The 44603-nt window shown below is 72.0% G+C and carries 44 protein-coding genes and 1 tRNA gene; 24 read left to right on the top strand and 21 right to left on the bottom strand.

Annotated features, from left to right (window positions below; all coding sequences use genetic code 11):
* The first annotated feature begins 219 nt into the window (after positions 1 to 219).
* The 5 genes from ABZW17_RS39920 to ABZW17_RS39900 are packed head-to-tail and all read left to right on the top strand — an operon-like array spanning position 220 to position 6263.
* Positions 220 to 867, top strand: a complete 648-nt coding sequence (locus tag ABZW17_RS39920; RefSeq protein ID WP_354826087.1) for a FadR/GntR family transcriptional regulator — start codon at positions 220 to 222, stop codon at positions 865 to 867.
* On the top strand, positions 864 to 2285 hold the full coding sequence (locus tag ABZW17_RS39915) for an amino acid permease (protein WP_354826075.1): 1422 nt from the start codon (positions 864 to 866) through the stop codon (positions 2283 to 2285). The genes ABZW17_RS39920 and ABZW17_RS39915 overlap by 4 nt, the downstream gene beginning before the upstream one ends.
* Entirely contained in the window at positions 2282 to 3199 is a 918-nt protein-coding gene (locus ABZW17_RS39910; RefSeq protein WP_354826073.1) for an asparaginase, read from the top strand. The genes ABZW17_RS39915 and ABZW17_RS39910 overlap by 4 nt, the downstream gene beginning before the upstream one ends.
* Positions 3196 to 4587, top strand: a complete 1392-nt coding sequence (gene aspA, locus ABZW17_RS39905; protein WP_354826069.1) for an aspartate ammonia-lyase — start codon at positions 3196 to 3198, stop codon at positions 4585 to 4587. Before ABZW17_RS39910 ends, aspA begins: the two co-directional genes overlap by 4 nt.
* Positions 4588 to 4637: 50 nt before the next feature.
* Positions 4638 to 6263: a CocE/NonD family hydrolase gene (locus ABZW17_RS39900; RefSeq protein WP_354826067.1), complete on the top strand. Its 1626-nt coding sequence runs from the start codon at positions 4638 to 4640 to the stop codon at positions 6261 to 6263.
* 92 nt (positions 6264 to 6355) lie between these two features.
* On the opposite strand, the gene ABZW17_RS39895 is transcribed toward ABZW17_RS39900, so the two are convergent.
* From ABZW17_RS39895 to ABZW17_RS39885, 3 genes are read right to left on the bottom strand one after another with little or no spacing between them, the layout of a single operon-like run.
* Positions 6356 to 7480, bottom strand: a complete 1125-nt coding sequence (locus ABZW17_RS39895) for a M48 family metalloprotease (protein ID WP_354826064.1) — start codon at positions 7478 to 7480, stop codon at positions 6356 to 6358.
* Entirely contained in the window at positions 7477 to 7977 is a 501-nt protein-coding gene (locus tag ABZW17_RS39890; protein ID WP_354826061.1) for a hypothetical protein, read from the bottom strand. Before ABZW17_RS39890 ends, ABZW17_RS39895 begins: the two co-directional genes overlap by 4 nt.
* A 13-nt stretch (positions 7978 to 7990) precedes the next feature.
* Positions 7991 to 8428 (bottom strand): hypothetical protein, encoded by a 438-nt coding sequence (locus ABZW17_RS39885; protein ID WP_354826058.1) that lies wholly within the window; start codon positions 8426 to 8428, stop codon positions 7991 to 7993.
* 157 nt (positions 8429 to 8585) lie between these two features.
* On the opposite strand from ABZW17_RS39885, the gene ABZW17_RS39880 reads away from it, so the two are divergent.
* On the top strand, positions 8586 to 9308 hold the full coding sequence (locus ABZW17_RS39880) for a hypothetical protein (RefSeq protein WP_354826056.1): 723 nt from the start codon (positions 8586 to 8588) through the stop codon (positions 9306 to 9308).
* Positions 9309 to 9312: 4 nt separating this feature from the next.
* Here the strand turns inward: ABZW17_RS39880 and ABZW17_RS39875 are convergent, their stop codons facing one another.
* Together ABZW17_RS39875 and ABZW17_RS39870 are read right to left on the bottom strand one after the other, a co-directional pair.
* The gene (locus ABZW17_RS39875; RefSeq protein WP_354826054.1) at positions 9313 to 10068 is read right to left on the bottom strand and encodes a metallophosphoesterase; all 756 of its coding nucleotides are present in this window, start codon (positions 10066 to 10068) and stop codon (positions 9313 to 9315) included.
* Entirely contained in the window at positions 10065 to 10697 is a 633-nt protein-coding gene (locus tag ABZW17_RS39870; protein ID WP_354826051.1) for a GntR family transcriptional regulator, read from the bottom strand. Before ABZW17_RS39870 ends, ABZW17_RS39875 begins: the two co-directional genes overlap by 4 nt.
* Before the next feature lie 46 nt (positions 10698 to 10743).
* Here ABZW17_RS39870 and ABZW17_RS39865 point away from each other — a divergent pair, with 46 nt between their 5' ends.
* On the top strand, positions 10744 to 11913 hold the full coding sequence (locus ABZW17_RS39865) for an aminotransferase class V-fold PLP-dependent enzyme (protein WP_354826048.1): 1170 nt from the start codon (positions 10744 to 10746) through the stop codon (positions 11911 to 11913).
* Here the strand turns inward: ABZW17_RS39865 and ABZW17_RS39860 are convergent.
* Positions 11910 to 12860, bottom strand: a complete 951-nt coding sequence (locus tag ABZW17_RS39860; RefSeq protein ID WP_354826045.1) for an SDR family NAD(P)-dependent oxidoreductase — start codon at positions 12858 to 12860, stop codon at positions 11910 to 11912. The genes ABZW17_RS39865 and ABZW17_RS39860 overlap by 4 nt on opposite strands.
* A 40-nt stretch (positions 12861 to 12900) precedes the next feature.
* Complete coding sequence (locus tag ABZW17_RS39855) at positions 12901 to 14037, bottom strand: acyl-CoA dehydrogenase family protein (RefSeq protein WP_354826042.1); 1137 nt, start codon at positions 14035 to 14037, stop codon at positions 12901 to 12903.
* 31 nt (positions 14038 to 14068) lie between these two features.
* On the opposite strand from ABZW17_RS39855, the gene ABZW17_RS39850 reads away from it, so the two are divergent.
* Together ABZW17_RS39850 and ABZW17_RS39845 are read left to right on the top strand one after the other, a co-directional pair.
* Positions 14069 to 15556 carry an AMP-binding protein gene (locus ABZW17_RS39850; RefSeq protein ID WP_354826039.1) on the top strand — a complete coding sequence of 496 codons (1488 nt, stop codon included), beginning with the start codon at positions 14069 to 14071 and terminating at the stop codon, positions 15554 to 15556.
* Positions 15557 to 15569: 13 nt separating this feature from the next.
* The gene (locus tag ABZW17_RS39845; protein WP_354826036.1) at positions 15570 to 15986 is read left to right on the top strand and encodes a cupin domain-containing protein; all 417 of its coding nucleotides are present in this window, start codon (positions 15570 to 15572) and stop codon (positions 15984 to 15986) included.
* Here the strand turns inward: ABZW17_RS39845 and ABZW17_RS39840 are convergent.
* Positions 15983 to 16447, bottom strand: coding sequence for a MarR family winged helix-turn-helix transcriptional regulator (locus tag ABZW17_RS39840; RefSeq protein ID WP_354826033.1), 465 nt, complete (start codon positions 16445 to 16447; stop codon positions 15983 to 15985). The two genes, ABZW17_RS39845 and ABZW17_RS39840, sit on opposite strands and share 4 nt — an antisense overlap.
* Positions 16448 to 16572: 125 nt before the next feature.
* Here ABZW17_RS39840 and ABZW17_RS39835 point away from each other — a divergent pair, with 125 nt between their 5' ends.
* Positions 16573 to 17067 (top strand): carboxymuconolactone decarboxylase family protein, encoded by a 495-nt coding sequence (locus ABZW17_RS39835; protein ID WP_354826084.1) that lies wholly within the window; start codon positions 16573 to 16575, stop codon positions 17065 to 17067.
* A gap of 43 nt (positions 17068 to 17110) precedes the next feature.
* On the opposite strand, the gene ABZW17_RS39830 is transcribed toward ABZW17_RS39835, so the two are convergent.
* The gene (locus ABZW17_RS39830; protein ID WP_354826030.1) at positions 17111 to 17980 is read right to left on the bottom strand and encodes a hypothetical protein; all 870 of its coding nucleotides are present in this window, start codon (positions 17978 to 17980) and stop codon (positions 17111 to 17113) included.
* A gap of 267 nt (positions 17981 to 18247) precedes the next feature.
* Here ABZW17_RS39830 and ABZW17_RS39825 point away from each other — a divergent pair, with 267 nt between their 5' ends.
* Positions 18248 to 19690, top strand: a complete 1443-nt coding sequence (locus tag ABZW17_RS39825; protein WP_354826028.1) for an MFS transporter — start codon at positions 18248 to 18250, stop codon at positions 19688 to 19690.
* Here ABZW17_RS39825 and ABZW17_RS39820 read toward each other — a convergent pair whose 3' ends face one another.
* A complete protein-coding gene (locus ABZW17_RS39820) occupies positions 19691 to 20719 on the bottom strand; it encodes a helix-turn-helix domain-containing protein (protein ID WP_354826026.1) in 1029 nt (342 codons plus the stop codon).
* A 147-nt stretch (positions 20720 to 20866) separates the two neighbouring features.
* On the opposite strand from ABZW17_RS39820, the gene ABZW17_RS39815 reads away from it, so the two are divergent.
* Positions 20867 to 21106: a hypothetical protein gene (locus tag ABZW17_RS39815; RefSeq protein WP_354826023.1), complete on the top strand. Its 240-nt coding sequence runs from the start codon at positions 20867 to 20869 to the stop codon at positions 21104 to 21106.
* 6 nt (positions 21107 to 21112) lie between these two features.
* On the opposite strand, the gene ABZW17_RS39810 is transcribed toward ABZW17_RS39815, so the two are convergent.
* From ABZW17_RS39810 to ABZW17_RS39800, 3 genes are all read right to left on the bottom strand, one after another.
* Positions 21113 to 21184: transfer RNA gene (locus ABZW17_RS39810), tRNA-Val, on the bottom strand.
* Positions 21185 to 21226: 42 nt separating this feature from the next.
* Positions 21227 to 21688 (bottom strand): peroxiredoxin, encoded by a 462-nt coding sequence (locus ABZW17_RS39805; protein ID WP_354826020.1) that lies wholly within the window; start codon positions 21686 to 21688, stop codon positions 21227 to 21229.
* A 73-nt stretch (positions 21689 to 21761) separates the two neighbouring features.
* Complete coding sequence (locus ABZW17_RS39800) at positions 21762 to 22193, bottom strand: DUF3052 domain-containing protein (RefSeq protein WP_003084504.1); 432 nt, start codon at positions 22191 to 22193, stop codon at positions 21762 to 21764.
* A 417-nt stretch (positions 22194 to 22610) separates the two neighbouring features.
* On the opposite strand from ABZW17_RS39800, the gene aceE reads away from it, so the two are divergent.
* Together aceE and ABZW17_RS39790 are read left to right on the top strand one after the other, a co-directional pair.
* Entirely contained in the window at positions 22611 to 25406 is a 2796-nt protein-coding gene (gene aceE / locus ABZW17_RS39795) for a pyruvate dehydrogenase (acetyl-transferring), homodimeric type (protein WP_354826018.1), read from the top strand.
* A 71-nt stretch (positions 25407 to 25477) separates the two neighbouring features.
* The gene (locus ABZW17_RS39790; protein WP_354826015.1) at positions 25478 to 26689 is read left to right on the top strand and encodes an alpha-hydroxy acid oxidase; all 1212 of its coding nucleotides are present in this window, start codon (positions 25478 to 25480) and stop codon (positions 26687 to 26689) included.
* Here the strand turns inward: ABZW17_RS39790 and ABZW17_RS39785 are convergent.
* Positions 26686 to 27429 carry an SDR family oxidoreductase gene (locus ABZW17_RS39785; protein WP_354826012.1) on the bottom strand — a complete coding sequence of 248 codons (744 nt, stop codon included), beginning with the start codon at positions 27427 to 27429 and terminating at the stop codon, positions 26686 to 26688. The two genes, ABZW17_RS39790 and ABZW17_RS39785, sit on opposite strands and share 4 nt — an antisense overlap.
* 82 nt (positions 27430 to 27511) lie before the next feature.
* Here ABZW17_RS39785 and ABZW17_RS39780 point away from each other — a divergent pair, with 82 nt between their 5' ends.
* Entirely contained in the window at positions 27512 to 28102 is a 591-nt protein-coding gene (locus tag ABZW17_RS39780; RefSeq protein WP_354826009.1) for a TetR/AcrR family transcriptional regulator, read from the top strand.
* Positions 28103 to 28218: 116 nt separating this feature from the next.
* Complete coding sequence (locus tag ABZW17_RS39775) at positions 28219 to 29829, top strand: L-lactate permease (protein WP_354826006.1); 1611 nt, start codon at positions 28219 to 28221, stop codon at positions 29827 to 29829.
* On the opposite strand, the gene ABZW17_RS39770 is transcribed toward ABZW17_RS39775, so the two are convergent.
* The 4 genes from ABZW17_RS39770 to ABZW17_RS39755 all read right to left on the bottom strand — a co-directional run bounded on the left by ABZW17_RS39770 (position 29810) and on the right by ABZW17_RS39755 (position 33769).
* On the bottom strand, positions 29810 to 30448 hold the full coding sequence (locus ABZW17_RS39770; protein ID WP_354826003.1) for a nicotinamide mononucleotide transporter family protein: 639 nt from the start codon (positions 30446 to 30448) through the stop codon (positions 29810 to 29812). The genes ABZW17_RS39775 and ABZW17_RS39770 overlap by 20 nt on opposite strands.
* 148 nt (positions 30449 to 30596) lie before the next feature.
* Complete coding sequence (locus ABZW17_RS39765) at positions 30597 to 31370, bottom strand: hypothetical protein (protein WP_354826001.1); 774 nt, start codon at positions 31368 to 31370, stop codon at positions 30597 to 30599.
* Positions 31371 to 31643: 273 nt separating this feature from the next.
* On the bottom strand, positions 31644 to 32864 hold the full coding sequence (locus tag ABZW17_RS39760) for an ABC transporter permease (RefSeq protein WP_354825999.1): 1221 nt from the start codon (positions 32862 to 32864) through the stop codon (positions 31644 to 31646).
* Complete coding sequence (locus ABZW17_RS39755) at positions 32861 to 33769, bottom strand: ATP-binding cassette domain-containing protein (protein WP_354825996.1); 909 nt, start codon at positions 33767 to 33769, stop codon at positions 32861 to 32863. The genes ABZW17_RS39760 and ABZW17_RS39755 overlap by 4 nt, the downstream gene beginning before the upstream one ends.
* Before the next feature lie 118 nt (positions 33770 to 33887).
* Here ABZW17_RS39755 and ABZW17_RS39750 point away from each other — a divergent pair, with 118 nt between their 5' ends.
* From ABZW17_RS39750 to ABZW17_RS39725, 6 genes are all read left to right on the top strand, one after another.
* Entirely contained in the window at positions 33888 to 35102 is a 1215-nt protein-coding gene (locus ABZW17_RS39750; protein WP_354825993.1) for a helix-turn-helix domain-containing protein, read from the top strand.
* Positions 35103 to 35183: 81 nt separating this feature from the next.
* Positions 35184 to 35624 (top strand): VOC family protein, encoded by a 441-nt coding sequence (locus ABZW17_RS39745; RefSeq protein ID WP_354825990.1) that lies wholly within the window; start codon positions 35184 to 35186, stop codon positions 35622 to 35624.
* Positions 35625 to 35809: 185 nt separating this feature from the next.
* Complete coding sequence (locus tag ABZW17_RS39740) at positions 35810 to 36733, top strand: ACP S-malonyltransferase (RefSeq protein ID WP_354825988.1); 924 nt, start codon at positions 35810 to 35812, stop codon at positions 36731 to 36733.
* Entirely contained in the window at positions 36730 to 37713 is a 984-nt protein-coding gene (locus ABZW17_RS39735) for a beta-ketoacyl-ACP synthase III (RefSeq protein WP_354825985.1), read from the top strand. Before ABZW17_RS39740 ends, ABZW17_RS39735 begins: the two co-directional genes overlap by 4 nt.
* A 75-nt stretch (positions 37714 to 37788) precedes the next feature.
* Positions 37789 to 38034, top strand: a complete 246-nt coding sequence (locus ABZW17_RS39730; protein WP_004559006.1) for an acyl carrier protein — start codon at positions 37789 to 37791, stop codon at positions 38032 to 38034.
* Positions 38035 to 38062: 28 nt separating this feature from the next.
* The gene (locus ABZW17_RS39725) at positions 38063 to 39307 is read left to right on the top strand and encodes a beta-ketoacyl-[acyl-carrier-protein] synthase family protein (RefSeq protein ID WP_354825983.1); all 1245 of its coding nucleotides are present in this window, start codon (positions 38063 to 38065) and stop codon (positions 39305 to 39307) included.
* A 51-nt stretch (positions 39308 to 39358) separates the two neighbouring features.
* Here ABZW17_RS39725 and ABZW17_RS39720 read toward each other — a convergent pair whose 3' ends face one another.
* Complete coding sequence (locus ABZW17_RS39720; RefSeq protein WP_354825981.1) at positions 39359 to 39952, bottom strand: hypothetical protein; 594 nt, start codon at positions 39950 to 39952, stop codon at positions 39359 to 39361.
* A 31-nt stretch (positions 39953 to 39983) separates the two neighbouring features.
* Complete coding sequence (locus tag ABZW17_RS39715; RefSeq protein WP_354825979.1) at positions 39984 to 40487, bottom strand: DUF3145 domain-containing protein; 504 nt, start codon at positions 40485 to 40487, stop codon at positions 39984 to 39986.
* 273 nt (positions 40488 to 40760) lie between these two features.
* Between ABZW17_RS39715 and ABZW17_RS39710 the strand changes: the two genes are divergently transcribed.
* Positions 40761 to 42515, top strand: a complete 1755-nt coding sequence (locus ABZW17_RS39710) for a hypothetical protein (protein ID WP_354825976.1) — start codon at positions 40761 to 40763, stop codon at positions 42513 to 42515.
* A gap of 4 nt (positions 42516 to 42519) precedes the next feature.
* Here ABZW17_RS39710 and ABZW17_RS39705 read toward each other — a convergent pair whose 3' ends face one another.
* Complete coding sequence (locus ABZW17_RS39705; protein ID WP_354825973.1) at positions 42520 to 43908, bottom strand: NAD(P)/FAD-dependent oxidoreductase; 1389 nt, start codon at positions 43906 to 43908, stop codon at positions 42520 to 42522.
* Between the two features lie 141 nt (positions 43909 to 44049).
* Between ABZW17_RS39705 and ABZW17_RS39700 the strand changes: the two genes are divergently transcribed.
* On the top strand, positions 44050 to 44463 hold the full coding sequence (locus ABZW17_RS39700) for an Lsr2 family protein (RefSeq protein ID WP_354825971.1): 414 nt from the start codon (positions 44050 to 44052) through the stop codon (positions 44461 to 44463).
* Positions 44464 to 44603: the final 140 nt, after the last annotated feature.

Genomic DNA, 44603 nt, shown 5'->3' with positions numbered 1-44603 from the left:
GCGGCGCCGCCGCGGCGCGGCGGGGGCGACACCCCCGCGTTTTTTTTGGTTTACGCCTACTACCGCCCCCATACCCACCACCCCACAGCCGGGGCGTGAGGTGAGCCACAGACCCCGAGGCTCGCGTTGACAGCGGGGGCGGCGGCGCCGAGCATTCCCGCCATGAACCTGTCTGACAGCCAGACAGCCGGACAAGGTGGTCCTCGCCGGGTGAGTGCCATGGAAGCCGTGCTGGCCCACCTGCGCTCCTCGATCGAACGCGGCGAGTACGCCGTCGGCGGCAAGCTCCCCTCCGAAACCACCCTGAGCAGGGAGTTCGAGGTCAGCCGGTCGGTCGTCCGGGAGGCGCTGCGCGGCCTGCAGGCGCTCGGCATGACCGAGTCGAAGACCGGCAAGGGCACCTTCGTCACCGCGACCGGCCCGGCCGACAACCCGACCTTCGGGCCCTACTCGGCCCGCGACCTCATCGAAGTGCGGCAGCACGTCGAGATCCCCGTCGCCGGGTACGCGGCCGTGCGCCGCAGCCAGGACGACCTCGACCTGCTCGCCCACCTGCTCGACCGGATGGACGCCGAGACCGACAACACCGCCTGGGTCGCCCTCGACTCGCTCTTCCACATCACCATCGCCCAGGCCTCGGGCAACCCCGTGTTCGGGAAGGTGATCGAGGAGATCCGGGACGCGCTCGCCCGCCAGTCGGCCTTCCTCAACCAGCTCGGCGACCGGCGCCGGCAGTCGAACATCGAGCACCGGGAGATCGTCACCGCGATCGAAAGCGGCTCCGAAGCGCGGGCGATCGCCGCCATGACGGCGCACCTGACCCACGTCGAAGCCACCCTGACCAGCATCGTGAACGGGGAACAGTGACCGAACAGACCCTCACGGCCACGACCGCCGACGCGGGCGACGCCGGCTACCGCAAGGCCCTCAAGCCCCGGCACGTGAACATGATCGCCATCGGCGGCGCGATCGGCACCGGGCTGTTCCTGGGCGCCGGCGGCCGGCTCGCCCAGGCCGGGCCCGCGCTGGCCATCGTCTACGCCGTCTGCGGGCTCTTCGCCTTCTTCGTGGTCCGCGCGCTCGGCGAGCTCATCCTGTACCGGCCCTCCAGCGGCGCCTTCGTCTCCTACGCCCGCGAGTTCATGGGCGAGAAGGGCGCGTACGTCGCCGGCTGGATGCACTTCCTCAACTGGTCGACCACCGGCATCGCCGACATCACGGCCATCGCGCTGTACGCGCACTTCTGGTCGTTCTTCACGCCGGTCCCGCAGTGGGTGCTCGCGCTGGTCGCGCTCGCCGTGGTCCTGACGCTCAACCTCGTCTCGGTGAAGCTGTTCGGCGAGATGGAGTTCTGGTTCGCCATCGTCAAGGTCGCCGCGCTGGTGCTGTTCATGGTGATCGGCATCTTCCTGCTGGTGACGCAGACGCCGGTCGACGGCGTCGCGGGCGGCCCGCAGCTGATCGCCGACCACGGCGGGATCTTCCCCGGCGGCCTGCTGCCGATGGTGCTGATCGTGCAGGGCGTGGTGTTCGCCTACGCCTCGGTCGAGCTGGTCGGCGTCGCCGCGGGCGAGACCGAGCACCCGGAGAAGATCATGCCGAAGGCGATCAACTCCATCATGTGGCGCATCCTCGTCTTCTACGTCGGCTCGGTCGTGCTGCTGGCGATGCTGCTGCCGTGGAGCTCCTACACAAAGGACCAGAGCCCGTTCGTCACCGTGCTCTCGCACCTGGGCGTGCCCGCGGCGGACAGCGTGATGAACCTGGTCGTGCTCACCGCGGCGCTGTCCAGCCTGAACTCCGGCCTGTACTCGACCGGCCGGATCCTGCGGTCGATGGCGATGGCGGGCTCGGCGCCGAAGTTCACCGGCGTGATGAACCGCAACCACGTGCCCTACGGCGGGATCCTGCTCACCGCGGCCGTCTGCGTGCTCGGCGTCGGGCTCAACTACCTGGTGCCGAAGGAGGCCTTCGACATCGTGCTGAACTTCGCCGCGATCGGCATCCTCGCCACCTGGGCCATCATCGTGCTCTGCCACCTGCTGTTCGTGCGGCGGACCAGGCGCGACGGCGTCGAGCGGCCGTCGTTCCGGCTGCCGTTCTCGCCCTACACCGAGATCGCCACGCTGGTGTTCCTCGCCGCGGTCGTCGTGCTGATGGGCTTCGACGAGACCGGCCGGATCACCCTGCTGGCGTTGCCCGCCATCGCCCTCGCCCTGGTCGTGGGCTGGTTCAGCGTCCGCAAGCGGATCGACATGCGCGCGTTCGACGAGGAGGGCATGTGAGCCACGAACCCCTCGTCGAGCTGGTCCGCGACGGCCTGGTCGAGGGCGTCCACCACGGTTCGGCCGTGGTGCTCGCCCCGGACGGCTCGACGCGGTTCGCCGCCGGCGATGTCGACACCCCGATGTACCCGCGGTCGACGGCGAAGCCGCTGCAGGCCACGGCGATGGCGCGGCTCGGGCTGCGCCTGTCCCCCGCCGGGTTCGCCATCGCCGCGGCCAGCCACTCCGGTGAGGCGATGCACCTGGACGCCGCGCTCGACGTGCTCGGCGGGAATTCCCCCGAACTGCTCGGCAACCCGGCGGACTTCCCGTTCGACCCCGTCGAGCGGGACCGCTGGATCGCCGAGGGCCGGGCCCCCACCCGGCTCGCGCACAACTGCTCCGGCAAGCACGCGGCGATGCTCGCGACCTGCACGCTCAACGGCTGGGCCACCGAGGACTACCTCGACCCGGCCCACCCGCTGCAGCGCGCGATCGCCGCCACCGTCGAGGACCTCACCGGGCGCGGCATCGCCCGCCTGGCCGTCGACGGCTGTGGCGCGCCGCTCTTCGCGACGACGTTGCGCGGGCTCGCGACGGCCGTGTCGAAGATCGCCACGGCCGCCCCCGGCACGCCGGAGGGCCTGGTCGCCGACGGCATCCGGCGGCACCCCGAGCTGGTCGGCGGCCACCGCCGGGACGTCACCGCCGTGATGCGCGCGGTGCCCGGCCTGATCGCCAAGGACGGTTTCGAGGCCGTCCAGGTCGCCGCCCTGCCGGACGGCACGGCGATCGCGTTCAAGATCGCCGACGGCGGCGACCGGGCGCGGTACCCGGTGCTGGCCGCCCTGCTCGGGCTGTGCGGGGCCGACGTCCCGCCCGGGCCGGAAAACCTGCGTTTCACCGGGAACCTGTCTGTGGGGAGCACCGTATGACCACCCGTCGCGAACACGACCTGCTGGGCGACAAGGACGTCCCCGCCGACGCGTACTGGGGCGTGCACACCGCCCGCGCCCGCGAGAACTTCCCGATCACCGGCACGACGCTCGCCGCCTACCCGCACCTGGTCGAGGCGCTGGCCTCGGTGAAGGAAGCGGCCGCGCGCGCCAACGCCGAGCTGGGCCTGCTCTCCCCCGACATCGCGGACGCGATCTGCGCGGCCTGCCGCGAGATCCGCGAAGGCGCGCTGCACGGCGAGTTCGTCGTCGACGTCATCCAGGGCGGTGCCGGGACCTCGACCAACATGAACGCCAACGAGGTGATCGCGAACCGCGCGCTCGAGCTGCTCGGGCACGCCAAGGGCGACTACCACGTCGTGCACCCGAACGAGCACGTCAACCTCGGGCAGTCGACGAACGACGCCTACCCGACCGCGGTCAACGTGGCGACGATCATCGCGGTGCGGCAGCTGTCCGAAGCGATGGTCGTGCTGGAGAAGGCGTTCGCGGCCAAGGCCGTCGAGTTCCACGACGTGCTGAAGATGGGCCGCACGCAGCTGCAGGACGCCGTGCCGATGACGCTCGGCCAGGAGTTCGGCACGTACGCGGTGATGCTCGGCGAAGACCGGTTGCGGCTGAACGAGGCCGTCACCCTGCTGCACGAGATCAACCTCGGCGCGACCGCGATCGGCACCGGCCTCAACGCCGCGCCGGGCTACGCCGAAGCCGCGTGCCGGCACCTGCGCGAGATCACCGGGCTGCCCGTCGTCACCGCCGCGGACCTGGTCGAGGCGACGCAGGACTGCGGCGCGTTCGTCCACCTTTCGGGTGTACTCAAGCGGATCGCGGTCAAGCTGTCGAAGAGCTGCAACGACCTGCGGCTGCTGTCCTCGGGCCCGCGCGCCGGGCTGAACGAGATCAACCTGCCGCCGGTGCAGGCCGGGTCGTCGATCATGCCGGGCAAGATCAACCCGGTGATCCCCGAGGTGGTGAACCAGGTCGCGTTCGAGGTGATCGGCAACGACGTCACCGTGACGATGGCCGCCGAGGCCGGGCAGCTGCAGCTCAACGCGTTCGAGCCGATCATCCTGCACTCGCTGTCGGAGAGCATCACGCACCTGGGCGCGGCCTGCCGGACGCTGGCTTCGAAGTGCGTTTCCGGGATCACGGCGAACGTCGACGTCATGCGTTCCTACGTCGAGAACTCGATCGGGCTGGTGACGGCGCTCAACCCGAGCATCGGGTACGCGGCCGCGACGGAGATCGCGAAGGAGGCCCTCGCGACCGGGCGCGGGGTCGCCGAACTCGTCGTCGAGAAGGGCCTGATCCCGGCCGAGGAGCTGGCGAAGCTCCTTCGTCCGGAAACGCTCGCCCGAGCGAACTGAGGTACGGTCGGATCCGGAAGGATCGACTCCACTTCGGAAGGCGGGCGCCCGTGCTGGACCGACTTGTCGACAAGTTCCTCGGACTCCCCCGCGCCGAAGGCCCCCAGCCGGTCGTGACGCGCGACCTCGCCGTCCCGATGCCCGACGGCGTCACGCTGCTCGCCGACCGGTACGCCCCGGCCGGGACGACGTCGGCGCCGGTGGTGCTGATCCGCACGCCGTACGGGCGCAAGGGCATCCTCTCGAAGCTGTTCGGCGACACGTTCGCGCGGCACGGGCTGCAGACGGTCATCCAGAGCACCCGCGGCTCGTTCGGCTCCGGCGGCGAGTTCCGGCCGTTCCACCTCGAACGCGAGGACGGCGTCGCGACCGCCGGGTGGCTGCGCGCCCAGCCGTGGTGCGACGGGAGCATCGGCATGGCGGGCGCCAGCTACCTCGGGCACACGCAGTGGGCGGTCGGGCCCTACCTCGACCCGCCGCTGGCCGCGATGTGCCTCGGCGTGACGGCGTCGGAATTCGTCTCGACGTTCTACCCGGGCGGCGTGCTCGCGGCGGACAACATGGTGTCGTGGTCGGCGATGATCGGCCGGCAGGAGGAGCGGTTCGCCTCGCTGCCGAACCCGCTGCAGACGCGCCGGACCCGCCGCGCGATGGCCCACCTGCCGATCAGCGGCGCCGACGTGGCCGCGATCGGGAAGCCGGTGACGTTCCTCCAGGACGTCACCGCCCACTTCGTCCCCGGCGACGGCTACTGGTCGATGTCCGACCACAGCGCCGAAGTCGCGCAGCTCGACGTGCCGGTTTCGATGGTCACCGGGTGGTACGACCTGTTCGTCCGCGGGCAGCTGCGCGACTTCCGGATCCTCGCCGAGGCGGGGAAGGCGCCGCGGATCACGATCGGGCCGTGGGCGCACGGCGAGCCCGCGAGCATGGGCCCGATGATCCGCGACCAGCTCGGCTTCCTGCGCGCGCACCTGCTCGGCGACCGGACGTACCTGCAGCGGGCGCCGGTCCGGCTGTTCCTGCAGGGCGCGGGGACGTGGCTGGACTTCGAGTCCTGGCCGCCGCCGTCGACGGCGACCGACGCGCACCTGCGGCCGATCGGCGGGCTCGGCGAATCGGTCACGGCGGAGGCGCGGCCGACGACGTTCACCTACGACCCGGCCGACCCGACCCCGGCGGTCGGCGGCCCGCTGCTGACCGGCGAGTGGAAGCAGCGCGACAACCAGGAGGTCGAGGCCCGGCCGGACGTGCTGGTGTTCACCGGCGAGCCGCTGCCGTCGGACCTCGACGTCATCGGCGAGGTGACGGCGACCGTGCACGTCCGCACCGAGCTCGGCCACGCGGACGTCTACGTCCGGCTCTGCGACGTCGACTCCGGTGGCGTGTCCCGCAACGTGACCGACGGGATCCTGCGGCTGCGCCCGGGTTTCCCGGCCGCGGACGCGGACGACGTGGTGACGGCGGAGGTGACCCTCGACCCGACGGCCTACCGCTTCCGCCGCGGCCACCGGCTGCGCGTCCAGGTGGCCGGCGGGGCGTTCCCGCGGTTCGCCCGCAACCACGGCACGGGCGAGCCGGTCACGGAGGCGGTGGACGGGAAGGCCAACCGCTTCGAGGTCTTCCACGACGCGGGCCGGCCGTCGCGGATCACGCTGCCGGTGTTCAGCAGCTGACGAGCCGCAACCACCACCGCCCGCGGAACAGCGCCCAGCGGCGGCGAGGGCAGGCACGGCAGCAGCCCGCCCCTCGATCACGCTGCCGGTGTTCAGCAGCTGACGACCCGCGCCCACGGCCGGCGCAACAGCGGCCACACAGCCAGGAAAACCGCAGCCGCCGCCCAGACCGGCCAGCCCGCGGCCGCCCAGAGGCCGATCGCGTGGAGGGTGCCGGATTCGCCGATCTGCAGCCAGGCGGCGTGGGCGGCGAGCAGCAGCCAGCCCAGCTGCACCAGCCAGCCCAGCGGGTAGCACGCGATCGCGGCGAACGCGGTCGCGCGCGGGCCCGCGCGCAGCAGCCGCCAGCGCAGGGCCATCGGCGGGTGGGTGAGCCGGGCGAGCACGCGCAGCGGCTGCGCGGTGCCGAGCCGGGTCGCCGGTCCGGCGGCGGCGACGTGGTCGGCCGCGAACTCGGCGCTCCACGAACCGGCGACCGGCAGCGTGATGGCGGCGAGCAGCAGGCCCAGCGCGTTGAGCAGCATCAGGCCCACGCCGGTGCCGAGCTGTCCGGCGGAGGGCACGGCCCCGTCGAGGACGTCGGCGAACCACACCGCCCCAACCGGCACGACCGCGGCCCAGACGAAGAGGCCGAACCAGTGCCGGACGACGAAGGCGAGCGGGCTGGTGGCTCCGGCGAGGTAGGTGTCGCCCTGCCGGCAGTGCGCGAGTTCGTGCCGCACCACGGCTTCGGCGGCGGCGCGGTCCCGCCGCCAGAGCACGACCAGCGGCGCGAACACGGCGAGCCGCGGCCGCCGGGGGCAGCGGAGGTAGGCGAAGGCGAGCAGGTCGGTGCGCCGCAGGTTGGCCCGGACTTCGACACCGGGCAGCTGGGCCCGCGCGTAGGCGGCGATGGCGGCGACGCCGGGGCTGCCGACGTCGCCGGTCAGCCGGTACCGGCGTTCGACGAGCCGTCCGCGCACCCCGGCCCCGGCCACCGTGACGACGGCGGCCAGCAGCACGAAGGCGGGCACGAGGTCGACGAGCCCGGCGACGCGCAGGAGGTCGCTGCCGGGGACGGTGGCCGCCGGGTCCGGGGTCGCGCCGAGGAGGTCGAGCAGCGTGTCCCGCCAGGCGGGGAGCTGCCGGGGCACGGTCCGGCACAGCGCGGTCAGGAACCAGAAGAGCAGCCAGGGCGGCGCCGGGGACAGGCGCGGCGCCGGGTCGCCACCGGTCATCGGCTCGCGTCCTCCGGCGGGGCCGCGGCCAGGAACGCCCGGGTGCCCGCGCCGTCCTTGATCAGGGCCCGGACGATGCGGAACGTCAGGACCTCGCTGTCCGTCTCCGGCACCCCCGCCGCCGCGAGCTCGGTGCTGATCGCGTCGATCAGGCGGTTCAGCTCGAGCACCTGCGGTTCCGGGGCCTGCTTCGCGCGGCGGCGGTCCCACAGGTCGCCGAGGTTCTTCAGCAGCGTCGAGACGCTGCTGGCGTTGCCGCCCAGCGCCGTCCAGATCGCGGGGGCCGTCAGCGTCACCGCCGCCAGCACGTGCGGGAACAGCACGATCGGCGCGGTCACGTCGAAGCCGCCCGGGGCCGCGTCCGTGCGCGCGAACAGCTCCCGCCGCGCCGCGCCGCCCGCCACGTACGCCGCCGTCATCGGCGGCACCAGTTCCGCCTCGTCCGGTGCCACCTCCGCCGCCAGCCGCAGCGCCCAGCCGATGACTTCGTCGCTCACCCGTGCCGCCCCTCTACGCGAATGCTTCGTGGAACTCGACTTCGTACGGGCCGGGCACGAACTTCCCGCCCAGACCCAGCCCGACCACCACCGTCGCGCCCGGGGCGGCCGCCGTCGCCGTCCGGCCGAACAGCTCCGCCACCTTCGTCCCCCCGACCAGGAGGGTGAGCCGGAACAACCCCGTCCGCGGCCGGGCCGCCCGGTTGGTCACGGTGATCTCGCCGGTGAAGAACCCGGTCCCGTCGTCACCCACCCGGGCGCCGCTCAGGTCCCACTGCCGGTCGCTCCCCCGGGCCGGGACGTCCACCGCGGACGGCGTCGGCACCTCGGTCGTCGGCACGTCGGGCATCGACACCGCAGGGCGGCTCAGGAAAAGGACGAATCCGAGCAGCACCGTGCTCGCGGCCACCCCGAGCGCGCGGACCACCGCGCGGCGGACAACGCCCGGCACCGACCCTCCACTGTGGACACAACGCCCGGGCCGGGCGTTCCGTCCGGGAGTCGCGCACGCGAGCCGAGCCGTTACAAACCGGTCGTAACGTCTTCGCGGCCGCCACCGACCTACGCCGGTGACAGCTCCCCCTCGCCGCTCCGGATCGGGATTTCCCTTGATCAGCAACCGAAAGATCGTCTCCGTGCTGGCCGCCGGGCTGCTGCTCGCGGCCGGATGCGGCGACGGCGTCCGGCAGGTCGCGAGCCCGGCTCCGGTCTCGACGACGGACACTCCGACGACCGGCACACCGACGACGACCGCGACGCCCACCGAAACGCCGGAAACCACGACCGGAACGACCACCTCGGAAACCACGACGGCGGAAGAAGAGACGACGACCTCGGAGACCGAAGAGGCGAGCCGGACGCCGTCCGGCTCCTACGACGTCACGCTCTCCGGGTCCGTTTCGGGCACCTCGTTCCGGCGGTCCGCCACCCTGCGCATCGTCGAGACGATCTCCTCGTCCGGCACCACGAACGACGTCAACCCCGTCGACGTCTGCCTGGTCTCCGGCAACCCCGCCGGGCGCCCCCAGCCCGGTGCCATCTGGTTCGGCTCCAACTCCGGCTGCGCCCCCGGCGCCGGCGCGGCCCACCTCGACCTGGCGACCGTCGACGTGGACGGCGACACGGTCACCGTCGAGCCCGTCGAGAACATGGCCGCCACCGGCGGCAACGTCTTCACGTCGTCGTCGAGCATCACGGCGTGCCCGTTCTTCCCCGTGTCGGGACGGCTGCGGGTGACCGCCGACGGCAGCGTCTCCGGCCGCATCGAGGTGACCGGCTACGGCGGCGCGTTCTGCGGCAAGACGGTCTACGACGCGACGATCTCCGGCTGAACCGTCAGCACGGCACCACCCGGTGGTGGCTGGTCACCCGGCCGTCGTCGTGGAGGACGTGCAGCAGCAGCCCCGGCGGGCGGTCGTAGTCCAGGGGGCCGCCGTCGGCCCAGCCGCGGCCGCCACCCGGCTCACCCGGGAGCAGCGAGCCCGAAACGACCCCGGGCGCGATGCGCAGCGGCACGCCGGCGAACGTCGTCGACGCACCCGTGTGCACGTGGCCGGCCAGCAGCGCCTTCACCCTCGGGTGCCGCTTCAACACGGATTCCAGCCGCTCCCCGCCGGACTGGCGGATCGCGTCCACCAGCGGGACGCCGACTGCCACCGGCGGGTGGTGGAAGGCGACGATCGCCGGGCCGTCGCCGCCGGAGAGGACGCCGTCGAGCCAGGCCAGGGTCTCGTCGGCGAGGAAACCCGCGCCGCGGCCCGGGATCGTCGAATCGCACAGCGCGAACAGCACGCCGCCGACCTCCCGGGCGAGGTCGATCGGGCCGTCGGACGCCGGCAGGTCGAGCAAACCCGTCCGGAAGGCCGCCCGGACGTCGTGGTTGCCCGGGCAGAGCAGCACCGGCGCCGGGTACTTCAGCAGGGCGGCGGCGCGCTCGTACTCCTCGGGCGCGCCGTGGTCGGCGATGTCGCCGGTGACGACGACCGCGTCGACCGGCTCCAGGCCACCCAGGTAGGCCATGACGGCGGCGACGCGTTCTTCGGCGCGCGAGCCGCCGTCGAAGTGCAGGTCGCTCAGGTGCGCGATGATCATCTTCGGTCCTCCCCCAGGTACGCCAGTGCCTTGACCCAGTTCGCCACGAGCACCGCGGACGCGGTGGCCAGGTCGCCGTCGCGCAGGGCGGCGGCGATCCGGCGGTGTTCGCCGATGCTCTCCCCCGCGTGGCCGTCGCGGGCGAAGTAGGCCGACTCGTACCGCTTGAGCAGCGGCTTCGTCTGCTCGATCAGCCGCAGCAGGTGCGGGTTCGGGCAGCGGGACAGCAGGAGCGCGTGCCACCGCTCGTCCAAAGTGGACAGATCGCCGCCGCCGGTGAGCGCGCGGGCCATCTCGTCGGAGACGGCGTCGAGCGCGTCCGGCAGCCCGGCCAGCTCCACCGGGGACGTCCAGCGCAGCGCGAGCGCTTCGAGCTCGGCCAGCAGCGGGTAGAGCCGGCGCGCCTCGCCCGGGTCGAACGGCGGCACCAGGAACCCCCGGCCGGGCGCGGACACCAGCAGGCCGCGGTCGGCGAGCCCGATCAGCGCCTCCCGCAGCGGCGTCCGGCTGACGCCGAGTTCCTTCGCCAGGTGCACCTCGTTGACGCGCGTGCCGGCCGGGAGCCGTCCGTCGAGGACGCGGCCGGTGATCTGCTCCAGGAGGTCGCTGCGCAACGGGGTCCGGGCCATGGGACGCAGTATTGCATACAGTAGCTATCTACTGTATTCAGTTCGTATGAGCTTCGACGTCGAACGCGCGCGCCGCGAGACCCCGGGCTGCGCCGAGGTGGTCCACTTCAACAACGCGGGTGCGGCGCTGCCCCCGGCCGTGGTGACCGACACCGTCGTCGAATATCTGCGCCGCGAAGCGCTGATCGGCGGGTACGAAGCCGTCGCCGAGTCGGCGGACCGCTTCGACGCGGTGTACGCCTCCGTGGCCCGGCTGCTCGGCGCCGACGTCGACGACATCGCGCTCACCGACAACGCGACGCGCTCCTGGCAGGCGGTGTTCTACGCGCTGCCGTTCGGCCGCGGGGACCGGATCCTGACCTCCCGCGCGGAGTACGCCAGCAACGCCATCGCGTTCCTGCAGGTCGCGCGGCGCACCGGCGCGGTCGTCGAGGTGATCGGCGACGACGAGTCCGGCCGGCTGGACGTCGAAGAGCTGCGGCGGCGGGTCGACGACGACGTCAAGCTGATCGCCGTCAGCCACGTCCCGACTCAGGGCGGCCTGGTGAACCCGGCCGAGGAGATCGGCGCGGTCGCCGAAGCGGCCGGCATCCCGTTCCTGCTCGACGCCTGCCAGTCGGCCGGCCAGCTCGACCTCGACGTCACCCGGATCAAATGCGACGCGCTGTCGGGGACCGGCCGCAAGTACCTGCGCGGCCCGCGCGGCACCGGGTTCCTGTACGTGCACCCTCGGCTGCGCGAGCGGCTGGAGCCGGCCGTGCTCGACCTGCATTCGGCGAGCTGGGAGTCGCCGACGGAGTACGTCGTCGACCCGACGGCGAAGCGGTTCGAAGTGTGGGAACGCGACTTCGCCGCGGTCCTCGGCCTCGGCGCGGCTGTCGACTACGCGCTCGACTGGGGTCTGCCGGCCATCGAGTCACGCGTCGCTTCGCTGGCGGCGACGCTGCGAAGCCGGCTTGGGGACGCCGGCGCCCGCATCCACGACGCCGGGGCGCGGAAATGCGGCCTGGTCACGTTCACGGTCGACGGCACGCCGGCCGCGGAGATCAAGGCCCGGCTGGCGGAGGCGAACATCACCACGTCGCTGTCGACGCGCACCTCGGCGCAGTACGACTTCACCGCGCGCGGCCTGCCCGACCTGGTCCGGGCGTCGGTGCACTACTACAACACCGAGGACGAGATCGACCTGCTGGTGCGGCAGATCGAAAAGCTCTAGAAGGCGTTCACGCCGGTCAGCTCGGCGGACACCGTCCAGAGCCGTTCGGCGAGCGCGGGATCGACCGCGTAGTCCTTCACCCCCGTGCGGATTCCGTCGGCCGGGGCGGGTTCGGCGATGTCGCAGTCTTCGAGGTACACGCCGCCGAGGCCGTCGAGCTGCGGGGACGTCGCCGCCCAGACCTGGGTGGCCGCGCCCTGCTCCGGCGTCTTCGCGCCGCCGGTGACCCGGCCGGACTCGTCGACCATGCCCGCGTCGACGAGCTCCTGCCGGTCCAGGTGGCGCACGAGTTCGGTGAGGATCCGGCCCGGGTGCAGGGCGAACGCGCGGACGCCCCGGTCACGCGCGCGCCGGTCGAGCTCCACCGCGAACAGCACGTTCGCCGTTTTGGCCTGGCCGTAGGCGAGCCACTTGTCGTAGCCGCGTTCGAAGTTCAGGTCGTCGAAGCGGACGGGACCGTAGTGGTGGCCGCGTGAGGACACCGAAACCACGCGGGCCCCGGCGCCGAACGCCGGCCAGAGCCGGTTCACCAGCGCGAAGTGGCCGAGGTGGTTGGTCGCGAACTGCGCCTCCCAGCCCGGTCCGACGCGGGTCTCCGGCGCCGCCATGATGCCCGCGCTGCCGACGAAGATGTCGATGCCGCGGCCCGAAGCCAGGAACCGCTCGGCGAAGGCGCGGACGCTCTCCAGGTCGCCGAGGTCGAGTTCACCGACCTCGACGTTTTCGAAGCCCTGCAAGGCTTTCTCCGCCGTCGCGCGGCGGCGGGCCGGGACGACGACGTGCGCGCCCGCGCCGGTCAGCGCTCGTGTGGTCTCCAGGCCGATGCCGGAGTAGCCGCCGGTGACGATCGCGAGCCTGCCGGTCAGGTCGATGCCGGTCAGGACTTCCGCCGCCGTGGTGGTGGCGCCGAACCCCGAGCCGATCTTGTGCTGTGCGGTGGTGGTCATACCCCCGACGCTAGGACCTGGAGCGGACTCCAGCGCAAGTTCAGTCCTTCAGCAGCTGCCGGGCGATGACGAGCTTCTGGATTTCGCTCGTGCCTTCGTAGATGCGGAACAGCCGCGCGTCGCGGTAGATGCGTTCGACGGTCACCCCGCGGACGTACCCCGTCCCGCCGTGGACCTGCACCGCGCGGTCGGCGACCCGCCCGAGCATCTCGGTGCAGAACAGCTTCGCCGACGACGGCCCCAGCTTGCGGTCCTCGCCCGAGTCGTAGTTCGCCGCTGCCTCGTGCACCATCGCCCGGCCGGCCGCCAGCTCCGCGTGCGACTCCGCCAGCAGCGCCTGCACCAGCTGGTACTCACCGATCACGCGGCCGCCCTGGCGGGCCGTCCGCGCGTATTCGACCGCTTCGGCGAGCGCCCGTTCCGCCAGGCCGACGCACAGCGCCGCGATGTGCAGGCGGCCCCGGGCCAGCGACGCCATCGCGATGCCGAAGCCCTTGCCTTCCTCGCCGACCAGGGCGTCCGGCGGCAGTTCGACGTCGTCGAAGACCACCTCCGACGTCCACGCGCCGGCCTGGCCCATCTTGGCGTCGTGCGGGCCGACCGTGACGCCGGGCGCACCCGCCGGGACGAGGAACGCGGAAATGCCGCGACTGCCGCGGCTTTCCGGATCGGTGCGCGCGAAGGCGACGAAGACGTCGGCGAGCGGGGCGTTCGTGATGAACCGCTTGGTGCCCGACAGCCGGTAGCGGTCGCCGTCGCGGACCGCGCGGCTGGTCAGGCCGCCCGGGTCCGAACCCGCCTCGGCCTCGGTGAGCGCGAAGGAGGCGATCGCCTGCCCGGCGGCCAGCCGCGGCAGCCAGCGGGTGCGCTGCTCCGGTGTCCCGTAGTGCACGATCGCCTGGCCGGCGATGCCGTTGTTGGTGCCGAACAGCGACCGGAACGCGGGTGTCGTCCAGCCGAGCTCGATCGCCAGCCGGACGTCCTCGGCCATCCCCAGGCCCAGCCCGCCGTACTCCTCCGGCAGCGCCCAGCCGAACAGCCCGAGCCCGGCGGCCTTCTCGCGGATTCCGGCCGGGATCTCGTCGCGCTCGTCGACCTCCGCCTCGCATGGCACGACCTCCTTGCGCACGAACTCCCGCACCGCGCCGAGGACCTGCCCGAAAACGTCCGCGTCCATGCGTCGCACCGTACCCGGTAGCGTGCGGTGCGTGAGCACCTTCTTCGACGTCGCCGAGCAGGACCCGGGCCGCCTCGCGGTGCTCGCGCCGGACGGCACGGCGGCGACCTTCGGCGAGCTGGCCGCGCGGGCCAACCGGCTGACGCACGCCCTGCACCGGCTGGGACTCGGCCCGGGTGACGGCGTCGTCGCCGTCGTCCACAACGGACTCCCCTACTTCGAGCTGCTGTTCGCGACGCTGCAGGCCGGGATGTACTTCACCCCGGTCAACTACCGGTCTTCGGCAGCCGAAATCGCTTACGTGGTGGCGAACAGCGGCGCGCGGGTCGTCGTCGCGGACGCCGGTATCGCGCACGGCTTAGACCTCGACGTGCCGCGGTTCTCCGTCGGCGCCACAGCGGGCTGGGGCGATTACGCGTCCTGGGGTGAAGACGAGCCGTCGACCCCACCCGAGCCGCGGACCGCGGGGCAGACGATGCTCTACACCTCGGGCACGACCGGGCGGCCCAAGGGCGTCCGGCGGGCGCTCAGCGGGAACCCGCCGTCCCTGCACCCGATCCACCGCGACCTCCTGGCGATGTTCGGTGTCCGGCCCGGCCCGGGTGTCCACCTGGTGGCGTGCCCGCTCTACCACGCCGCGCCCGGCTCGTTCGCCGTCAACGCGCTGCACCTCGGGCACAGCGCGGTGCTGATGGACCGCTTCGACGCCGAGGAAACGCTGCGGCTGGTCGAACGCCACCGCGTCACGAGCACCCACCTCGTGCCGACCATGTTCCACCGCATGCTGCGGCTGCCCGAAGACGTCCGCGCGCGGTACGACACGTCGAGCCTCACCAGCGTCATCCACGGTGCCGCACCCTGCCCGCCCGAGGTGAAGGAGCGGATGATCGGCTGGCTCGGCCCGGTCGTGCACGAGTACTACGGCGCCTCCGAAGGGCTGATCTGCGGCGTCACGGCGGCCGAGTGGCTGGCCGCGCCGGGGACGGTCGGCCGGCCGCTGCCCGGGGTGCGGCTGAAGGTCCTCGGCGACGACGGCGCCGAGGTGCCGGACGGCGAGCCGGGCACGATCTACTTCAGCTCCGCGCACACCGCGCTCGACTACCTCGGCGATCCGGAGAAGACCGCGGCCGCCCGGTCCGGGGAGTACCTCACCGTCGGCGACTTCGGGTACCGCGACACCGAAGGCCGCGTCTTCCTGCTCGACCGCCGGACCGACCTGATCCTCTCCGGCGGTGTCAACGTCTACCCGGCCGAAATCGAGGCGCGGCTGCTCACCCACCCCGACGTCGCCGACGCGGCGGTGATCGGCGAGCCGGACGAGGAGTGGGGGCAGCGGGTCGTCGCCGTCGTCGAGCCGGTCGCCGGCGTTCCGGCGGACGACGAGCTGGCCGCGCGGCTGGCCGAGCACTGCCGGGCCGCGCTGGCCGGGTTCAAGACGCCGAAGCGGTTCGACTTCACCGATCGCCTGCCCCGCACGGAATCGGGCAAGATGATGCGGCGCACCCTGCGCCAGGAATGAGGAGGATTCCCCCTTGCGCAAGACGTTCACCGTGCTCGCCGCCGCCGCGCTCGCCGCGGTCCTGCTCCCCGCCACCGCGTCCGCGACGCCCGGCAGCGGCGTCACCGGCACGATCCTGGCCCGGAAGACGATCGGCCACACCGACTACACGCTGCGGGAGATCACCGTCCAGCCCGGCGGCTACACCGGCTGGCACTTCCACGACGGCACGCTCTACGCGTACGTGAAAGCCGGGACGCTGACGCACAACCTGGCCGACTGCAGCCTCGACGGCGTCTTCGGCACCGGGCGCGCGTTCACCGAGAAGCCGGACCAGGTGCACATCGGCCGCAACCTCGGCTCGACGCCGCTGGTGCTCGAAGTCCTGTACGTGCTCCCGGCGGGCAGTCCGCTGTCGGAGGACGCGCCGGCCCCGGGCTGCGGCTTCTAGCTCGAGAACCAGCCCGCCGCGTCGAGGCGGTACGCGGCCGGGCCGACGACCTTGCGCAGGTCGGCTTCGAGGGCGCCGATCCGCTCGCGGCCGACAGTGCGCGCCCACTCCGCGCGCAGCTCGTCGAAGATCTCCGCCGACTTCGCGAGCGCGTCGACGCCGTGCGCGGTGAGCCGGACGATCTTGCGGCGCGCGTCGGCCGGGTCGTCGGCGCGCTCGACGTACCCGAGCGCCTCCAGGCGTTCGACGGTCTTGCCCGCCGCCTGCTTGGAGACGCCGAGGCGGCGGCCGATCTCCGACGCCGTCGCGCCCTGGACACCGACAGCCTGCATGGCGAAGCCGTACGACGGCCGCACGTCCGGGTGGCCGCGGCGCGCGAGTTCGGCGTGCAGGCGGTCGATGAGCGTGCGGAAGCCGCCGAAGAGCAGGAAGGGCAGCTCGTAGCCGGGCGTGTCGCTCATGGCCCCTTGCCATAATCGACAACCAGGTTTACGGTTTCGACAACCACGTTGTCGATCCTACGTCTGGAGACGTCTTGTTCCCCGATCACACCCCGGAGTCTGCACCCACCGCCGCCCGCCCCGCGATGGCGGCCACCGCGAAGAAGTTCGGCCGCGTCCCGGCCGCCGTCGCCCGGCTGGCGACGTCGCCGGAGCTGCTGAACGGGTTCCTCAAGCTCAACGCGATTTTCGAGGCCACGACGCTGCCGGCGCTGGACCGCGAGGTGCTCGTCATGACGGTGGCCGCGCGCAACCGCTGTCACCTGTGCGTGGCGATGCACACGGCCACGCTGCACGGCCTCTCCGCCGCGCCGGAGCTGATCGCGGCACTGCGGGCGGAGGCGCCGCTGCCGGAACCGCGGCTGGAGGCGTTGCGCACCTTCGTCCACGCGGTCATGGACACGGCGGGCGGCGTCCCGGCGGACGCGCTGACGGCGTTCACCGACGCCGGTTACACGGCCCGGAACGCGCTGGAGGTGGTACTGGGCATCGGGACGTACACGCTGTCGACGTACGCGAACCGGCTCACCGGCGCACCGGTCGACGAAGCCTTCGCCGCGCACAGCTGGCACGCGGCGTGAACGCCGTGGGGCCACCCGGTTCCGGTGGCCCCACGGCGGCGGATCAGCTCTTCACCAGGGTGACGACGCTGGTGTCGTCGACCGAGACGTTGGTGTTGTAGTTCGGGTCCAGCGCGGTCGCCTGGGTGACGACCTCCGCCTTGCCCTTCTGGAACGGCGTGGTGCCGGTCGGCACCACGGTCGCCTTCCACGGCACCGGGGCGCCCGGCTTGCAGGCGACCGGCACCGAGTAGTTGCCGCGGATGATGACGTTGTGCTTGACCTGCGTCGTGGTCCCGCTCAGGGTGACCTGGGCGGCCGCGGTGCACTCGACGGTCCCGTGCAGGTAGGCGTTGCCGTTGAGCGTGCTCGCGGTGCCGTCGGTGGCCACCTTGAGCCCGATCCCCAGCTCCGCCGGCGCCGGCGGGTTCGCGATGTGCACCTCACCGCGGGCGGCCGCCGTGCCGCCTTCGCAGTGCTGCTCGAAGGTGGCGTCGAGCGTCTGGACGTAGCCGTGCGGCCCGAAGACGACGTTCTGCACGGCGAAGGTGCCGGTCAGGGTGTTGCAGCCCCGGCCGTTCCCGTCGAGGCTCAGCCCCGGCGCGTTGGCCCCCTGGAACGGCCACCGGGTCGCCCCGTCGTAGGTGCCGGCGGTCAGCGCCGTGCCGCTGGGTGCGGCCAGGTCGACCGTCCACCAGTCGCTGTTGAACGCGCTGACGCTGACGGAGACGTGGTTGCCGTCCTCCGACGCGTTGACGGTGAGCCGGTCCTTCGCCGCCGTGCTGTAGGCGTACGAACCGCCCCCGCTGATGTAGTCCCCCTCGTCACCGCTGAACGACAGCGAGCCGGAGGCGACGGTCTGCGCCTGCGCCGGCACGGCCCCCACGAGCACGGCGAGCACGGGCACCGCGACAGCGGCGGCGGCTCTGGTCAAAAACCTCTTCACTGGATCCCCCTCAGGTGAGTTGGTCACTTGCCGATCTTCCTGTCGGCGGGAATCGATCACCTGTTACGTCCGTGTGAGGTTTTTTGGTTATCGCACAAGAAAAGCCGGAACGCCCTGGCGGATCTTGACAAAGGTTCCCGCTCACCGGGACACGGCGGCTCTCGAAAAACCAGGCGAAAAATCCTTCCCGGCCCGTGTCCGGTCCCCCGCTCCGGCTCCGACCCCTGGCAAACGGACCACGGAGAAGGAGCGGACATGGAGAAGCCGGCCGGACGGCGGGAGTGGCTGGGACTGGCGGTGCTCGTCCTCCCCACCCTGCTCGTCGCGATGGACATGACCTCGTTGTTCCTCGCGCTGCCGCAGCTCAGCGCGGATCTCGGCGCGAGCGGCACCGAGCAGCTGTGGATCACCGACAGCTACGGCTTCGTCGTCGCCGGGTTCGTCATCACCATGGGCACCCTCGGCGACCGGATCGGGCGACGGCGGCTGCTGCTCGCCGGCGGCGGGGCCTTCGGGGTCCTCTCGGTCGTCGCCGCGTTCTCGACCGGCCCGGAGATGCTCATCGTCGTCCGCGGGGCGCTCGGGGTGGCCGGGGCGACGCTGATGCCGTCGACGCTCGCCCTGATCACGAACATGTTCCCCGACGGCAGGCAGCGTGGGAAGGCGATCTCGATCTGGGCCACCTGCCAGTTCGCGGGCGGCGCCGCCGGCCCGGTGTTCGCCGGTTTCCTGCTCCAGCACTTCGCCTGGGGTTCGGTGTTCCTGGTCGCCGTGCCGGCCGTGGTCGTGCTGCTCGCCGCGGGCCCGTTCCTGCTGCCCGAGTTCCGCGCCCCGGCGTCCGGACGGCTCGACCTGCCCGGCGTCGCGCTCTCGCTGACCGCCGTGCTGCTGGTCGTGTTCGGGCTCAAGCAGCTGGCCACCGGCTCGCTGCTCCTGCCGGCCGCGGCGATCGCCGCCGGGACGCTGCTGGGCATCGTCTTCGCCCGCCGTCAGCTGACCACCGAGTCGCCGCTGCTGGACCTGCGGCTGTTCCGGAACCGGCCGTTCACCGCGGTGCTGGTCGCGCTGGTGTTCGCCGGGGTCGCGATGGCCGGCGTCGGCCTGCTGGTGACGCAGTACCTGCAGAGCGTCCTGGGCTACTCACCGCTGGTCTCGGCGCTGCTGTTCGCCCCGATGGGCCTCGGCGTGGCGGCGGGCACGATGACGGCGCCGTCCCTGACCCGGTTCGTCACCCCGGCCACGGCGATCGCGGCCGGCCTGGCGCTGTCGGCGGCGGGCAGCCTCCTGCTGGCGGTCACCCACGGTCTCGTCCCGGTCCTGGTGGGCATCACGGTGCTGACGCTGGGCACGGGCCCGCTGTTCGCGCTGGGCATCGGCCTGGTGGTCGGTTCCGTCCCGCCGGAGCGCGCGGGTTCGGCGGCATCGATGGCGGACACGGGCAACTACCTCGGCGGCTCGCTGGGCATGGCCCTGATCGGCCTGACGGCATCGGCGGTGTACCGCGGGATGTTCCCGGCGGGCACGACGCTCGCGGTGGACGTCACCCGGCCGGCGGTCGCGGAGCAGGCGAAGGCGGCGTTCACGGAGGCGCTGAACGTGACGGGCGTGATCGCGGCGGTGCTGTTCGCGGGCCTGGCGCTGCTGGTGACGTCGATGCGGCGCACCGAGGCCGTCGCGCCGGAGCCGGTCGCGGCCTGATCACCCGGCCATCGCGGGCACCCGGACCGGCTCGCCCGGACCGCCGCCGAGGACCAGCCGGTTCGGGTCGTCCCAGAGGAGCACGAGTTCGGCGAAGTCCTCCGCCAGCCTGGCGGACCGGGTCCGCGAGGGCAGGTCCGCCAGGCCGTCGCGCTCGACGAGCGATTCGACGGCGTCCCGCACGGACGCGGGTCCCGGGTGCCAGAACGCGACCGGCACCCCCGCCCGCATGGCCGGCAGCCAGAGCTCCCGCATCGCACCCTCCAGGGCGACCGCGGCCCACCGCTCGTCGTTCAGCACCGCTTCGAACCGGGCCGGCGCCTCGAGGTCTTCCGGGCCGGCGAAGTAGACGCGGTCCGGCGACGGGTCGCCGACCATCGACGACCACCGGAGCCGCCACCGCCGGTGCCACTCCCGCCGCTGCATCCGCTCCAGCGAGCGCACGGTGACGGCGAAGTCGAGCGCCAAAGGCCGGCCGCTGCCCAGCTCGGGCTCCTGCCGCCAGCGGTGGACCGGGAGGTCCAGCAGGTCCCGGGGCAGCAGCATTTCCAGGGCCAGCGCACCGGAGTGCGCGGCCCACGCGGCTTCGACGTCCGCGGCGATGCGGACGACGTGCCGCTCGAGGTCTCCGACCCGCACCAGCAGGGATTCCCCGCGGGCCGGTGGCCAGGTGCCCGGCTCGTCCTGCCGCCACGACGACACCTCGGCCAGCCCGTCTTCGATCGCGTCCGGCAGCACCCGGACCAGCAGGTGCAGGGTGGTGTTCGCGGCCGACGGCCCGAACGGCCACTCCGGGGTGATCAGCAGTTCGGTGGGGGTGGTGCCGAGGACGTGCGCGAGGACCGCGATCTCCTCCGCGGTGACCGACTTGCGGGCGCCGGACTCGATCTTGGCGATGGTGCCCCGAGTGAGGGTGGCACCGCCGGCCCGGGCGCAGCCGTCGGCGAGCTGCTGGGCCGTCCACCCGCGCGCCCCCCGCGCCCGCTTGATCCGGTCGGCCAGCAGCCGGGTGATCGTCTCCTCCGTCATGGATCCCACTCGCTCCCGCCCGCGGCACCACCCGGCCACGGTCCCGGCAGCATAGCGGATGTTCCGATTCAGAACACACCCTTGCTCCACAACGGAACATCGAGGATGCTGAGCGGGCCGCCACCCCGACCGGCGAGGAGGTGCACGGTGGCACCCGTCCTCCTGCCCCGCATGTCCCGCGGCACCGCACTGGCGGTCCGGGTGATCGTGGCCGGCGTACCCGCACTGGTCGGCGTCGCGGTCGCGGTGGTCATCCTGCTGGTGGCCCTGTTCATGAGCGAGCGCCGGCAACGGTACGCACTTCGCGCCGCCAACAGCATTTTCACCCTCGCGGCCACGATCACCCGGCTACCGGATGAGGGCCGCCCGGAGGACGGGCCGGGGTGAACACGGTGGGCGCAGCAGGGTTCGAACCTGCGACCGCTCGGGTGTAAGCCGAGTGCTCTTCCGCTGAGCTATGCGCCCGCACGGCGGCAGTCCCGCCAAAGGACCGCCGCCGCGGGAGACTCAGGCCAGTTCGGCCACGGCCTTCTTCCAGCCCTGCTGGTCGCGGGCCTCGCCCGGGGCGTTGACCTCGGCGAACCGGACCACACCGGTGGTGTCGATCAGGAACGTGCCGCGCACGGCCAGGCCGGCATCGGAGTTGAACACCCCGTACGCCTGGGCCACCTCACCGTGCGGCCAGAAGTCCGACAGCAGGGGGAACTGGTAGCCCTCCTGGTCGGCCCACGCCTTCAGCGAGAACGGCGTGTCGACCGAGACGCCCAGGACCTGGACGCCCTTGTTGTCGTAGTCCGCGAACTCGTCGCGGAGCTGGCACAGCTCGCCCGTGCAGATGCCGCTGAACGCGAACGGGTAGAAGACCAGCAGCACCGGCTTGTCACCGCGGAACGACGACAGCTGGACCGGCTGCTTGTTGTAGTCGTTGAGCGTGAAGTCAGGGGCCTCAGAACCGACCTCGACGGTCATACCAGCGTTTCCTCTCCCGAACGGACACGTGCCTGCGACGACAACCCTATCGTGTCCGTCCGGCGGGACCGGCTCAGCGCTGCTTCGACTTCGACTTCGGCGACACCAGGCGGGTGCCGATCCAGTTCGGGCCGACACTGATGTTGGCGGTCTGGGCCAGGCCGACGGCAGGCACCGCTTCGGCGATTTCGCTCGGCTCGACGTGCCCCGGCTGCCCCGTCTTGGGAGTCAGCACCCAGATCACGCCGGTCTCCTCCAGGGGGCCCCTGGCGTCGATGAGCGCGTCGCCCAGGTCGCCGTCGTCCTCGCGCCACCAGAGCAGCACCACGTCGATGACCTCGTCGGCGTCCTCGTCGAGGATGTCCCCGCCGATCTGCTCCTCGATCGCCGCGCGGACGTCGTCGTCGACGTCCTCGTCCCAGCCGATCTCCTGGACCACCATCTCGGGCTTGATGCCGAGCCTCTCGGCGACGCTGCTCTGATCAGCGTCTCCCGCGGCGACCACTGCTTTCACTCCTCCAACTACGACGGAGTGTGGCATCCCCCACCCTCTTCGAGGGTACGGCGGCGCCACACTCGGCGACCCGGTTGCCGATAGCGAACACTGGTGAAGCTCCGCGCGCAACCGTCCACACCGGATCTTTGACAACTCGTGTCGCAGGATACGGCCCGCGACCGGCCCGCCGCGACGGCGTTTCGGGTACCTCGCGCCCCCGGTCTGCCACCCCTTCGGGTGCCGTCCCCTAGGGTGGGGGAGAAGTAAACGCGCGCGCGATACACCGCGCGCAGGGAGTGGCTCGCCCGGGTCGGCCGATGTTACCGCCAAGTAGCGGTGCGGAAGCCGGGACGGAAGACGACGATGGAGAGTCGTACACCCCCGCGTACGAGCACCACCGGCTACAACTTTTCGCAAGGAGACCCCTTGGCCCCGCAGAACGACGGCGCCTCCGGCAAGGAGACCCCGGCACGCGTACGCGTCATCCGTGACGGACTGGCGGCGCACCTGCCCGACATCGACCCGGAGGAGACCGCCGAGTGGCTGGACTCCTTCGACGAGGCCCTCGCAAGGGGCGGGCAGCAGCGGGCCCGGTACCTGATGCTGCGCATCCTCGAGCGCGCCCGGGAGCGGAACGTCGGCGTCCCGGCGCTGACCTCGACGGACTACGTCAACACCATCCCCACCGAGAACGAGCCCTGGTTCCCCGGCGACGAGGACATCGAGCGCCGCTACCGCGCCTGGATCCGCTGGAACGCGGCCATCATGGTGCACCGGGCGCAGCGCCCCGGCGTGGGTGTCGGCGGGCACATCTCGACCTACGCCTCCTCCGCCGCCCTGTACGAGGTGGGCTTCAACCACTTCTTCCGCGGCAAGGACCACTCCGGCGGCGGCGACCAGATCTACATCCAGGGCCACGCCTCCCCCGGCATCTACGCCCGCGCGTTCCTCGAGGGCCGGCTCTCCGAGTCGCAGCTCGACGGCTTCCGCCAGGAGTTCAGCCACGCGGGTGAAGGCGGCGGCCTGCCGTCGTACCCGCACCCGCGGCTGATGCCGGACTTCTGGGAGAACCCGACGGTGTCCATGGGCCTCGGCCCGATGAACGCCATCTACCAGGCCCGGTTCAACCGCTACCTGCGCGACCGCGGCATCAAGGACACGAACGACCAGCACGTCTGGGCGTTCCTCGGCGACGGCGAGATGGACGAGGCCGAGTCGCGGGGCCTCATCCACGTGGCCGCCGGCGAGGGCCTCGACAACCTGACCTTCGTGATCAACTGCAACCTGCAGCGGCTCGACGGCCCGGTGCGCGGCAACGGCAAGATCATCCAGGAGCTGGAGTCGTACTTCCGCGGCGCCGGCTGGAACGTCATCAAGGTGATCTGGGGCCGCGAGTGGGACTCGCTGCTGCACGCCGACCGCGACGGCGCCCTGGTCAACCTGATGAACGTCACCCCGGACGGTGACTACCAGACGTACAAGGCCAACGACGGCGCCTTCGTCCGCGAGCACTTCTTCGGCCGCGACCCGCGGACGAAGGACCTCGTCAAGGACCTCTCCGATGCCGACATCTGGAACCTCAAGCGCGGCGGTCACGACTACCGCAAGGTGTACGCGGCCTACAAGGCGTCGCTGGAGCACCACGGCCAGCCGACGGTGATCCTGGCCCACACCATCAAGGGCTACGGCCTGGGCCCGGCCTTCGAGGGCCGCAACGCCACGCACCAGATGAAGAAGCTCACCCTCGACGACCTGAAGCTGTTCCGCGACTCGCAGCGGATCCCGATCAGCGACGAAGAGCTCGAGCGCGACCCGAAGCTGCCGCCGTACTACCACCCGGGCGCGAACTCGCCCGAGATCGAGTACCTGATCGGGCGGCGCAAGGCGCTCGGCGGCTTCCTGCCGGAACGCCGTCCCAAGGCCGCCAAGGCCCTGGTCCTGCCGGGCGACAAGGTCTACGAGGGCATCCGGAAGGGCTCCGGCAAGCAGGAGGTCGCCACCACGATGGCGTTCGTCCGGCTGGTCCGCGAGCTGGCGAAGGACTCCGAGATCGGCAAGCGCGTCGTCCCGATCATCCCGGACGAGGCCCGCACCTTCGGCCTCGACTCGATGTTCCCGACGGCCAAGATCTACAACCCGCACGGCCAGACGTACACCTCGGTCGACGCGAGCCTGATGCTGGCCTACAAGGAGTCCGAGAAGGGCCAGCTGCTGCACGAGGGCATCAACGAGGCGGGCTCGACCGCGTCGTTCACCGCCGTCGGCACGTCGTACGCGACGCACGGCGAGCCGATGATCCCGATCTACATCTTCTACTCGATGTTCGGGTTCCAGCGGACGGGTGACGGCCTGTACGCGGCCGCCGACCAGATGGCCCGCGGGTTCGTCCTCGGCGCCACCGCCGGCCGCACCACCCTGACGGGTGAGGGTCTGCAGCACGCGGACGGGCACTCGCTGCTGCTGGCGGCGACCAACCCGGCCGCGGTCGCCTACGACCCGTCGTGGTCGTTCGAGATCGCGCACATCGTCAAGGACGGCCTGCGCCGGATGTACGGCGAGACCGGCCCGGACGGCAACGGCGAGAACGTCTTCTACTACATGACGATCTACAACGAGCCGTACCAGCAGCCCGCCGAGCCGGAGAACCTCGACGTCGACGGCCTGCTGAAGGGTCTGTACAAGTACGCCGACGCCCCCGAAGGCGACGGTCCCGAGGTGCAGATCCTGGTCTCGGGCGTCACGATGCCGGACGCGCTCAAGGCGCAGAAGATGCTGGCCGAGGAGTGGGGCGTGCGGGCCGCGGTGTGGTCGGCGACGTCGTGGACCGAGCTGCGCCGCGAGGCCGTCGAGATCGACCACGACAACCTGCTCTACCCGGGCAGCGAGCCGCGCGTGCCGTACGTCACCGAGGCGCTTTCCGGGACGAACGGCCCGGTCGTGGCGGTGTCGGACTGGATGCGCGCGGTGCCGGACCTGATCCGCCCGTACGTTCCGACCGACATGCTGACGCTGGGCACGGACGGCTTCGGCTTCTCCGACACCCGGCCGGCGGCGCGGCGGAAGTTCCTGGTCGACGCCGAGTCGATCACCGCCGGCGCGCTGTCGATCCTGGCCAAGCGCGGCGAGATCGACCACGCGAAGGTCCTGGAGGCGGCCACGAAGTACCGGCTCGACGACATCTCGGCCGCCGGGCCGCAGACGTCGGATTCCGGGAACGCGTGATCTGGTGCTAGGTTCGGGCCCGGCAGACATCGGATGTCTGTCGGGCCCGTGCACGTAGGGAGCTGGTCAAGGTGACGAAGCGACGACTGCCCAAGCCGAGTGAGCTGCAGCAGATCCTGCGGCCGAAGCCGATCGTGCTGAACCCGACGGACCGCCGGCTGGCGAACGCGCACACCATCGCCGACCTGCGGACGATCGCGCGCAAGCGCACCCCGCGGGCGGCGTTCGACTACACCGACGGCGCGGCCGAGCTGGAAGACAGCCTGCGCCGCGCCCGGCAGGCGTACCGCCGCGTCGAGTTCCACCCGAACGTGCTGCGCGGAGTGTCCGATGTGGACACCACCCGCGAGATCCTCGGCAAGCCGTCGGCGCTGCCGTTCGCCTTCGCCCCCACCGGGTTCACCCGGATGATGCAGCACGAGGGCGAGCGCGCGGTGGCCCGCGTCGCCGAGCGCACCGGCATCCCGGTCGGGCTTTCGACGATGGCGACGACGTCGATCGAGGACCTCGCCGAGGCCGCGCCGGGCGCGCGCAAGTGGTTCCAGCTGTACGTCTGGCGCGACCACGGCGCCGGTGAAGATCTGATGAATCGAGCGTGGGCCGCGGGCTACGACACGCTCATGCTGACCGTGGACACCCCGGTCGGCGGCGCCCGCCTCCGCGACGTCCGCAACGGCCTGACCATCCCGCCGGCCCTCACCCTCAAGACGTTCCTCGACGGCGCGACGCACCCGGCGTGGTGGTTCAACCTGCTCACCACCGAGCCGCTGCAGTTCGCTTCGCTCAGCCACTTCGACGGGACGGTCGCCGAGCTGCTGAACAAGCTCTTCGACCCGACGCTGAACTTCGACGACCTCGACTGGGTCCGCCAGACCTGGCCGGGGAAGCTGGTGGTCAAGGGCGTGCAGAACGTCGACGACGCCCGTGACGTCGTGAAGCACGGCGCGGACGCGGTGCTGATCTCCAACCACGGCGGCCGCCAGCTCGACCGCGCCCCGACGCCGCTGGAGCTGTTGCCGGCGGTGCTGGACGAGGTCCAGGGCGGCGCGGAGGTCTGGATCGACACGGGCATCCTGTCCGGCGGCGACATCGTGGCGGCCATCGCCCGCGGCGCGGACGCGGTGCTGGTCGGCCGCGCGTTCCTGTACGGCCTGATGGCCGGCGGCGAGCGCGGCGTCCAGCGGTGCGTCGACATCCTGCGCACGGAGATGGTCCGCACGATGCAGCTGCTCGGCGTCCGGACCCTGAAGGACCTGACGCCGAGCCACGCCACCCTGCGTTAGACCTGCGCCTGGCCGCCGTCGACGAAGAACTCGACGCCGTTGACGAAGCTCGACTCGCCGGTGGCCAGGAACAGCGCCGCGGCCGCGATTTCCGCCGGATCGCCGAGGCGGCCCAGCGGGACCTGCGCCACCAGGCCGTCGACCAGGTCCTGCCGCCCGTCCTCGTCCACCAGGCCCAGCAGGCCCGGCGTGCGCGTCGGACCCGGGCTCAGGACGTTGACGCGGGTGCCGGTCCCGGCGAGGTCGAGCGCCCAGCTGCGGGCGAAGTTGCGCACCGCCGCCTTCGTCGCCGCGTAGACGCTGAAGGCCGGGCCGACCCGCGTCGAGGTCGTCGAGCCGGTGAGGATGATCGACGCGTTCGCGTTCAGCAGCGGCAGCGCCTTCTGGACGGCGAAGAGGACGCCCTTGACGTTCGTGGCGAACGTCGTGTCGAACTGCTCTTCGGTGATTTCCCCGAGCGGGGCGAAGACCCCGCCGCCGGAGTTGGCCACCAGCACATCCAGGCCGCGGCCCCGCTCCCCCACCACGCGGTAGAGCTCGTCGAGGTCGGCGAGGTTCGCCGAGTCCGCCTGGACCGCCGTCACCCCGCCGCCGATCTCGGCGACCGCGTCGTCGAGGGCTTCCTTGCGGCGTCCGGTGATGAACACGTGGGCGCCTTCGGCCGCGAAGCGCTTCGCGATGGCGAGCCCGATGCCGGTGCTGCCCCCGGTCACGACGGCGGTCTTGTTCTCCAGGTTCACGCTGCTCCTCCAGTTCTTGACTATCTCGTCCAGAACGTACGCCGTTCTGGACGAGATAGTCAAGAACGGGTAGCCTGTTCCCATGGCGAGACCCCGGAGCTTCGACGAGGCGGCCGTGCTGCGCACGGCCCGCGACCAGTTCTGGGAGACCGGCTACGCGGGCACGAAGGTCGACGACATCGCCGCCGCCACCGGCCTCGGCAAGGGCAGCCTGTACGGCGCCTTCGGCGACAAGCACGCCCTGTTCCTGCGCGTCTTCGACCACTACTGCAGCGAGGCGGCCGACGGCACGCGCCGGCAGCTCGAGGGACCCGACGAGACCGCCTACCGGCGATTGGGCGACCACGTGCACGCGATCGCCGAATCGGTCGTCGCCGACCGGGCGCGCCGCGGCTGCCTGATCGCGAAGAGCACGGCCGAATGCGCGGAGCACGACGAGGCGGTCGCGAGCCGGAGCAGGCAGCTGTTCCACGACCTGCAGCAGCACCTGACGGCGTGCATCGCGGGTGCGCAACGCGCGGGCGACATCGCTCCCGGTGCCGACCCCGCCCACCTGGGCGGGCTCGTGCTGGCCGTCCTGCGCGGCCTGGAAGCCCTGGGCAAGGGCGGCTTGGCGCCGGCGGAAATCCGCGCGATCGCCGAGACCGCGCTCGCCGTGCTGCCGAAGCCGTGAAGCGCTGACTCGTTGGGCCGACCGGTCTCAACTTCTTGACGAACCGGCTGGTTTGTGACGAAGATCTCGGGACCCGCCGAAAGGCCGTTTTCGCATCGTGGAAACGGAGGTCGCCCGTGTTCGTGCAGGATCTGACTCCCCTCGGCTCACTCGGCCTGTCCGCGCTCGTGGCCGTCCTGCCCCTCGCCACCGTCCTGGTGCTGCTCGGGGCCGTCCGGATGCGAGCCCACCACGCCGCTCTCATCGGGCTGCTCGTGGCGCTCGTCGTCGGCATCGCCGCGTACGGCATGCCCGTCGTCCAGGCCGTCTCCGGGGCGCTGCAGGGCGCCGCGTTCGGGCTGTGGCCGATCATGTGGATCGTCGTCAACGCGCTGTGGATCTACCGGCTCACCGTGCGGACCGGGCACTTCGACGTCCTGCGCCGCTCGTTCGGGCGGATCTCCGACGACCCGCGCATCCAGGCGCTGATCATCGCCTTCTGCTTCGGCGCCCTCATGGAGGCCCTGGCCGGGTTCGGCGCGCCGGTCGCGATCAGCGCCGTGATGCTGGTCGCGGTCGGGTTCCACCCGGTCAAGGCGGCCGTCGTCGCGCTGGTGGCCAACACCGCGCCGGTCGCGTTCGGCGCGATGGGCACCCCGGTCGTCACCCTCGCCCAGGTCACCGGCCTGCCGCTGCAGGAGGTGTCGTCGATCGTCGGACGGCAGACGCCGCTGCTCGCGCTGGTCGTGCCCCTGCTGCTGGTGATCATCGTGGACGGCAAGCGCGGCCTGAAGGACACCTGGCTGCCCGCGCTCGTCTGCGGGCTCGCGTTCGGGGTCGTGCAGTTCCTCGCCTCGAACTACGTGTCGCCGCAGCTGGCCGACATCGGCGCCGCGCTCGCCGGCGCCGCCGCGCTGGTGGCGCTGCCCCAGACCCGCCGTCCGGTGCCCGAAGCCGTCCGGATCGGCACCGGCGGGACGGCGACCGCGGAGACGCCGCCGGAGGATTCGCGGGGCGACGTCGTCAAGGCGTACCTGCCGTACCTGCTCATCATCGTGATCTTCTCGATCGCCGTGCTGCCGCCGGTCAAGAAGCTGCTGGACAAGGCGACCTGGAAGTTCCACTGGCCCGGCCTGAACGTCGCCGGGCCGAACGGGAAACCGGTCTCCGGCAACACGTTCTCGCTGCCGTTCCTCAACACCGGCGGCACGCTGGTGCTGCTGGCCGGCGTCATCACGGCGGCGCTGCTGGCGGTGAAGGCGGGCGACACCGCGCAGGAGTGGCTGGCGACGGTCAAGGAGCTGCGGTTCGCGATCCTCACCGTCACCGGCGTGCTCGCGCTCGCGTACGTGATGAACCTGTCCGGCCAGACGTCGACCATCGGCACGTTCATCGCCGCCGCGGGCGCCGGCCTGGCGTTCCTCTCGCCGGTGCTGGGCTGGTTCGGCGTCGCCGTCTCGGGGTCCGACACCTCGGCCAACGCGCTGTTCGGCGCGCTGCAGGTGACCGCGGCGCACCAGACGGGCCTGCCGGCGGACCTGCTGGCCGCGGCGAACAGCTCCGGCGGCGTCCTCGGCAAGATGGTCTCGCCGCAGAACCTCACCATCGCCTGCGTGGCGGCGAACCTGCCCGGCGAGGAGGGCAAGCTGCTGCGGAAGGTGCTGCCGTGGAGCGTCGGGTTGCTGCTGGTGCTGTGCCTGATCGTGTGGGGTCAGAGCACGGCGGCGCTCAGCTGGATGCTGCCGTGACCCCGGGCCGGGCGGCGACCCGCTGGGCGGAGCGGTTCCAGCTCCACCAGCCGTGCACGACGAGCCCGGCGAAGACGATGTAGATGGCGGCCGAGAAGTAGAGCCCGGACGAGATCTGCAGCGGCACGCCGATCGCGTCGACGGCCAGCCAGACCAGCCAGAACTCGACGAGCCCCAGCCCCTGCGCCCCGAAGGCGACGAGGGTGCCGACGAAGATGGCGGCGTCCGGCCAGGGCGCCCACGAGGCGTGCAGGGCGTCGAGGACGAGCGCCATCACGGTGGTGCCGACGGCGAAGGCGCCGAGCATGGCCAGCCGTTCGGCGAGCCGGCCCTTCCGGACGACGACGCCGAACACCGGATCCTGGCGGCGCGTCCAGGCCCACCAGCCGTAGACGGAGATGGCGAGGATGGCGACCTGCCGCGCGGCGAGCCCGCCGAGGTGCGCGGAGACGTAGACGGCGAACAGCAGCACGGTGGCCCCGACCTGCACGGGCCACGTCCACAGGGTGCGACGCTGCGCGAGGAAGACCACGGCCAGCGCGAACACCTGCCCGGCGAGCTCCGCGATCGAGATCCACTGGCCCAGCACGGTGATCCCGTGGTGCAGCAGGAAGTCCACGACGGCCCCTTTCGTCCTACCGCTCCCAACATGCTCCTGGGCGGACGCATTCCCCAGGGACTGTGAGCGGCAAGACATCCCGGAACGTGGGACCCGAGCGGCGCGGGCCCGGCGGCTTCCTCGTCCGCCGGGCCCGCGACGCTCCCCCTCAGGCCTGCGGACGCGGGGTGCCCGCCGGCGGGGTCGGGGTGTTGTCCGCCCCCACCGTCGTGCGCGGCCGCCCGGCGGCGGGCATCTCGCCCGTGCGCTGCTGCGGGGTCTCCAGCTGGTGCTCCATGTTCGCCATCCAGCCGCGCCAGCGGTCCTGGGCCGGCTTGATCAGGCCGCCGCCGAAGCCGACCACGATCACGCCGCCGATCGTCGCCAGCACCGCGATCAGGACCGGGCCGGTGATCGCCGTCGCGATGTTCACCTGGCCGAGCGCCGCGATGATGCCGAACGCCATGATCAGCCAGTAGGCGCCCAGCGAAAGCGGGCGCGCCGCGCCCCGGCCGGACAACGCCGACGCGACGACGTCACGCACGACCTTCGCGATGGCCGCGGCCACCACGACGAGCACCAGCGCCACCACGATCCGCGGCAGGAACGCGATGATGTCGTTGAGCAGCTGGCTCACCGGGTTGGTCGGCCCGAACACGCCGAACGCCAGCTGCAGCGCGATCAGCAGAATGAAGTAGTAGACCAATTTGACGAGGATCGCCGTCGCGTCGATCTTCTGCTGCCCGATCTTCCCGCTCAGGCCCGTCCTGTCGACGAGTTTCCCGAAACCGGCTTTCCCGAGCACGAGCGCCAGCCCTTTCGAGATAGCTTTCGCGATCAACCAGCCGATCAGCAGGATGATCAGGAATCCCACGAGTTTCGGGACGAACGTGGCCACCAGGTTCCACGCCTGCCCGAGCCCGTCCTTCAGTTGCTGGCCCATACCGACTCCCTCCACGGATTTGCACCGGATCGTCGATCAAGTACCCAGGGGCGGCAACTCGTGCGCCCCACGATCGAGTGAGACGACTGGCGCGCGAAGATCACCCGTGGCCATACTGGTTCTACCGGTGGGGACCGGGGAGACGAGGCCGTCCGGCGCAGCGTAAACCGCAAGCGCCGGGCGGCCTCGAGCATTACCGGGCAACTCGAGCGTTACCGGGCAAACGAGCCGGCCCCCGGGGGCGCCGGGGGCCGGATGAACAGCGGGAGCACGTCAGGCGGCGCGCAGGGCGTCGCGGAGTTTCACTTTCGCCCCGGTGCGCATGACCGCATTCCGGTAGATCCGCGCGGCCAGCCAGATCAACGCCGGAATCAGCAGCACCACCAGCCCCACCGACATCACCGCTTCCCAGACGGGCACCCCGCCCATCGCCAGCCGCATCGGCATCAGCGTCGGCGAGAACACCGGAATCACCGAAAGCACTTCGACGAACGTGTTGCCCGGATCCGACGGCAGCACGGAAATGCCGATCACGTACCCGGCGATCACGAACATCAACGCCGGCATCGTCGCGCCGCCGACGTCTTCCTGGCGCGAAACCAGCGCCCCGAGCGCGGCGAACACGATCGAGTACATGAAGAACCCGAGCAGGTACCACACGACCAGCCAGATCACGGTGCCCACGGCCGCCGAAACGGAAATCGTGAGCACGTTCGTGGCCAGCCCGGCGACCACCCCGCCGATCCCGATGACGAGCATCTGGATCAGCCCGACCACGCCGATGCCGAGCACCTTCCCGGCCATCAGCTGCCACGGCTTGATCGTCGACAGCAGCAGCTCGACCACCCGCGACGTCTTCTCCTCGACGACGCCCTGCGCGACGGTCTGGCCGTTGATCATCAGCGACAGGTAGATCAGGATGCCGGCGATGATGCCCAGCACGAGCTGCTGGCCGTTGTAGTCGTACGGCTTCTCCAGCGGCGGGTCCTCGACGAACTTCGCGGACGCGATCGCGGCCTGGAACCGGGCCGGATCCCCGCCCAGCGCGACGATCTGCTGGTTGACCGCCACCTGCTGGGACAGCAGCTGCAGGACGTTCGCGAGCTTGCCGTCGAGGTTCTTCTTCACCTGGACGTGCACGCTCCTGCCGTCGCCGGTGAGCAGCGCGTCGATCGAGCCGTCGGCCAGCTTGGCGCGCCCGGCGGCCTCGTCGGCGACCTGGACGAGGTCGATCTTCTCGTCGACCGCCTGCCCGCCGGCCTTCAGCGGCGCCGAAAGGGGCGCCGTGGCCGGGGTGTAGCCGACGGTCGAGTCGGCACCGCCGCCGCCGGCGATCAGCTTGATCAGCACGATGCCGACCACGATCAGCAGCAGCATGATCACCGTGCTGACGCGGAAGGCCTTCGACTTGACCCGGGTGCCGATCTCGCGGGAGGCGACCAGGCCGACCGCCGCCGCCGGGCTCATCCGGACGTCCGGGACCGGGGTGCTCATGCGGGAACCTCCTGGTGGGTGACGACGGAGCGGAACAGGTCGGCCAGCGACGGCTGCTCGCGGGCGAACTCGCGGACCGGCCCGGTGGCCAGCGCCGCCTTGAGCACCGCCTGGTCGTCGGCGCCCTCGCCCAGTTCGAGTTCGGTCACCGGGCCCGTCCGGCCCAGCACCTTCACCCCGGGCAGGCCCTCGGCCCACCCGTCCCCGGCTTCGGGGACGTCGACCCGCAGCCGCACCGCCCCGCCGGCGCGCAGCTCGTCGACCGTGCCCCTGGCGACCATCTGTCCACTGCGGACGATGCCGACGCGGTCGCACAGCCGCTCCACCAGATCCAGCTGGTGGCTGGAGAACACGACGGGCACCCCCTCGGCCGCCTTCTCCTTCAGCACCTGGCTCATCACGTCGACCGCGACCGGGTCGAGGCCGGAGAACGGCTCGTCGAGCACCAGGATCCGCGGCTCGTGCACCAGCGCCGCGGCCAGCTGGACGCGCTGCTGGTTGCCCAGCGACAGCTTCTGCACCTCGTCGTCGCGGCGGCCGGCGACCCCCAGCCGTTCGGTCCACTTCTCCGCCGACGCCCGCGCGTCGGCGGCGGGCATGCCGTGCAGCCGCGCGAGGTACGTCAGCTGCTCGGCGACCTTCATCTTCGGGTAGAGCCCGCGTTCTTCGGGCATGTAGCCGATGTGGCGGCGCGTTTCGTGCGTCACCGGCACGCCGTCGTAGCGGACTTCGCCGGCGTCGGCGGACAACACGCCGAGCGCGATCCGCATGGTCGTGGTCTTGCCGGCGCCGTTGCTGCCGACGAAGCCGAACAGCTCCCCCGGCCGGACGTCGAACGTCATTTCCCGCAGGGCGACCACGTCGCCGTAGCGTTTGGATACCCCGTCTATTTCCAAACCGGTCATTCCGGTCCCCCGTTCGTGATGTCGCCCCGATCCTAGGCAGTGCGTAGACGCCCCGCCTACCCTCGCGCGTTGCCGCCGGGGGCTACGAAAGTTGCGGGGCACGTAGGATCGCGTCGCCATGGAAGGAACCCCAGCCCCGCGCCCGGTGCCGAAGCACCACGGACTGTCCGCGAAGACGCTCCGGCGGCTGGAACACGCGTCCGGGGACATGGCGAGCGCGAGCATCGCGGTGATGGAGCGACGGCTGACCTGGTTCGCCCGGCTGCCCGCCGACCAGCGCGCGAGCGTGCTGCTGATCACCCAGGCGGGGGCCGCGGGCTTCGTCGACTGGCTGCGGGACTCCAAAGAGGCCCTGAAGCTCACGACCGAGGCGTTCCGCGACGCGCCGGCCGAGTTGTCGCGCTGGATCAGCCTGCGCCAGGCGGTCGGCATGGTGCGGCTGGCCATCGAGGTGTTCGAGGAGCAGCTGCCGGACTTCGCGGCGAGCGAGGCCGAACGGGCCGCGCTGATCGAGGGAATCCTGCGCTACGGCCGGGAAATCGCGTTCGCGGCGGCGAACTCCTACGCCGCCGCCGCGGAGGCGCGGGGCGCCTGGGACGCCCGGCTGGAGGCACTGGTCGTCGACGGCATCGTCCGCGGTGACGCCGAAGAGTCGGTGCTGTCCCGGGCCACGGCGCTGGGCTGGGAGCCCTCCGCCGCCGCCACGGTGCTCGTCGGCAACCCGCCGTCGGAGGACCCGCCGACGGTGGTGTTCGAGGTCCGCAGCCGGGCGGCCCGCGTCGGCCGTCCGGTGCTGCTGTCGGTGCAGGGCTCCCGGCTGGTGGTCGTGGTCGGTGGCCCGACCGACGGCGGTGTGAAGGAGCGGGAGATCCTGACCCGGATGTCGGTGGCGTTCGCCGAGGGCCCGGTGGTCGCCGGCCCGACGGTGCCGACGCTGGCGGAGGCCCACCACAGCGCGACGGAGGCGTTGTCGGGCCTGCGGGCGGTGGTCGGCTGGCCGGGCGCGCCCCGCCCGGTGCGCTCGGCGGACCTGCTGCCCGAGCGCGCGCTCTCGGGCGACGCGGAGGCCGAACGCCTGCTGGTGGACACGATCGCGCGGCCGTTGGAAGAGGCCGGCCCGACGCTGCAGCGCACGGTCGAGGCGTACCTGGAGAGCGGCGGCGTGCTGGAGACGTGCGCGAAGACGCTGTTCGTCCACCCGAACACCGTGCGCTACCGGCTGCGGAAGGCGGCGGACCTGACGGGGTGCCAGGCGACCGACCCGCGGGACGCGCTGGTGCTGCGGATCGCGCTGACCGTCGGACGGCTGGCGCGGGCCCGCGGACTCTGGTGACGCCGCGGCTGTCGAGAACCCGGCCGCGGCTCCGTCCCCGGAGCACGAGCGGCCACCGGGCCGCGTGACCCGGGAGGAATCATGACGATCCAGCGGATGGACAACGTCGGCATCGTGGTCGACGACCTGGCGGCGGTGGTCGCGTTCTTCGTCGCCCTCGGCCTGGAGCTCGAGGGCGAGGCCACGGTCGGGGGCCCGGAGGTGGACCTCCTCGTCGGGCTCGAGGGGGTGCGGTGCGACATGGCGGTGGTCCGGACCCCGGACGGGCACGGGCGGCTCGAGCTGATGAAGTTCCAGGCGCCGGCGGCCCCGGCCGCCGTCGGGCCGGGCGCGCCGCTGAACGCCTACGGACTCCGGCGCATCATGTTCGCCGTCGAGGACCTGGACGCCGTCATCGCCCGGGTGCGCCCGCACGGCGCCGAGCTCGTGGGCGAGGTCGTGCGGTACGGCGGGGGTCACCGGCTCGGCAACCTCCGCGGGCCCGAGGGGATCGTCGTCGCGCTGGCCGAGAAGCTCTCCTGAGGCGCCACCCCGAGACGGGCGTCACGTGATGGACTTAACAGCGAAAGGTGATTGAACCCGACAAGGCTTCCGGGTTACGCGCGAGCTTCTGCGGCGCGTCTTTGGAGGGTTCCGACAAAGACGCCGCACAGACACTGTGAACGTCGGCATCCCGGGAAACACCCTCTGCCGTGTTGTCTAGAAGGGTGACAGCAGCAGTCCTCGCTCCCGGTCAGGGGTCCCAGGCCCCCGGTATGTTCACGCCCTGGCTCGACCTCGACGGCGCGCGCGAACGCGTCGCGCAGTGGTCCGAGCGCGCGGGGCTCGACCTGCTCCGCCTCGGGACCGAGGCCGAAGCCGAGGAGATCCAGGACACCGCGATCGCGCAGCCGCTGATCGTCGCCCTGTCGCTGCTCACCTTCGAGCACCTCCAGGCCACCGCGCCGGTGCCCGCGGACGCCCCGGTCGCCGGCCACTCCGTCGGCGAGCTCGCGGCCGCCGCGATCGCCGGGGTGCTGAAGGCCGAGGACGCCGTCGCGCTCGCCGCCGTCCGCGGGGCCGAGATGGCGAAGGCGTGCGCGCTGGAACCGACGTCGATGGCCGCGGTCATGCTCGGGGACCCCGAGCAGGTCGTCGCGTGGCTCGAAGAGCAGGGCCTGACCGCGGCGAACCGCAACGGCGCCGGCCAGATCGTCGCCTCCGGCGCCGCCGACACGATCGAGAAGATCGTCGCCGAGCCCCTCGAAGGCACGAAGATCCGCGCCCTCAAGGTCGCCGGCGCGTTCCACACGCGGTACATGGCGCCCGCCGAAGAGGCGCTGCGCGCCCACGCCGCCGAGCTGACCCCGGCCGACCCCACCCGCCCGCTGCTGTCCAACGCGGACGGTGCGGTCGTCACCAGCGGGGCCGAGTACCTGGCGCGGCTGGTCTCCCAGGTCACCCGCCCGGTCCGGTGGGACCTGACGATGGACGGCCTGGTCTCGCTCGGCGTCACCCGCACGATCGAACTCGCGCCCGCGGGCACGCTGACCGGCCTGGTCAAGCGGCAGCTCAAGGGCGTCGTCACCACTATCACCGCGCTGAAGACGCCGGCCGAGCTGGCGGCGCTGCGCCAGGAGGACGCCTCGTGACCGACCGACCCACCCTGAGCCTCACCACCGGCTCCCGCGGCAGCCGGGTGCTCGGTGTCGGCAGCTACCAGCCGGCCAAGATCGTCACCAACGACGACCTGTCGCAGGTCATGGAGACCAACGACGAGTGGATCCAGACCCGGGTCGGGATCGTCGAGCGCCGGTTCGCCGAGAAGGACGAGCTGCTCACCGACATGGCCGTCGCCGCCGGCACCGCCGCGCTGGCCGACGCCGGCGTGGACCCGTCCGAAGTGGACACGGTGATCCTGCCGAACTGCACCATGCCGACGCTGATCCCGAACGCCGCCGCCCAGGTCGCGGCCCGGATCGGCATCCCCAGCCCCGGCGCGTTCGACCTCAACGCCGCGTGCGCCGGGTTCTGCTACGGCCTCGGCGTCGCCTCCGACCTCGTGCGGGCCGGCTCGGCGAAGAAGGTCCTGGTCATCGGGGCGGAGAAGCTCACCGACTCGGTCGACCCGACCGACCGGGCCAACGCGATCATCTTCGCCGACGGCGCGGGCGCCGCGGTCGTCGGCCCGTCCGACGAGCCGGAGATCGGCCCGGTGTCGTGGGGCAGCGCGGGTGACCTGGTCGACCTGATCTACATGCGCGACGAGAAGTACATCTACCAGGAGGGCCAGTCGGTCTTCCGGTGGGCGACCACGAAGATCGCGCCGATCGCGCTGGGCGCGCTGGAGGCCGCCGGGCTGAAGCCGTCCGATGTGGACGTGCTGATCCCGCACCAGGCCAACCTGCGGATCGTCGAGGCGATCGCGAAGAAGCTGCGGGCCAACGGCGCCCGCGACGACATGGTCGTCGCCGACGACATCAGGTTCTCCGGCAACACCTCGTCGGCGTCCATCCCGCTCGCGCTGGACCACATGCGCAAGGCCGGGACGGCGAAGCCCGGCGACGTGGTGCTGGCGGTCGGGTTCGGCGCGGGCCTGTCCTACGCCGGGCAGGCGTTCATCTGCCCCTGATCACCGTTACGCTCCCCGCGGGCACTCGCCCGTGGTGAAAAAGACCCCCAGATAGACCGAGAAGGGAACTACCCCATGGCTGACAACGCTGAGATCCTCGCCGGCCTCGCCGAGATCGTCGAAGAGGTGGCCGGTGTGGCTCAGGACGACGTCACCGCCGAGAAGTCGTTCGTGGACGACCTGGACATCGACTCGCTGTCGATGGTCGAGATCGCCGTGCAGGCCGAGGACAAGTTCGGCGTCAAGATCCCGGACGACGAGCTCGCCAACCTCAAGACCGTGGGCGACGCCGTGAACTACGTGTCGGCCAACTCCAAGTAAGTCCTCTTCCCTCCTTGAGGAGACTCGAATGAGCAACTTCGACGTCGTGATCACCGGTCTCGGCGCCACCACACCGCTCGGTGGGGACGTCACGTCCACCTGGGACGGTCTGCTGGCCGGGCGGAGCGGGGTCCGGGCGATCGAGGCCGACTGGGTCGAGGAGCTGCAGCTACCCGTCAAGATCGGTGGCCAGCTGGCCGTCGATCCCTCGGAGGTCCTCCCGCGGGTGCAGGCCCGCCGGCTGGACCGCTGCGAGCAGGTCGCGCTGATCGCCGCCCGGCAGGCGTGGGCCGACGCCGGGTACACCGAGCCGACCGACGAGCACACCGATGTGGACCCCGACCGCCTCGGCGTGTCGATCGGCACCGGCATCGGCGGCCCCGTCACCCTGCTCACCCAGAACGACCTGTTGCACCAGCAGGGTCTCCGCAAGGTGTCGCCGCTGACCGTGCCGATGCTGATGCCGAACGGCCCGGCCGCGCACGTGGGCATCGACCTCAAGGCGCGGGCCGGGGTGCACTCCCCGGCCTCGGCCTGCGCCTCGGGCGCCGAAGGCATCGCCAGCGGGGTGGAGATGATCCGCTCCGGGCGCGCCGACGTCGTGATCGCGGGGGGCGCCGAAGCGTGCATCCACCCGATCACGCTGGCCGGGTTCGCCCAGGCCCGCACGGTGTCCACCCGCAACGACGACCCGGCGAGCGCGTCGCGGCCGTTCGACTCCAGCCGGGACGGCTTCGTCCTCGGCGAGGGCGCCGGCGTGGTCATCCTGGAGCGCGCGGACCTGGCGAAGGCCCGCGGGGCGCGCGTCTACGCGACGATCGCCGGGCACGGCATCACCTCGGACGCCTACCACATCACGGGCAACCACCCCGAGGGCGTCGGCCAGATCGCCGCGATGCGCGCGGCGATGAAGATGGCCGGCGTGACCGCCGCGGACATCGGGCACGTGAACGCGCACGCGACGTCCACTGTGGTCGGTGACATCGGCGAAGCGGCGGCGATCCGCAACGCGGTCGGGGAACACCCGGTCGTGACGGCGCCGAAGGGCTCGCTCGGCCACCTCGTCGGCGGCGCGGGCGCGGTCGAGGGGATCATCACGATCCTGTCGCTCTACCACGGCATCGTGCCGGCCACCCGGAACCTGACCGACCTGGACCCGCGGGTGCAGCTGGACGTCGTCGCGGGCGAGCCGCGCAAGGTCGAGCTGACCGCGGCGATCAGCAACTCGTTCGGCTTCGGCGGGCACAACACCGCGCTGCTGTTCACGGCCTGAGGTTTTCGCAACCGAAGAAGGGCCCGGCTTCGGCCGGGCCCTTCTTCGCGTTCAGCACTTTTCGTGTTCGGGCGGCGGCCCGCCGTCGACGGCGGCGACCTTCAGGGCCTTGTCCTCGACCACCATCGGCATGACGAGCCGCCACTTGATGCAGGACTCGCGGAAGAACAGCGGGGCGTCCTCGGGGGCCTGCCGGCTGGTGAACCCGACCAGGACCCGCAGCGAGTTCCCGGACGAGCGCTCGATCCGGTAGACGAGGGCGTCGCTGTCCTTTGTGGTGCGAACGCCCTTCTTCCAGTCGCTCTGCGACTGGGCGGCGGCCCGCTCGTCGGTGACCACGTCGGTCCACAGCGGGTACTGCTTGGTGTTGATGGCCTCGAAGTACTTCTGCAGCACCCGGCGGACGGTGTCGGCCTGCGGGTGGGCCCGCGCGTCGTCGGTCATCCCGACTTCGCCGGCCGCGCCCGGCGCGCCGCTGCTGGCCGAGGACGGCGGCGGCACCGCGACGGAGGTGTCGTCGGCGGGCTGGTCGGGCCGGCGGTAGAGCTCGCGCGCGAGCAGGCCGCCGCCGACGGTCACCGACAGCACGACGACCACGACGGGCACCAGCCAGCGCTGGCGGGAGCCGGGGGCGGGGGTGGTCACCCCGGAGAGCGTACCGGCCCCCGCCCGTGGCTCAGCCGACCTGGTGCAGCCAGGTCACCGGCGCGCCGTCGCCGGCGTGGCGGTAGGGCTCGAGCGCCTCGTCCCAGCTCGCGGCGAGGAGTTCGTCGAGCTTGTGCGCGAGCGACTCGCCGCCGCGCGTCATGCTCACGAGGGCGCGCAGCTGGTCTTCGCCCACCACGATGTCGCCGTTGGCGCTGGTCCGGCCGTGCCACAGGCCGAGGCCGGGCGCGAAGCAGAACCGTTCGCCGTCGACGCCCGCGCTGGGCTCTTCGGTCACCTCGAACCGAATCATCGGCCACGCCTTGAGGGCGGACGCCAGTTTGGCGCCGGTGCCCGCGGGCGCGCGCCAGCCGCATTCAGCGCGAAGCTGACCCGGACTGGCCGGCTGCGCCGTCCACTTCAGGTCAACGCGGGCACCCAGGGTGCCCGAAAGAGCCCACTCGACGTGCGGACACACCGCAGACGGCGACGAGTGGACGTACACCACACCTCGGGTGCTGCCACGGGTGCTCACTGCTACCTCCGCTTGTTGCTCGACGAGGGACGTCTTCCCCTACGCCCTGTCTCGAGCTGCGGAACGGCTTCAGCGCGGCTCCCGAATGCCGCCTCCGATGCGTTGTAGCACATTCTGCACCCCAACCGTGCCGTTTGGCCACATGAACACCACAAGTCACCCGCCGCCCCACTTTCGGAGGGCACCGCGCCGTGCCGTCCCCGTGTCGCGCGGTTCGCTGCGCTGGGCGCGCTAGCGTGATGACCCGGAACGACGAGCGGAAAGGGGCTTTCGGTGCGACTGGTGCGCCTGGAGCGGCAGCAGTCCCGGGTCGCCGACGACGTCCGGGCGGCACTGGCGTCCCTGGGCCGCGGCAGCACCATGATCGGCGGCATCGCGTTGATCGGTGTCGGCTCGGTGACGGAGCGCCCGATCGAGGCGGTGGTCCTGCTCCCCCACGGGGTGATCATCGTCATCGGCGTGGACCTGCCGGACCCGGCGCTGCGGTTGGAGGCCCCGCTGGGAGCCCCGTGGAAGGCGGACGGCTGGCCCCTGGTCACGGACGACGACGCGGTCAACCCGGCCACGGAGGCCCTGGACCTGTCCCAGGCGTGCGAGCGGCGGATCGCCTCACTGGTCCCGGGGACGGCACCGGTGGGAACGATCATCGCGGTGGGACCGTACGTGGAGACGGTCGACCAGCCGGCGGCCGACCTGGCGGGCCCGGTGCGAGTGCTCCACCCGACCCCGACGACGATGCTGGCGGCAACGGTGTCCCTGGCCACGGCCCACCGGCCCCGCTCGGTGGACCAGGTGCGGGCGCTGATCAAGGGGCTGGTGCCTTCGGCACCGGAGTTTTCGGACGAGGTGCTGCTGGGCGAGGGCTTCAGCCGCCTGACGGACGATGCGCCGCCGGAGTCCCTTTGGGACGATGGACCGGGGGAGGCGGCTGGGGCTCCGGTTGCGGTGGGGTTGAGTGACTGGCGGACCGAGACGCCGGCCTCTGCAGAGCCGGTTGTTGCGGAGAGCTCCGAACCCGCTGCGGAGAGCCCGGCGGCCAACGATGCGGAAGCCGAGACACCGGCCGCCGCAGAGCCCGAGGTCGCGGAGACCCTCGGCTCCCCTGCCGAGGTTCCCCCGGCCGATGCGGAAGCCGAGCGCACCGAGACACCGGCCGGGACGGAGCTGGACCCGGCCCCTGATTCTCGGGCGCTGCCCGTGTTCCCCGGGCCCGAAAAGGTCGAAAACCCCGCACCACGGCCCACCACACCCGAACCGGCCGGCCACGCCGCCGAAGCCGCCGAGGTCCCCGCGCCTCTCGCCGAAGCCCCGGCCACACCCCTGCCCACCGCAGCCGCACCCCGGCCCGCCCTGCCCGCCCCCGGCGCTCCCAAGCCTTCCCCGCACCCCCGCCCGCAGCCCAGCCCCAGCCCCAGCCCCGCCCCCGCGGCGTCGCGGACCGTCCGCTGGGTCCCCCTCGGCGCCATCGCCGTGCTCGTGCTCCTCGCCGTCGCCGCGATCGTCGTCGCCACCGCCGGAGACCGCACCGCCGCCGCGCCCGTCGCCGCTGCGCCACCGCCGCCCTCCGTTGCGCGTAGTGCCGCTCCCAAGCCGCCGAGCCTCGAGTTCGCCCTGCGCGCCGCCGCCAAGGATCAGGGGTGCGCCTCGCACGCCTTCGGTGACGCCCAGGCCAGCCTTCAGCAAACCAGCTGCTCAGGCGTCCAACGCGCCAGCTACGCCGCCACCATCGACGGGCGGCCCGGGGCTGTCACCGTCGGGATCGTCGCCTTCCCCGATGCCGCGCAGGCCGCCGCCTTCAAGGCCGTTGCCGACACGCCCGGCGGCGGGGGCATCCTCGACCTCGCCGCCGAGACCGGCCAGTGGGGCTCCACCGCCGCCCCGCGGTTCGAGAACGCCGCCTACGCCAGCAAGCTCGACGGCAGCTCCGTCCGGGTCGTGCAGGCCGTCTGGGCGCCGGGACCGTCCACTGCGGACGATCCCGGCCTGGTCCGGGCCGCGAAAGCCGCCCTCGACCTACCCGCCCAGTAATTCCTCAGAGCCCGTACGCCTCCAGCAGGCGCAGCCACACCTCGCTGATCGTCGGGAACGACGGCACCGCGTGCCACAGCCGGTCCAGCGGCACCTCCCCGACGATCGCGATCGTCGCCGAGTGCAGCAGCTCCGAGACGTCCTGACCGACGAACGTCACACCCAGGAGGACGTTCCGCTTCGTGTCGACGACCATCCGGGCCTTGCCCGTGTAGCCGTCCGCGTGCAGCGACGAGCCCGCCACCGCGATGTCGATGTCGACGACGCGGTCCGCCGAGCCCGGCCGCGCGTCCGCCAGGCCCACCGCCGCGACCTCGGGGTCGGTGAACACCACCTGCGGCACCGCGTGGTGGTCGGCCGTCGCGGTGAAGGGGCTCCACGGCTCCGAGGACACCGGTTTGCCCGCGGCCAGCGCCGCCACGGTGTCCCCGGCCGCACGGGCGCCGTACTTGCCCTGGTGGGTCAGCGGGGCCCGGCCGGTGACGTCGCCCGCCGCGAACAGCCAGCCACCGTCCACTGCGGACACGCGGCCGGTGTCGTCGACCTCCAGCGGCTGCCCGGGCTCGATGCCGAAGCGCTCGAGCCCGGCGGTCGCGGGACGGCGGCCGGTCGCGACCAGGAACTCGTCGACGACGAGCGTCGAACCGTCCTTGAGCGTCAACGTCGTCCCGGCGTCACCGGCGGCCACCGAGGACACCCCCGAATCCGCGTGCACCCGGACCCCGGCGTCCCGCAGCCCCTGCAGCACGAGATCACCCGCGAAGGACGCGTTGCGCGGCAGCGGCCGCGGGCCGGTGATCACCAGGTGGACCTCCGACCCCAGGGAAGCGAACGCCTGCGCCATCTCGACGCCGACCACGCCACCGCCGAGGACGCCGAGCCGGCCCGGCACCGAAGACGCCGACGTCGCTTCCCGCGAACCCCACGGCCGGATCGTGTCGAGCCCCGGAATCGGCGGGGTGCTCGGCACGCTGCCGGTGCAGACGATCACCGCGTGCCGCGCGGTCAGCACGCGGTCGCCGCCGACCGTCACCTCCCGCTCACCGGTGATCTCGCCGTGCCCGCGGACGGGCTCGATGCCGGCGCCGCGCGCCCAGTCGACCTGCCCCGAGTCGTCACCCTTGCCGGTGAACCAGTCACGGCGAGCGAACACCGCCGCCGGGTCGAGCCGGTCGCCGACCGGCACGCCGGGCACCCGCTTGGCCGCGGCGAGGAGATTTCCCGGCCGCAGCAACGCCTTGCTCGGGATGCAGGCCCAGTAGGAGCACTCGCCGCCGAAGCGTTCGTGCTCGACGAGGGCGACCTTCAGGCCTCCACGAGCCGCTCGTTCGGCGGCCACCTCCCCCACCGGACCCGCGCCGATCACCACTACGTCAAAAGTCTCTCCAGCCATGGGGTTCAGCGCACACCACCACGCGGGATCACGCAAGCCAGCGGCTATCCTCGGTCAGGAAGCTGCAAGTTCCGGCGGCACCGGATGCCGTCGGCCCGGTGCACGCGAACACATCACACGTTCGAGCACGGGAGGTTTGTCGTGGCCAAGAACACGGCGGTGCAGGTGCTGGATGATCTGACCGGCGAGCCCGCGGCGGAGACCGTCGGGTTCGGGCTGGACGGCATCGACTACGACATCGACCTCTCCTTCGCCAACGCCGAGGCGCTGCGCGAGCTCCTGCAGCGGTACGCCGACGCCGGGCGCCGCACCGGCGGCCGCAAGAACCGCCCGCGGATCGTCCCCGGCGCGCCGAAGACCCCGCCGGCGAGAACGAAGGCGACGCCCGCCAAGGCCACCAAGGCCGCGCCAGTCAAGGTGAAGGCCACCCCGACGAAGGCCAGCGTCCCGGTCGAACCCGCGAAGGCCACGCGCACCAAGAAGGCCGCGGAGCCGAAGAGCACCCGGGCGACCGCGCGCAAGATCCCGACCGTCACCTTCTCGGCGGCCGAGTAAGTCCAAAGTAGACAGAGCGCGCCCCGGTGTCGTGAGTGGTAAGGCGTGTTAGAACGCGCCTAAACACACACGAACACCCCCCGCCCAGCCGACGCGGGCCGCTGAAGAGGGGCGCGGGGCGGCCGCGGGCGGGCCCGAGG

This window comes from Amycolatopsis sp. NPDC004625, from assembly GCF_040609695.1.
Lineage (GTDB): Bacteria > Actinomycetota > Actinomycetes > Mycobacteriales > Pseudonocardiaceae > Amycolatopsis.
Note: the sequence above shows the minus strand (reverse complement) of the source record. Positions and strands in the feature narration are given on the sequence as shown.

What these genes read in the sequence shown, in the direction of transcription:
- ABZW17_RS39820 (WP_354826026.1), bottom strand. Translation starts at nt 20,719, where the DNA reads ATGACGGAGGAGACGATCACCCGGCTGCTGGCCGACCGGATCAAGCGG.
- ABZW17_RS39730 (WP_004559006.1), top strand. Translation starts at nt 37,789, where the DNA reads ATGGCTGACAACGCTGAGATCCTCGCCGGCCTCGCCGAGATCGTCGAA.
- ABZW17_RS39755 (WP_354825996.1), bottom strand. Translation starts at nt 33,769, where the DNA reads ATGACCGGTTTGGAAATAGACGGGGTATCCAAACGCTACGGCGACGTG.
- ABZW17_RS39825 (WP_354826028.1), top strand. Translation starts at nt 18,248, where the DNA reads ATGGAGAAGCCGGCCGGACGGCGGGAGTGGCTGGGACTGGCGGTGCTC.
- ABZW17_RS39875 (WP_354826054.1), bottom strand. Translation starts at nt 10,068, where the DNA reads ATGATCATCGCGCACCTGAGCGACCTGCACTTCGACGGCGGCTCGCGC.
- ABZW17_RS39750 (WP_354825993.1), top strand. Translation starts at nt 33,888, where the DNA reads ATGGAAGGAACCCCAGCCCCGCGCCCGGTGCCGAAGCACCACGGACTG.
- ABZW17_RS39855 (WP_354826042.1), bottom strand. Translation starts at nt 14,037, where the DNA reads ATGGACGCGGACGTTTTCGGGCAGGTCCTCGGCGCGGTGCGGGAGTTC.
- ABZW17_RS39805 (WP_354826020.1), bottom strand. Translation starts at nt 21,688, where the DNA reads ATGACCGTCGAGGTCGGTTCTGAGGCCCCTGACTTCACGCTCAACGAC.
- ABZW17_RS39760 (WP_354825999.1), bottom strand. Translation starts at nt 32,864, where the DNA reads ATGAGCACCCCGGTCCCGGACGTCCGGATGAGCCCGGCGGCGGCGGTC.
- aspA (WP_354826069.1), top strand. Translation starts at nt 3,196, where the DNA reads ATGACCACCCGTCGCGAACACGACCTGCTGGGCGACAAGGACGTCCCC.
- ABZW17_RS39705 (WP_354825973.1), bottom strand. Translation starts at nt 43,908, where the DNA reads ATGGCTGGAGAGACTTTTGACGTAGTGGTGATCGGCGCGGGTCCGGTG.
- ABZW17_RS39870 (WP_354826051.1), bottom strand. Translation starts at nt 10,697, where the DNA reads ATGGCCCGGACCCCGTTGCGCAGCGACCTCCTGGAGCAGATCACCGGC.
- ABZW17_RS39860 (WP_354826045.1), bottom strand. Translation starts at nt 12,860, where the DNA reads ATGACCACCACCGCACAGCACAAGATCGGCTCGGGGTTCGGCGCCACC.
- ABZW17_RS39780 (WP_354826009.1), top strand. Translation starts at nt 27,512, where the DNA reads ATGGCGAGACCCCGGAGCTTCGACGAGGCGGCCGTGCTGCGCACGGCC.
- ABZW17_RS39725 (WP_354825983.1), top strand. Translation starts at nt 38,063, where the DNA reads ATGAGCAACTTCGACGTCGTGATCACCGGTCTCGGCGCCACCACACCG.
- ABZW17_RS39840 (WP_354826033.1), bottom strand. Translation starts at nt 16,447, where the DNA reads ATGAGCGACACGCCCGGCTACGAGCTGCCCTTCCTGCTCTTCGGCGGC.
- ABZW17_RS39920 (WP_354826087.1), top strand. Translation starts at nt 220, where the DNA reads ATGGAAGCCGTGCTGGCCCACCTGCGCTCCTCGATCGAACGCGGCGAG.
- ABZW17_RS39745 (WP_354825990.1), top strand. Translation starts at nt 35,184, where the DNA reads ATGACGATCCAGCGGATGGACAACGTCGGCATCGTGGTCGACGACCTG.
- ABZW17_RS39895 (WP_354826064.1), bottom strand. Translation starts at nt 7,480, where the DNA reads ATGACCGGTGGCGACCCGGCGCCGCGCCTGTCCCCGGCGCCGCCCTGG.
- ABZW17_RS39865 (WP_354826048.1), top strand. Translation starts at nt 10,744, where the DNA reads ATGAGCTTCGACGTCGAACGCGCGCGCCGCGAGACCCCGGGCTGCGCC.
- ABZW17_RS39765 (WP_354826001.1), bottom strand. Translation starts at nt 31,370, where the DNA reads ATGGGCCAGCAACTGAAGGACGGGCTCGGGCAGGCGTGGAACCTGGTG.
- ABZW17_RS39835 (WP_354826084.1), top strand. Translation starts at nt 16,573, where the DNA reads ATGGCGGCCACCGCGAAGAAGTTCGGCCGCGTCCCGGCCGCCGTCGCC.